Here is a 57223-nt window from a genome sequence, read left to right as displayed (position 1 = left end):
AATCGCCTCGAATCCGAGCCCGTCATCACCGTCACCGCGCGCGAATGGATGTCGTTCCTGGCCGTGATCATGGGCCGCGCTACCGATCCCGCCGCCCTGACCTCGACCCTCCGCCCCGACGGCCACACCGAATTGCGCCACGCCGAGATCACCCTGGTCTACACCCCTGGCGAATGGGCTGCCTTCACCGCGGGAGTCCGCGACGGCGAGTTCGATCGAGTTCCCGCCTACTCCTGACCTTCGAGTTCGCGGCCGTCTCGATTCTGGACTGAGTGGAGCGGGGGAGCGAAGCGGAGGAGCGGAGGGAGGGAAGAATCGAGACTTCAGGGCCGCGAACCTGCCCGGAGCGCAGCGGAAGGGCAAGATGGGCACTGTGACTTCGCAGCTGAACGCACCTTCCGGTATCGACCTGTCCTTCGTAGATCAGGCTGTCCGTGTGCAGGATGACCTGTTCGCGCACGTCAACGGCAAATGGCTGGACACTTACGAGATACCGGCCGATCGCGCGGTCGACGGCGCCTTCCGCACGCTGTACGACCAGGCCGAGAAGGATGTCCAGCAGATCATCCAGGACGCCTCCGCCACCGATGCCGCCCCCGGCACCGAGGAGCGCAAGATCGGCGACCTCTACAACAGCTTCATGGACGAGGCGGCCGTCGCGGCCGCGGGCCTGACCCCGATCGCCGAGGAACTGGCCGCCATCGCCGCCGTCTCGGACCGCTCCGAATTCGCCGCGCTCATCGGCCGGCTGCAGCGCACCGGCGTGGGCGGCGCGGTGGTCTTCTACGTCGACACCGACGACAAGAACTCCGAGCGCTACCTGGTGCACGCCTCCCAGTCCGGTATCGGCCTGCCCGACGAGTCCTACTACCACAAGGACGAGTACGCGGAGATCCGCGAGAAGTACGTCGCGCACACCCGCCGCATGTTCGAACTGGCCGGCCTGGACTACGACGCGCAGCGCGTCTTCGACCTGGAGGCCAAGCTGGCCGCCGGGCACTGGGATGTGGTGCGCCGCCGTGATGCCGAACTCAGCTACAACCTGACCACCTTCGACGCGCTGGCCGCCGCGAACCCCGAGTTCGACTGGGCCGCGTGGACTTCGGCGCTGGCCGCGGGCGTGGATCGCTCCGGCGCGGAGCTGTTCGCGGAACTGGTGGTGCGCCAGCCGGATTACCTGCGCACCTTCGCGCAGCTGTGGGCCTCGGAGTCGCTCGAGGACTGGAAGGCCTGGGCGGCTTGGCGTGTCGTGAAGAGCCGCGCTCCCTACCTGACCACCGACCTGGTGGAGCAGAACTTCGACTTCTACGGCCGCACCCTCACCGGCGCGCAGGAGAACCGGGACCGCTGGAAGCGCGGCGTCTCCCTGGTGCAGGATCTGCTCGGCGAGGCGGTCGGCAAACTGTATGTGGCCCGGCACTTCCCGCCGGAGGCCAAGGCCCGCATGGTCGAACTGGTGGCCAACCTGCAGGAGGCGTACCGCCGCAATATCTCCCAGCTGGAGTGGATGGGCCCGGCCACCCGGCAGGCCGCGCTCGCCAAGCTGGAGAAGTTCACCCCGAAGATCGGTTACCCGGACGAGTGGCGGGACTACTCCGCGATCGTGGTCGACCCGGCCGATCTGGTCGGCAACTACCGCAACGGCTATGCGGCCGAGCACGATCGCGATCTGAACAAGCTGGGCGGCGCGGTGGACCGCGGCGAGTGGTTCATGACCCCGCAGACGGTGAACGCCTACTACAACCCGGGCATGAACGAGATCGTCTTCCCGGCCGCCATCCTGCAGCCCCCGTTCTTCGACATGAACGCCGACGACGCCGCCAATTACGGTGGTATCGGCGCGGTCATCGGTCACGAGATCGGTCACGGCTTCGATGATCAGGGTTCGAAGTACGACGGCGACGGCAACATGATCGACTGGTGGACCGAACAGGACCGCACCGAATTCGGCAAGCGCACCAAGGCTCTCATCGCCCAGTACAACCAGTTCACCCCCAAGGACCTCTCCGAAGACCACAAGGTCAACGGCGAGTTCACCATCGGCGAGAACATCGGCGACCTGGGCGGCCTCACCATCGCCCTCGAGGCCTACAAAATCTCCCTCGAAGGCAAGGACTCCCCCGTCCTCGACGACCTCACCGGCCTCCAGCGCGTCTTCTTCGGCTGGGCCCAGGTCTGGCGCACCAAGGCCCGCGCCGAGGAAGCCATCCGCCGCCTCGCCGTAGACCCTCACTCCCCGCCCGAATTCCGCTGCAACGGCGTAGTCCGCAACCTCGACACCTTCCACGAAGCGTTCAACGTGAAACAAGGCGACGCCCTCTACCTCGACCCCACCGAGCGCGTAAAGATCTGGTAGCTCCGTCAGCGCTGGGACCTCGGGTCCCCGTCCGCGGACGGGGACCCGAGTCGTCAGGCGATGCGGTCTTCGGTTTCCGCGTCGAAGAAGAAGAGTTCTTCTTGTTTGGGGGTGAGGGAGAGGCGGTCGCCGAGGGCTACTCGGAAGCGGCGGTCTACTCGGGCTACTACTCGGCCGGAGCGGCTGGACCATTCGGCGGTGACGCCGTGGGAGTAGAGGAAGGATTCGGAGCCGAGTTCTTCCAGGAGTTCTACTTCGACGGTGAGGGCGTTGTCGGCGGTGGCGGCGACTTCCCAGGATTCGGGGCGGATGCCGATGATCACGTTCTTGCCGGTGACGGTGCGCGGCAGGGGGATTCGCAGGTCGTTGAGGACCGCTGCCCCGTCCTGCACCGGCGCCGTCAGGAGGTTCATGCCGGGTGAGCCGATGAAGCCGGCGACGAAGGTGTTGACCGGGTTGTCGTAGAGGTCGCGGGGGGCCGCGATCTGTTGTAGTTTGCCGTCTTTCATCACGGCTACCCGGTGGCCCATGGTCATGGCTTCGACCTGGTCGTGGGTGACGTAGACGGTGGTGGTGCCGAGGCGTTTCTGCAGGGCCGCGATCTGGGAGCGGGTGCTGACGCGGAGTTTGGCGTCGAGGTTGGACAGGGGCTCGTCCATGCAGAAGACCTGGGGGCGGCGCACGATGGCGCGGCCCATGGCGACGCGCTGGCGCTGGCCGCCGGAGAGTTTCGCGGGTTTGCGGTCGAGCAGGGCTTCGAGTTCCAGCATGGCGGCGGCCTCCTTGACCCGGATCAAGGTGTCCGCCTTGCTCATTCCCGCATTACGCAGCGCGAAGCCCATGTTCTCGGCCACGGTCATGTTCGGGTAGAGCGCGTAGCTCTGGAAGACCATGGCCACATCGCGGGCCCGCGGCGGCAGGCCGGTCACGTCCTGCCCGCCGATGCGGATGTGGCCGCCGGTCACCGCCTCGAGGCCCGCCAGCATGCGCAGACTGGTGGATTTTCCGCAGCCCGAGGGGCCGACCAGCACCAGGAATTCGCCGTCGGCGATCTCGATGTTCAGGTCGTCCACCGCGGGGCCGGGCGTACCCGGATAGGTGAGGGAAACACCCTCGAACTGCACAGTCGCCATGCCGGCGGATCTCCTTGTGTCTCACCACCTGTCAGGCGGTTGCTGATTACTTGGGCAGTTTGGGCGTGATCTGCCGGTCGATGATGGTCTGCAGCTGGTTGCTGATATCGGCGAAAGTGGCTGCCGTATCCCGGTTCTGCAGGCCCATCTGCTCGAGCCCGGTGCCGATGATCTGATCGCCGCCCGGCACGAAGACGCGCGCGTAGTTCTGCGGCTTGGTCAGCGGCAGCTGGTCGATGGCGGTCTTGAAGTTCGGGTTCTTGGCCAGGAAGTCCACCATGCCGGGTTCCTGCGCCGCCGACTTGCGCACCGGCACATATCCGGTGGCCTGCGAGAAGTACGCCGTATTGGCGGTATTGGTGATGAAGTCGATGAACTTCAGCGCGTTCTCCTTGCGGGCGTCGCTGATCCGCGACGGAATCGCCAGGCCCGCACCGCCGGTGGTGCAGCCCGCCAGTCCGTTCGGGTGCGGCAGGAAGCCGGTGCCGTACTGCACCTTGCCCGCGGCGTTGGTGTCGATCGCCTTCAGATCGCCGGTGGAACCGATGGCGGAGGCGATGATGCCGTTGCCGAAGTCCACCGCGTACGTCGGCCGGATGCTGGCGTACTTCTTGGTGTTCATGGAGTCGCGCAGGTAGTTACCGGCGGCGAGGGTGGCGGGCTCGTCGAACTTCAGCTTCCACTCGTCGGAGTAGGCGCCGCCGAAGGTCCAGATCGGTCCCTGGAAGGTCCAGGCCAGGTAGTTCTTGGCGTCGCCCCAGCCGTGCGCCCACTTGCCGCCGCCGATGACGCTCTGGATCTTCGGGCCCCACTCGTCGAATTCGGCCCAGCTGTCGGGGGTGCGGTCGGGCAGTCCGGCCTTGGCCCAGACGTCCTTGTTGTAGTAGAAGATCTGCGTCGAGCGCGCGTACGGCAGCGCCCAGGTCTTGCCGTTGAACTTGTAGTCGCCGACGAAGGTGTCCACGTAGTCGGACACGTTCACGCCGGCGGCCGAGAAGTGGCTGTCCAGCGGTTCGATGGTGCCGTTGAGCGCGTAGTTGAACCACCACACGTCGGACAGGATGACCACGTCCGGTAGCTCGCCGCCGGTGAGCGCCGCGTTGAACTTGGTCGCGACCTCCTCGTAGTTCTTACCGGCGTCGACGAGGTTGACCTTCAGATCCGGGTACTTGGCCTCGAAGCGCTTGATCAGCTCGTTCTCCTGATCCTTCGAGGTGCCGGGGTGGTTCGACCAGAAGGTGATGGTCTTCGAGTCGCCACCCTGGGTACCGCCGCCACCGGTGCCGGCGCAGGCGGTCAGGGCGACCGCGCCCGCGGCCGCGCCGGCGAGGCCTAGGAACCCGCGTCGGGACAGTGCAGGCAGACGTGATTCGGGCACAGGAATCTCCTTCTGGGACTTAACCCTTGACCGCACCGGAGGTGAGGCCCTTGATCATTTGGCGCTGCAGCGCGAGGAAGACGATGAGGATGGGCAGCATGGTCAGCACGACGCCGGCCATGACCGGCCCCCAGTTGGTGACGCTGGGGTTCTCGGTGTTCTGCAACAGGGTCAGGCCGACCGGCAGGGTCGCGACGCGCGCGTCGTCGGCCATGAGGAACGGCCACAGGTATTCGTTCCATTCGCCGACCAGCGTGACTACCGCGAACGCCACCATGGTCGGCCCGGACATGGGCAGCACCACGCGGGTCAGCAGCCGCCACCAGCCGGCGCCGTCCATGCGCGCGGCCTCGATCACCTCACCGGGCAGCGACAGGAAATGGTTGCGCATGAGGAAGGTGCCGAAGGCGACCCCGCAGAGCGGAACGATGATGCCCTGGAAGGTGTTCCGCCAGCCCAGCTGCGCGATGAGCGCGTAGTTGGAGATGATGGTGATCTGGTTGGGCACCATGAGCGCCGCGATGATCACCAGGAACACGATGTTCTTGCCCGGGAAGCGCAGGAACACCAGCCCGTAGGCGCTGAACACGCCGAGCACGAACTTCACGGCGGAGACGATCCCGGTGACGATGATCGAGTTCCGCAGGAACTGCCAGAACGGCAGTGTGGTGGTGGCGTCGTGATAGTTCGAGGCGAGCCAGTTCTTCGGCCAGTAGGTGACGGGCTGGGTGTACACCTCGGAGTGCCCCATGAACGAGCGGGTGAGGATGTAGTACAGCGGGAGGCCGACGATGATCAGCACGCACACCATGGCGGCGTAGCCGAAGATCTTCGCCCACAGGTCCCGATTCGCGTTGAGCCGGTTCACTTCTCGTCTCCTCGGTCCATCATGCGCACCTGCACCACGGTCACGATCAGCAGCGCCAGGAACATGATGGTGGCGACGGCCGCCCCGTATCCGGCGCGCTGGTTGACCCAGGATTCGCGATAGACCTGATAGATCATGGTGGTGGTGCCGGTGCCGATCGGCCCGCCGCGGGTCATCACATTGATGAGGTCGAAGACCTGCAACGAGTTGAGCAGCACGGTGATCGACAGGAAGTAGGTGGTGGGCCGCAGTTGCGGCAGCAGCACCCGGCTGAAGGTGGTCCAGCGGCTCGCGCCGTCGATCTCGGCGGCCTCCATCAGGTCGGCCCGGACTCCTTGCAGCGCCGCCAGATAGATGACGAAGCTGTAGCCCAGGTTCTTCCAGATGTAGGTGACCGTGATCATGAACAGCGCCCAGTGCGGGTTCTGCACGAAGTCGGGCGAGTGAATTCCCAGCTTCTGCAGCAGATCCGGGATCAGCCCGAAGCCGGGGTCGAAGATGAACTGGAAACCGACGCCGATGGCCGCGCCGGAGATGACGTAGGGCGCGAAGATGGCGGACCGGACCACATTGCGCCCGACCAGTTTGCGGTCCAGCAGCAGGGCCAGCACCAGGCCGAGCAGCATGCTGCCGATCACGGCGGCGACCGTGAAGACCACGGTATTGCCCACGATCTGCCAGGAGTCGTCGCGCCGGAACCACTCCGTGTAGTTGTCGAAGCCGACCCAGTTCAGGCTGGTCGCGGAGATGTTCCAGTCCGTGAAGGAGAGCCGCACGTTGTCGATGAGCGGCCGATAGACGAACAGCCCCAACAGGATCAGGTTGGGTGCGACGAGCACGGCGAACAGCGCATAGTCCTGCCATGGTCGGCTGCGCCAGCCACGCCCTCTGGGCTGTGGCAGGACTCGTTCGGGGTGTGATCGCACCAGCGCACTGTCGCGATCTTTGGCAAATAGCCGGTTAATCAGGGATACCGACAATGCGGACATGCGGCGAATAATACGATTGAGTAACTGCTTTCGAGCATGAAACGGATGAACGTCAGATCAACAACAAGGGGCCCCTCGCCCCGCCTCCACCCCCAAAACGAGCGGCCCCGCCCTTACTAGGGCGGGGCCGCTTCGCTTGTGTCAGGCGGGACGGAACGTCAGTTCCAGTCGCTCCAGCCGTCACCCGTGAAGGTGCCGCCGTTGGTGTTCTTCACGATGACGGGGTCGCCCTTCTTGGCGTTCTCGAAGTACCACTTGGCGTTCTCCGTGGAGACGTTCAGGCACCCGTGCGAGGTGTCCGAAACACCCTGCTGCGCAACACTCCACGGCGCCGCGTGCAGGAAGATGCCGTTGTTGGCCATGCGGCTCGCGTACTCGACCTCGAGCCGGTACCCCTCGGCGGCGGTGCTGGGCACGCCGTAGGTGGCGGAGTCCATGATCATCTTGCGGTTCATCTCGCTGATGATGTAGGTCCCGTTCGGGGTCTCGTGCCCCGCCTTGCCCATGGAGGTGGGCATGGTCTTCACGACGTCACCGTTGCGGGTGACGGTGATGGTCTCGGTGGCGTCGTCGGCGGTGGCCACGAGGGCGTCGCCGATGTGGTACGCGACGTCCGTGCCGCCCGCGGAGACGGTCACGTCGGTCCCGGCCGGCCAGAACTGCTCGGGCCGCCAGCGCACCTGCTTGTCGCTCAGCCAGTAGAAGTGGCCGTCCACCTTGTTGGTGGAGGTGATGCGGATGGCCTTCTCGGCGGTGGCGTGATCGCTCACCGGGTCCTTGAAGTTGATGATGACCGGCATGGCCACACCGACCGTGTCCCCGTCACCGGGGGTGATGTTGGGAGCGGCGAAGTTCGCCGGCGGGATGGGCGCCTTGGCGTTCGGATCGGTGGGCAGCGAACCCGGTGCGGGCTGCGGCATGACGGCGGACGGCACGCCCGGGATGTCCGGCCCGCCCGGCCATAGCGGTGCGGCTGCGGCCGGTCCGGCCACCACGGCTCCGGTCGCTGCGATGGCAGCGAGGGCGATCAGTCCCGTTCTCCGGTACCGGGTAACTCGCACAGCTTGGTCCTCTCTGTACCGCCTCTCCGGGACTTCGGCGCACGGCTGAGAGCCGTCGACAGTCGCGAGGGCGGGCGGCGGTTTGCGAGCAACCCGATTTTGGACGTACCCCACGAGTTACCCGGAACTTACGGAATCAGTTGTCACCGGCATCCATTACTACCGTGTGCGGCGCGTCAGTCCAATCACGTTCTGCCAGTTATGCATACCGACTTCCTGGTGTGGAACACGTCACACCAATTGGTACGGTCGTCTCGGTTGGCGCGAATGCGCCGATGACACCGGCGATTCCCCTTCGCCGGTGAGCGCGCGCCCGATTGCGGAGTGGTTACTTCCTCAAACCTGGTTGTGATCGAAATCACTGGAGTCGCAGCGTTGTTGCGCCCCATCGGAATTCGGCGACCACCTGGTCAGGACGCGGCGACCTCGAATGTTATCGCGGCATGCGGACCGGTCGCGATGTTGTGTGGCACCGTCCACGGCACCCGCCCGCGCGCGAAACGCGGAGACAACCGCAGCCGCACCGTATTCAGCACCGTCGCCAGCACGATGCGCATCTCGTACTCCGCCAGCGCCGCCCCGATGCAGCGCCGGTGCCCGCCCCCGAAGGGCGCGAATTCGAATGGGCTGTAGTGCCGTTCGAGGAACCGCTCGGGCCGGAACTCCTGCGGCGCTTCCCACACTGACGCATCGGAGTGCAGCAGCGGCACGATCAGCCCCATGGTGTCCCCGGTCACCAGCGCCGCGCCGCGCAGCGTGAAATCACCGGTGAGCCTGCGCAATACGATCGGCACCGGTGGATGCAGGCGCAGCGTCTCCTGGCAGACCGCGTTCAAATAGGGCAGTTCGGCCAGTTCGCCCGGATCCAGATCCGTTCCGGCCGCAGCCAATTCCGTGCGCAGTCGCGCCAGCGTCGCGGGCTCGCGGTGCAGCCGGTACAAGGCCCAGACCAGGGCGGTGGCCGTCGTCTCGTGCCCGGCCACCAGCAGGGTCCGAACCTGTTCGCGCAGCTCCGAATCGGTCATCGCGGACCCGTCCGCATAGCGGGTGGCCAGCAGTAACGCCAGCACATCCGAGCCATCGCGGCCGGCCTCGTCACCGCCGGCCCGCCGCCGCGCGATATCGGCGTCGATGAGCGCGTCGAGCCGATCCCGCGCCGCACGGAACCGCTCCCATCCGGACAATCCGAGCAGATTGCGCCGCAGCACCGGCGCCAGCATCAGCGCCCCGCCGAACGAGGTGACGAAATCCAGTGTGGCGGTGGTGTATTCGGCCTGCCGCAGCGGATCGTCGATGCCGAACACGGCGGCCAGGATCACCCGCAGTGTCATGGCCCGGGCGGCGGCGCGCGCATCCACCCGGGTGCCGGGCCGCAAGGCCTGCCCGGTGCGGTCGCCGTCGAGCTCGGCCCGGGTGACATCGCGGATCACGGTGCCGTAGTGCGCGATCCGGGTGTGATGGAAGGCCGGGGCGAGCAGCGCCCGTTCCGGCCGATGCCGTTCCGGCCGGGCCAGGATCAGCGAGGCCGCGCCCACCATGGGCTCGATGGGGTTCGGCAGCGGCGGCGCGAGCAGGTCGATCGGCGCGCGGAACAGTTCGCGTGCGCCCGCCGGGGTCCCGGTGCAGACGCAGGTGCCGAGCCCCGGAACACGGATGCGGAAAGGATCGCCGTCGCGTGCCCGCCGCCAGCGGAAGTAGCGCTCCAGATCGAGCCCGCCGGTGCCCATACTGCTTTATACGACATGCACCGACGGCCCGGTTCGATACGCGCCCCGCAGGTCGTGTAACCATGAGGAGCAAGTCCGAATTGTGCGGTTTCCATCAGTTGAGGCGAGGATTGCCCGTGTTGCGTAGGCAGCTCACCGCTCGGATCGCGATCCCCGCGATCTCCGCCGTCCTGTTGCTCGCGGGCGCCGCGGCGCTCACCGGCTGCGGCTCCACCATCCCCGGCACCCCGCAGGCCGTGAACGGGAATCCCGGTAGGCCACCGGCCAAGACGGGCCCGGGCGGCACCACCACTCCCGGCCCGCCGGCCGCGCCCACGACCACCGCCCGCGCCGACAAGGGCGGCAATACCGACTTCCAGGCGAGCATCGGCGACTGCGTGAAGCTCGGCGGCACCACGGACAACGCCACCATCGCGAAGGAACCCTGCGGCAGTCAGGACGCCAATTACAAGGTGATCGGCAAGGCGCCCTCGAACACGCAGTGCCCCAAGGACGTCGACCAGGCCTACTACGAGACCCTCAACGGGATCGAAACGGGCGCACTGTGTCTCGATGTCGACTGGGTGGTCGGCGACTGTTTCGATGTCGGCGGTGACGATCCGCGCCGCATCCCGTGCGGCACCCCCGGTGTCACGGACGGCGTCCACGTGCTGGCGATCCTGCCGAACAGCACCAGCCTCGACGATTGCACCGTCGGCGACAGCGGCTACGTGTACCGGGACCGCCGGACCGTCGTCTGCGTCGCGGCCTTGTAACTCACAGCCGGGAACTTGTGGCCCGCAGAAAAGATAAGGAGGCGGTGATCCCGGATCACCGCCTCCTGCTGTGTCTTTCGCCGGTCAGATCGGGTGGTAGCCCGCGCCGATGCTGCCGCGACTGTTGATGTCGTTCATGATCGACGACATATTGGTGCCGACCTCGGGGCCGAAGCAGGCCACCGCCAGGTAGGCGTTCACCATGCCGACCAGCGTGGTGCCCACGACAACCGGTGCGCCGGAGTCACCTTCGACGACGCACATCTGGCTCCAGGTCTCGACACTGGTGTCGAAGACGTCGCCCCAGGAGATGCCGCAGGTATTGCCGGTGGTGCGGCCTTCCTTGCAGACGATCATCGGGAATCCGGGCGGGCCGCCCAGTCCGGTGATGGTCACATTGCCGATGTGGTTGACCGGAATGATCCGGCTCGGGTCGAACTGGATGATGGCGTAGTCCAGATCGTGGTCGGAGTAGACGAAGGTGCCGATCTGGCCTGCGCCGCGGTCCTTTTCGGCCCATACCTTGGCGCCCGGATCGCCACAGTGTCCGGCGGTGAGGCCGACCAGCCGGCCGGCGCCGTCGTAACCGACTGTGGTGACGGTGCATTCGAACATGTCATCGATGATGATCCCGGAACCACCGCCGATGACGGCCGGAGCGGGATCGGCGTTCGCGGTTCCGGCGCCGAGCAGCGCGGTGCTCAGGACGGCGAAAGCGCCGACCACCCCGGCGAATTTCCTGATCATGACCCTCCAGACGTCGGAAGCGCTCGCGAATCGAACGTGACTGCCCTCATCCTGCCCTCATCCTGTCAGTATTCGGGCCAGGTCGACGGTTGTACTGCCACATGTTGCCGAGCCGTGTCCTGCACCGCGAAGCGTCGGTTAGCTAGTTGGATGTGACTTATCGGTTCAATAGGCATCGGGTATCGATTTCCGATAAATTCAATCCGATTAATTCTTACCTAGAACGTCTTCAGAAGTTCCGAAGTTGCGGCGGAAAGTATCAAACTAGAACAAGTTCTAGATATCTGCCTGGTTCTTTGGGCACGAAACCAACTCTGATGTGGCTGTTCACAGCGGTACGCCGAAAGTGATCCGGCTCTATGACGTGAACCACAATCGGTGATGTGTTTTTTCTAACTCCGTAGTAGGGTGCGTCAAGCAAACAGTCGTCGGAGGCGGGTAACTCCGGCGTCGAGAGGGGTAGCCAGTGCAGTTGAGCAAGAGCCTGGGTGATGGGCAGGCGGGCCCAACCGAATCACGGGCGAATCTCGCCGTGGATTGGGCAAAGGGCTACTGGCGGGATCACCCCCAAGCCTCGCTGGAAACCGGCGGCCGCATGATCACCATGGGTGTGGCCGCGGTGGCCGAACTTTTCATCGCCATCTTCCGCCGGCGTTTCCCCTTCAAAGAGTTCGTGCGGCAGTGCGCCTTCATGGCCAATGTCGCCGCCGCTCCCACCCTGCTGGTCGCCATTCCGATCGGCGTCATCGTCTCGATCCAGGTCGGCTCGGTCGCCGGACAGGTGGGCGCCACCTCGTTCATCGGCGCGGCCAACGGCCTCGGCATCATCCAGCAGGGCGCGCCCCTGGTCACCTCCCTCATGATCGCCGGCGCGGTCGGCTCCGCCATCTGCGCCGACCTCGGCTCCCGCACCATCCGCGAGGAGATTGACGCCATGAAGGTGATGGGCGTCGACCCCATGCGGCGGCTGGTCGCCCCCCGCCTCGGCGCCGCCATGCTGGTCTCCGTACTACTGTGCGGCTTCGTGGTTTTCGTCGGCTTCCTGACCGGCTACATCTTCAATATCTTCGCGCAGAACGGCACGCCGGGCTCCTACATCGGCACCTTCTCCTCGTTCGCGGTAACCCTCGATCTCTTTGTGGCGCTGCTGAAGTCGCTCATCTTCGGACTGCTGGCCGCCATCATCGCCTGCGACGCGGGGCTCAATGCCCGCGGCGGGCCGGGCGGCGTGGCGAACGCGGTGAACACCGCGGTGGTCATGTCGGCCGTCATGCTCTTCGGCACCAATCTGGCCCTCACCCAGATCTACAACTCCCTGTTCCCCCCGCAGGTGGTCTGAGACGTGTCTGCAACTTATGTTCCCCCGCTGCTGCGGCCGTTCCAGCGCATCCGGGGCGCGGCCACCGCGCCCCGGGACTGGCTGGCGCGCATCGGCCATCAGGTCTTCTTCTTCCTGCGCTCGATCGGCTCCATGCCGATGGCGTTCAAGCACTACCCCAAGGAAGTCTGGCGCCTGCTGTCCGACGTCACCTGGGGCAACGGCAATCTCGTCGTCGGTGGCGGCACCATCGGCATCGTGCTGATCCTGTCCGCCTTCGGCGGCATGACGGTCGGCATCCAGGGCTACACCTCGCTCAACCTGCTCGGCCTGGCGCCGCTGACCGGCGCCATCTCCGCCTTCGCCACCACCCGTGAACTCGGGCCCATGCTCGCCACGGTCGCGTTCGCGGCGCAGGCCGGCTGCCGGTTCACCGCGCAACTGGGCGCCATGCGCATCTCCGAGGAGATCGACGCGCTGGAATCGGTTGCCATCCGGCCGCTTCCGTACCTGGTGAGCACCCGCATGATGGCGGCCATGATCGCCATCGTGCCGCTGTACTGCCTGGCGCTGCCGTTCGCGTACATCGCGTGCTCGCTGACGGTGACGCTGGTGGGCGGTACCGCGACAGGCACCTTCCAGCACTACTTCTATGAGTTCCTGATACCGCACGATGTGCTGTACTCACTGCTGAAGGCGATCATCTTCGTCGCGATCACCACGTTCATCCAGTGCTACTACGGGTTTTTCGCCTCGGGCGGCCCGGAGGGCGTGGGTGTCGCGGCCGGTCGCGCGATCAAGCTCTGCATCATCGCGGTCGTCTTCGCGGACCTCTTCATGACCTTGGCCATCTGGGGCGTCAACCCCGGAATCCGCATCTCGGGATAGGGGGCGCGAAAAATGATCATCGATCCGAGCGGGCGCGGCCCGACCATGCGGCAACTGCTGCTCGCGGGCGTCGCGGGCCTCGTGGTGTTCGCCCTCATCCTGGGTTTCCTGATGGCGCGGTACAAGGGCTATTTCGTCCCGAAGGTGAATGTCACCGCCAACCTCACCACCACCGGTGACGGCCTGCCCGCCGACGCGGACGTGAAGTTCCGCGGCGTGCTGGTGGGTGCGGTGAAGGACGTCTCCGTCGCCAACAAGGGTGAGCTGCAAGAGGTTCACATCGAGATGAAGCCCGAGTTCGTGACCGGCATCCCGGCCAATGTCACGGCCCGCGTGGTGCCGTCCAACCTGTTCGCGGTCACCTCGGTCGAACTCGTCTACAACGGCACGGATGCCGCGCACCTGAAGGAGGGTTCGCAGATCTCCGAGGACAAGTCCGAGGGCACCATCGCCCTGCAGGACACGCTCACCACGGTGCGCAATATCCTCGGCAAGATCGATCCGGTGCAGTTCGGCCGGGTGCTCGGCACCCTGTCCTACGCCCTCGACGGCAGCGGCCGGCTGCCCGGCTCCAGCATCGAGCGAATCGACAACTGGCTGCAGCAGACTCGCGCCTCGGTGCCGGATCTGGGTGGTTTCCTCGACGACTTCTCCGCCTCCTTCCACGCGCTCAACCAGTCCGCGCCGGAACTCATGGACGTGCTGCAGGAATCGGTGAAGACCGCGCAGACCATCTCCGATCGCCGGGCCGAGCTGATCTCGCTCATCACCGGCGCCTCCGGCACGGTCGACACGGTCAACGCGCTGTTCGCCCGGAACCCCAACGTGGGCAAGGACGTCACGGTCGGCACCAGCGCCCTGTTCGGCGCGCTGGCCAGCAATCCGGACGCCATCCCGCAGGCCATCTCCAACCTGAACGATTCGGTGCGCAAGCTGAACAGCACGTTCCACTGGGGACCGCAGCGTCAGATGGTGTGGAACATGGGCATCACCTTCACGCCGTACAAGCCGTACACGCGGGACGACTGCCCGCGCTACGGTGACCTGGCCGCGCCCAGCTGTGCCACCGCGCCGCTGGTCTCGGATCCGGGCACGCTGCCGGAGTCGTTGCGCCCCAAGGCACTCGATTCGGCCGCCGGCCTGCCGAAGTCTCCCCCGCCGCCCGGTTTCCCGAGCATTCCGGGCCTCAACACCGATATCACGCAGCCGGGCCAGAACCCGCAGCCGGGCAACCCCTTCGCGGGCACCCCGCTGGAGGGCCTGTTCCCGAACCTGAACATTCCGGGCCTGCCCGGTGCGCCTGCCGCGCCCGCCGCTCCTGCCGCACCGGCGAACCAGCCGGCGCCGCAGCCCGGCGCCGCGCCGCAGGCCGGAGCAATCGCCTATTCCGGCGACGACGCCATCACCGCCCTGCTGGGCCGGCGTCCCACCGCGGCCGAATACATGCTGCTGAGCTCGATTCTGAGGGGTGGAACGTTGTCCGTGTCCGAAAGCGGGGCGGGTAAGTGAGTGTTCGCAAGCCGCTGATCGGCTTCACGCTGTTCGCCATCGTGTCCATCCTGGTGACCGCGGTCATCTGGAACACGCTGGCGCGCATCGTGAGTGGCAGTACCAACACCTACTCGGCGACCTTCACCGATGTACTCGGCCTGCGCGAGGGCGATGACGTCCGGATGGCCGGCGTGCGCGTCGGCAAGGTGGAGAAGATCGCGCTGGACAAGCAGCACCGCGCGCTGGTGACGTTCATCGTGCAGCGTGATCAGACGCTGTACGGCGACACCAAAGCGCTTGTCCGCTACCAGAACCTGATCGGTCAGCGCTATGTCGCGCTGGCCCCGCCGGACGCGGACAAGCCGCACACCGGAGATCACACGCCGCTGAAGAACAACGGCGCGATCCCGGTCGAGCGCACCGAGCCGTCCTTCGATATCTCGGCCCTGCTCAACGGTTTCCAGCCGCTGTTCCAGGTGCTTTCCCCGGAGCAGGTGAACAACCTGTCCAACACCTTCATCGAGGCGTTGCAGGGCGACAATGTCTCGCTCAGCGCCTTCATCACCCAGGCCGCCGCGCTGGCCAACGACTTCCAGCGCCGCGACGGCATCATCTCCGATGTCATCACCAACCTGTCGGGCGTCATGAGCGGCCTGGCCAAGCGCGGTGACGAGCTGGAGACGCTGGTGACGCAGACCCGTGCGCTCATCGGCGGTCTCTACGATCAGGGCCAGTCGTTGCAGGCGTCCACGGTCCAGATCGCCAATGCCACCGACTCGCTGGTGAGCATGCTCGCCCAGATCCAGCCGAAACTGTCCATCGCGCAGAACTCCACGCGTGATGCGCTGACCCTGCTGATCGCGAACGGTTCCAAGCTGGACCAGGCCGCCGTCGACCTGCCGGGCATTCTCGCCGACGTGGGTAAGTTCACCCAGAACGGCGCGTACGCCAACGCCTACATCTGCAGCCTCGACGTCTCCCTGTACGGTGTCCTCTTCCCGCGTGGTCTGTTCAATCAGATCGGCGGCAATTCCCACTCGGCGGTGTGCCGGCCATGACGAAAATCAAGTCTCTCTTCAACAAGAACCGCAATCTGTGGCTCGGCGTCATCGGCGTCGTGGTCATCGTGGGCCTGCTGCTCGGCGCCACCGCCTACAACTCGATCGGCATCGGCAAGCAGACCGTGAAGGCCGAGTTCGTGCAGACCGCCGGCATCAAGACCGGCGACAAGGTGAGTGTCTCCGGTGTGCCCGTGGGCACCGTCTCGGGCGCCGAGCTCGAGGGTGACCACGTGCTGATCAGCATGAACGTCGACGGCGATGTGAAGCTCGGCCCGGATGCCAAGGCGTCCATCAAGATGGCCACGCTGCTGGGCGCGCGCTACATCGACCTCGACCCGGGTGACGGCACCGGCCTGAAGGGCGATCGGATCCCCAAGTCCAACACCGTCGTTCCCTACAACCTGGCCGATGTGGTGCAGGAGGGCACGCCGAAGTTCGAGGAGCTGGACACCAAGAAGCTCGCGGATTCGCTGAACCTGATCAACCAGCAGATGGGCGGCAACGCGGATCTGACCGTGCAGGCGTTGAATTCGGTCGGCGCGCTCGCCAAGACCATCAACGACCGCAAGGACTCGGTCGATCAGCTCCTCAAGGATCTGGACCGGGTCACCAAGATCCTGGGCGACAACCGCAACAGCGTGCTGCTGGTGATCACCCAGGGCGAGGCCATCGCCAACCGGGTGATGGAACGCCAGACCCTGCTGAAGAACCTGCTGGACAACATCTCCACGCTGAGCCGTCAGTTGCAGCAGATCGGCCAGGAGAACAACGACCAGTTCGGCCCGACCCTGGATCAGCTCAACACCGTGGCCGCCGGCCTGCAGAAGAACAAGGACAACCTGGACCGATTCCTGTCGATCCTGCCGCCGTCGGTGCGGCAGTTCAACAATGTCTTCGGCAACGGCAACTACGGCGAGGTGGGCCTGCCGTGGCTGTTCCCGGACAACTGGCTGTGCTTCGCGCAGGTGAACGAGGGGTGCCATCAGTGACAGCGATCGAACGAATCACGAAGCGCGCCATGATCCGTCGCATCGCCCAGGCCGCCCTGATCGGCGTCGCGGCGGCCACCGTGGGCAGTTGCTCGCTGGTGCCGCTGGACGTGAAAGACGCCGCGGGACAGACCCAGCACTTCACCGCCGACTTCCAGAACATCGCCGGCATGTACGTGGGCAACCCGATCACGGTGCTCGGGCTCGAGGTCGGCAAGGTCGACAAGATCGTGCCGCACGGTGAGTACATCGAGGTCCACATGACCGTGGACAAGAGCGTCAAGATCCCGAAGAACGCGATGGCGGCGCTGATTTCGCCGTCCATCGTGACCGACCGCCACATCGAGCTCACCCCGCGCTACACCGGCGGCGACACGCTGCCGAACAATGCGCACCTGACCCTGCAGCAGACCAAGACCCCGGTCGAGCTGGACACGATGATCAAGACCATCGACACCTTCGCTGCCGCGCTGAAACCGCAACCGGGACAGGACGGGGTCGGTCCGCTGGCGGGCCGGGTGCTGTATCCGATGATGAACGGCAACGGCGAGAAGATGCACGATGTGCTGACCGCCCTGTCGGGTGCGCTCAAGACGGGCGTGGACAACAAGGACGCGGTCGCCAGCATCATCATCAAGCTGAACGAGCTGACCTCCATGCTGTCCGACAACGATCAGTCGGTCCGCGACTTCAGCAATAAGATCACCCAGATGATGGGGTTGCTCGCAGACCAGGCCCCGGGCCTGCAGGCCACCCTGGATCAGCTGAATTCCTTCCTGTCCAACACTTCCGGGGCCTTCGCGAAGTACCAGGATCAGCTCAACGGCACCCTCACCGGCCTCACCAATGTCACCACCCAGCTGCGCCAGAACGCGGCCGGCGTGACCGAGATCGTGGACGTGGCGCCGCTGCTCATGCAGAACCTCGACAAGTCGGTGAACCGCAACGGCAACTTCATCCGCCTGCACGCCGTGCTCGGCACCGCGCTCTCCGGCGAGATCATCAGCCAGTTCTGCGAGAAGATCCAGATGAAGTCGGACGGCTGCCGCACCGGCAAGATCGAGGACTTCGGCCCCGATTTCGGTCTGACCGCAGCCATGTTGGGACTGACGAAATGATCAACCGCTTGCGCACTCGTACTCTCGCGGCCGCGGTGCTGGCGAGCGCCGTCACCGTGACCGCCGCGGGTTGCGGTATCACCGTGGAGAACCTGCCGCTGCCCAAGCCCGGCGTGGGCGGTGATACCTACACCGTGCACGCGGTCTTCGACAATGCGCTGAACCTGCCCGATCAGGCGAAGGTCAAGATCGGTGGCTCGGATGTCGGCGTGGTCACCAAGATCACGACCAAGAACTTCAAGGCCAATGTGGATCTGCAGATCCGCAAGGACATCACGCTGCCCGCCAACAGCACCGCCGAACTACGCCAGGCCACTCCGCTCGGCGATGTCTTCGTGGCCGTGTCCAAGCCCGCGTCCGACGCCAGCACCACCCTGCTGAAAAACGGTGACACGCTGACCAATACGTCGGCAGGCGCCACCGTCGAAGAGCTGCTGCTGTCGATCTCCATGCTGTTCAACGGCGGTGGCATCGCCAGCCTGTCCAAGCTCACCTCGGAACTCGATTCCATCGTGGGCGGCCGGGGCGGGCAGTTGGCCGATGTCATCACCCAGATGACCAGCGTGACCACGTCGCTCAACAACAACAGCAAGCGCGTCGACAATGTGCTAGCCGGCTTCGACGCCCTCGCGAACACTCTCGAGGCGCATCACAAGGATCTGGGCGAGGTGGCCAACAGTCTGCCCGGCATGATCGGTGCCATCGCCGAGAACAACCAGGCCATCGGCACGCTGCTCACCAAGATCTCCACCACCAGTGCGGCACTGGGCGATTACGCCAACACCACCTCCGACCAGCTGGCCAGTCTGCTCGACAATGCGAACCAGCTGATGAGCGCGCTGGCCCGCACCAACAACACGCTGGGCCCGGCACTGGACGCGCTGCACGACATCCGGCCCGCCGCGGACGCCTCCTTCAAGGGCAATGCGCTCGCGGTCTCCGCCACCGCCACCATGCTCGACATCGGCCTGCTCACCGACCCGGCCAACAGCAAGTTCCCGGATCTGCGTGACCTCAACGACTTCGGGGGCAGCCTCATCCAGGTGCTGCAGATCATCTACAGCCGCATCAACGGGGGCCAGAAGTGAACTGGGTGAAACGGCACAAAACCCTGGTCTCGAACTCCGCGCTGATTCTCGTCCTGCTGATCGGCGCGACCTACCTGGGCGTGAGTGTCATGCGGGTGAATCCGCTGCGTCAAACCTACCGGGTCACAGTCGATCTGGACGTGTCCGGCGGCCTGCAGGCGGGCAACGACGTGACGCTGCGCGGCTACCGCGTCGGCGAGGTGCAGTCCATCAAGATCGTCAACGATGGTGGCGCCATCGCCGCGGCCGTCGACATCGACACCAAATACAAGATCCCGCAGGACACCATCGTGTCGGTGGGCGCGCTGTCCGGCGCGGGCGAGCAGTATCTGGACTTCCGGCCCAATACCGACCAGGGCCCGTACCTGGGCAACGGCGCGGTCGTGCAGTTCGATCCGGCCAAGGTGAAGACGCCGACCCCGGTGTGGTCGGTGCTGGACAATTCCTCCGCGCTCATCGCGCAGATCGATCCGAACAAGTTCAGCACCATCCTGACCGAACTGGACACCGCCCTCTCCGGCGGCCCGGACCAGCTGCGATCGCTCATCGACGCGATCAGCATCGCGACCAACGGCCTGGACAACCTGCTCCCCCAGACCACCAACCTGATCCGCAATCTGCAGACCATCGCGGGTACCACCTCGATGGCCCAGCCGGATCTGGGTACGCTGACTCGTAATTCGGGTGTGCTGTTCAAACAGTTCAACGATGCGAATGCCGAGCTGCAGAAGATCCTGGAGCAGGCACCGGGGCAGTTGCAGACCCTCGGAGCGGTGCTCGACAAGAACGCCGACCCGATCACCAGCCTCGCCACCAACTTCGCGGCCATCACCAAGGCCGCCCAACTGCGAGTTCCGGCGCTGCAAGCGCTGTTCCCCGCACTGGTGGTGGGCACCTCGGCCATGGGCGTCCCCGCCCACGACAACGAGTTCTACACCATTGTCGACATCTGGCCGCGGCCGTTCTGCGACTACGACACCAAGATGGTGCGGCCCGACGTGGCCACCGATCCCACCTTCCCGCGGTGGGCCGGCAACTGCGTCAATCCCCCGGCGGATCAACAGATCCGAGGCTCCGCCAACGCGCCCCGCCCGGACGTGCCCAATAATGGCGCGAACGCTCCCGCCGGAGCGGACCCGAACGCGCGGACCCTTCCGCCGGTCAAATGAATCCCGCCAACTGAATACGGACTTCTGACTGAACCGAATCGGCGCGTCCGCAGCGCGCCGGGAAAGTGTGGGGATTGAGCCGATGTCGGACGATGCCGCCCAGAACAAGACAACTGAAGACGAAGCCGTCGTAGCGGGGGGCACCACCGACGCTGAGCAGCCGGAGGAAAAAGGCTCGGAGGAAAAAGGCACAGAGGCAGTCGCTTCCGAGCCGGAGACCGCCGACGAGAAGCCGACCGAGGTGCTCGCCACCCCCGTCGCCGACGCCGCACCGGAAACCCCGAAGCTGGACAAGCCGGTGAAAGAGCCCAAGCCGCCGAAGGAACCGAAGCCGGCTTCGGAAGCCAAGTCCGCGTCCGGTTTCTTCACGACGCCCGTCATCGCCGCCTTCGCGGCCGGCGTGGTCGTGGTCGCCGTGGCGGCCGGGGGCGTGGGTTTATGGATGCACGGCAACAACTTGCAGAAGCAGCTCGACTACCGCGACGCTGCCACCGCCGCGACCTGCAACTTCGGCAAGGCCCTCGGCACCTACGATGCCAACACCCTGGACGCTTATGTGAAGAACGTGAACGACCTGTCCACCGGCGACTGGGCGCAGACCTGGTCCGTCATGGGCGGCATCGTCAAGGACAACATGAAGGACACCAAGGTCCAGGCCCGCGTGGACGAGATCCACTGCGCCTGGGAGTCCGGCGATGGCGGCAAGGCCAAGGTGCTGATGATGCTGACGCAGTCGCGCACCAGCGCGCTGGCGCCGAACCCCGATTCCATCACCATCCCCGGTGTCGTCGACATCCAGCAGATCGACGGCAAGTGGAAGGTGTCCAGCTTCGATTCCCCTGCCATGAAGGGTCTCAAGAACTCCGTGGTGCCGGGCAACAATCCCGGCGCCGCGGCGCCCAGCGACCAGCCGGCCCCGTCCGGCGCTCCCGCTCCTTCGGGCGCCCCGGCCCCCAGCCAGGCGCCGAAGCCGGGTAACTAGCCACCGCGATCGCAACCAGCTACCGCGAAACGAATGCCGCCGCCGGTGAATACACCGGCGGCGGCGTTGCGTCGTGGGGGCGTCGGACCCTGGCGGAGCGTTTCGGCTCAGAAGAGTGTGAGCGTGTCCGACACCGCCGCTTTCGCGGCCACGGCCTTGCGGCGCGGTGTCTGGGGTGCGGAATGTGTCGCGGCCGGAACCTTTTCCGCGGCGTGCTCGGCGGGCGGGACCACCGGAATCGGCTCGGTGCTCGGCTCCACCATCGGCTCGGTGATGGGATCGAACGGCTCGGGTTCCTCGGCGCCGGAGTCGGTCGCGACTCCGGTGGCGGCGACCTGCCGGGCGGCCTGCCCGGCCAGCGTGTCGGCCTGTTCGTTGAAGTAGTTGCCGACGTGCCCCCGTACCCAGCGGAAGCGCACGGGCCCGGGCCGGCCGGCGATGGCGCGATCGATATCCCGGATCAGCTCGACGTTCTTCACCGCGCCGCCGGAGGAGGTCTTCCAGCCATTGTTGCGCCACCCGTTGATCCACTCGGAGGCGCATTTGATCGCGTACAGGGAGTCGCTCTCGATGAGCATCGGTTCGGCCCCGGGATGAGCCCGGACGGCCTCCAGTAGCGCGCGTAGCTCGGCGATCTGATTGGTGCCCGAGGGCGCGCCACCGCTGGCGGACCCGCCGCCATGATTGACCCACGCCCAGCCGATGGCGCCACCCGGGTTACGCAGGCACGATCCGTCGGTGCTCACGATGATCATGGGACTACCCTACGCAATCCGGCCGACAAGATCCGTTCCGTGGAATTCCTCTATCTCCCTGCGTAATTGAGATTCGGTTCGTCGCACCATGGATTGTACGGCGGCGGCGAGCATTCGGGAGAGCAAGCGTCCCGTGAGCCCCTGTGGCGCCCAGTACTCGGTTTCCGAGGTGAGAACGGCCCGACCATACCCCAGCGGATCGAACCGCAGGCTGAGGACGGCAAGCGGGGAGCCGGCCGGCGCCGGCTTCCCCGTCCGGCGCCGGCGGAGTGTGTACTCGATGACCGCGTTTCGACGGTAATCGGTGATCTCACACTCGACCGTGGGATGCCAGAGCCCGACCCGGAGGGTGGTCGTGAAGACCGCCCCGGACCCGTGATCGAGGTCCCCGACCGGTTCGAAGTCGGCAACCCCGAAGGCCCAGTCCGGCACGAACTGATGGTTGTCCGTGTAGGTGAACGCGACTTCGACCGGTGCTCCGACGTCACTCGCGTACTTGAAATGGCCCATAGGCTGCTCCCTGTCCCACGGCTGCCCATAAAAGTACTACAGCAATCCTATTTATTATTGCCTATACGAGAATTCGGTCATCGGTCCAATTGATCGGCGATGTGCTCGGCAATCGGCAATGCGGAAGTCGCCGCAGGTGAAGGCGCATTCAGGACGTGAACCGAACGCGCGGTCCGCTCGATCAGAAAATCATGAACGAGCGTCCCGTCCGGCAAAACCGCTTGCGCCCGGATGCCGGCCTCCCGTGGCAACAGATCGGCAGCCGTGAGCTCCGGGCAGTAGCGGCGGCACTCCGCGAGATAACCGCGCTTGAACATCGAATTGCGCATCTCCCGCAGGCCGGTCCGGACATTCGCCAGCGCCACCCGGTGAAAACCCGGATAGCCCAGGATCTCCCGGGCGTCCCGCAGGTTCACGCTGCCCTTGCGGTACCCCTCCCGGGCCAGCCCGAGCACGGCGTTCGGTCCCACCGTGAGTTCCCCGTCGATGGTCGGGCTCAGATGCACGCCCAGGAACGGCAATTCGGGATCCGGGATCGGGTAGATGAGTGTGCTGACCAGATCGCTGCGGTGCGCCGGCAAGCGGTAGTACTCGCCCCGGAACGGCACGATCCGCAATCCGAGGTCCAGCCCGGCCAGCCGCGCCAGCCGATCCGCCTGCAGTCCCGCGCACACCACCAGCCGCGCCGCCGCCCAGCTCCCGGCTGGCCCGGAAACGGTGACGGCGGCCTCGGTTTCGCCGATGGCGGTGATCTCCGCGCCGAGCACGATCTCACCCCCGGCGTCCCGCACCTCCTGCGCCAGCGCGGCGGTGACCCGCAGGTAATCGATGATCCCGGTGCCCGGCACGAACAGCGCCCCGGTCCCGGTGACCCGCGGCTCGCGCCGCCGCAGTTCCGCCGCGTCGAGCAGTTCCACCTCGACGCCGTTGGTGACCGACCGCTCGTGCAGCGCCAGCATGCGCGCGTGCTCCGCGGCATCGGTGGCCACCAGCAGTTTTCCGCACACCCGGAACGGAATGTCGTGTGCGGCAGCGAATTCCTTGGTCAGCGCCGCGCCGCGCACGCACAGCTGCGCCTTCAGGCTGCCGGGTGCGTAGTAGATGCCGGAGTGGATGACCCCGCTGTTGTGCCCGGTCTGATGCACCCCCAGCGTGTCCGCCTTCTCCACCAGCACCAGCCGCGCGCCCGGATGCCGTTGCAGAATCCGGTGCGCGGTCGCCACCCCGACGATGCCGCCGCCGATCACGCAGTAGTCGTACACACCCCGAAGTCTCACACAGTGGTGGTAGCGACGTAGTGGCCCAGCCCCGGATCGGACAGGGTCACGGTGACCACGCCGTGGGTGTTCACATCGGTCTGGAACCGGGTGACCGCGGCCGGATCGCCGGTGATGCCCAGCTGCTCGCCCAGCGGCGTGTGCAGCAGCAGGTCGGTCAGCGTGGCGAAGACATTGGTGTCGACGGTGACGCTGACCGAATCGTGCTGTACCGGAACGACTTGCGCGCCGACGAAGGTATCGCCGAGATGCACCTGCGCACCCACCCGCGGCTGCGCGCCGGTCGCCGAATACGCCGACCCCGCGGGGCCGTGCTCGGTAATGAGCTGCGGTGCGGCGGTTTCGGTGATGCGCGCCGGGAAAACGGCGTTCTGGATGAAACTTTCGGCAATGGGCCCGGCCTGCACCGGCTGCGGTGCGGCGTCACCCGTGCCGAGATCGATCGGCGGCTGGTGGGCGGCGGGTTCCGCGATGAGTTTGCCGGGCCGCAGCGCCATTTCATTGGCGATATACGAGCCGGCGGCGACGGTGAGGCCGATGCTGGCCATCCCCGCGGTGACGATTGCGCTGTACCGGAACACCTGGGCCGTGCGGCGGGTCGAGCCGTCGGCCTGTGTCGCCGAAATCTGCGACATGATGGTGCGTTCCTTTCCCTCTCCCCTGGTCCCCCTGCGCCTTTCGGCGCATCGACCCGCACCATTGAAAGTCGTACGCCCGTCCAGGTTACGGTGGCGCGCGGTAACACCTGACGCCCCTGTGACCAGGATCACGGTTCCGGGAGAGGCTACACGACGAGGTTTCCCCTGTCGAAAGGGTGGGTAAATACCCGAGTAGCGACGAGCGTCAACTCGACTGCCATCGAAAACCTCCGGCCAACGGCGTCCGGTCGGCACCAGGCACGGCGCACCCACGCTGACGCTCGTCGCGCCCTCAGTGGGAATTGGGATTCTTGCCGTGGGAATTGGGATTCTTGGTCGGAGGCCGGGATCGACGGCGGGTCAGGCGAACTGGCCCGCCGTTCGGCCGCCTCCGGGCGGACCGGCGAAAGCCTGTGCGATGCCCAACCATTCGAGCGCCTCCGCGCCCTCCACTCGCAGTGCGAGATCATCGAGGTGCCGCCGCTGCGTGACCAGCAGGCAGAAATCCGCGGCGGGGCCGGAGATTCGCTGCGCCGCATCCTCGGGTCCCCAGGTCCAGACGCTGCCATCGGGTGCGGTCAGCTCGACGCGGAATTCCTCGGCGGGCGGCGTCAGATTGTGGGTCAGGTACGCGAAGTTCCGGGTCCGTACGCCGATGTGCGCGATATGCCGTAGCCGCGCGGTCGGGGTGCGCGTGACGCCCAGCGCGTCGGCCACATCCTGCCCGTGCGCCCAGGTCTCCATGAGCCGGGCGGTCACCATCGAGGCGGTGCTCATCGGCGGGCCGAACCACGGCAGTTTGGTCCCGGCGGGCACACCGCGCAGCGCTTCGACGAGTTCGACGCGGTCGCGCCGCCAATCGGCGAGCAGCTGATCGGCCGGCGTCTTCGCCTCTTCCGCGGCGGCCTCGTCGACGAAGGTGAGGACCCGCGGCAGCGCGGCCTGCACGAGCGCGTCGAAGGCCTCGGCGTCCGTCGCCGCCACGGTCGCGACCCGATCGGTCCAGGTGAGATGCCCGATCTGATGCGCGATGGTCCAGCCCGCGGCGGGGGTGTCCCGCTGCCAGTCGGCCGGTTCCAGCTCCGCGATCAGGCGGTCCAGGTCATCGCATTCGGCAGTGAAATCGGCGAGCAGCGCCTCGAGATCGGCCACCCGGCCAGCATCGCAGTCGCCCCGAGTAAATGCAAGCACGCGTGCTTGTATTTTCGGGCGTTCGGGCGTTCGGGCGTTCGGGCGTTCGGGGTTTCAGGGGTTTACCCCTGAGAGCCTCCGAGAGTTGGTGGGTCCTACCAGCCGAAGAGGATCAGGTGCACTATGCCCACACCCAGGCCGAGCGCGGCGCCGTGCAAATACAGCAGCCACGCATCCTGTTCCACGGACGCGTAGAACATCTCCATGAACTCGCCCGGCGTCAGCTGCTTGAGCTTCCGCGCGGCGAACTCCTCGATCTTCTTCGCCTGCGTCGCCGCGAATTCCTCGTCCGCGACCAGCGTCGGCGCCAGCCCGGCCGCCGCATCCGCCGCCCCGATGGTCAGATTGTCGAACTGCCGCCGGCCGAAGGCCGCCCGGATGACCGTGTGGGTGACGCCGAGCTGCCGATGGATCTCCTGCGCGATGAGCCGTTCCAGCAGCTGCCGGGTCTTGTCCCCGTTCGGGCCCTCGAGCAGCTCGCGGGACAGATTGGGCAGCGTCAGCACCTGGTAGGCGAGGATGGTCGCGAGATCGGCCGCGGCCTCCGGCTGCCGCTTGGCCAGCAGCGCCTGCTTCCACAGGTACTTGTAGCGCGGCTGCGGATCGCCGGGCTCGAACACCACCTTCACCGCGATGACGTTCACGATCACGCCGATGGCCGCGGTCGCGCTGAGAATCATCAGCCAGCCCGGCAGCCAGCCGACCACCGGAATGTCCTTGTGCACGTTCATGTACAGCGCCAGCAGCACACCGAACGGCGCGCCCAGCAACCCGATCTTGACCATGAACTTCAGCTCGGGCGCCGCGATGGTGGTGGTCAGGTCCTTCAGGATCTCCGGATGCTCCCGCAGATAGCGGATGACGAAGTCCTTGATGTCGATGAGCTGGTCGACATTGTCCCCGAGCTGTTCGAACGCGCGCCGGGCCAGCGTCGGCAGTTCCCGTTCGATCCGCTGGTAGAGCACGTTCCGGGCGGCACTGGGCACCGCGCGCCAGATATCCGGGTTCTCGCGGTACATGATCTCGTTGACCATGGACGGCACCTGCTTGCGCCCGACCTCGGCGATGTAGTCGGCGATGCCTTCCAGATCCAGTTCGTGGATGAAGTCGCGGGGACTGCCGATGCGCATGAGCGCCTTGTCCACGCAGATGCTGGCCATCTTCTCGGCGCGCGCGGGAATGAAGCCCTGGAAGCCGAGCTGCCTGCCGTCGCCGGAGAAGGTGGGCAGCACCTGCACGCGGCGCGGGAAATACGGATAGAGGATCTCGAGGCCGGGGATGCGGAAGCCGCGAAAACGCACCGGCCAGAACAACATCAGCACGCCGGTCCAGTTGGTGAGCCAGCCCGCGATGGCGCTGAAGATCGGGAAGCTGATCAGATCCATGACGAGTTTCGTCTGGCCGGTCAACTGCTCCCAGTCGAGGAACAGACCCGATGCCAGCGTCGTCATGGCTGTGTCCCCCTACGGCCGAGCGTGTAATGAGAAATCGGACACCCAACCCTACAGTTCGGGTGGCGTACCGCACCGGCAAGAATACTGGTCAATCGACCGGAGTCAGGTAGGAGTTCAAGCATGACAGTCGACCGCCGCGGCTCCCTCACCGGGACCGCAACGGCCGCGGGCGTCGCCGCCCTGGCGGCCACCGCCACCGCCGCTCCCGCCTGGGCCGATCCCGCCCCCGCGGTCGGCAAGTTCCCCTTCCCCGGCACGACGGACCTGCGGATTCTCGCGCGACCTGGAAGATCGCCTGCACCCACCACCCGTACCTGAACAACGGCCCGCACGGGAACGCCGGCGAATACGAGGGCCTGTCCATCGCGCCCATCAACGGCATCCACGTGAAGGAGTTCTTCGAGGCGCACGTGCTGGGCCGCTGCCAATTCCTGCTCTCCGGCCACGATCACTCGCTGCAGGTGCTGGAACCGAATACGGACAGCAAGGGCACCCGCCAGATCGTCTCCGGCGCGGCGGCGAAGTCCGTGCACGACGAACCGGCAGCCTCCGGCAGGCACACCCCCAATACGGCGCTGTACCAGAACTACACGGACCTGGGCTTCATGATCCTGGACCTGACCCCGGCCACCGCCGACCTCGGCGTCTACACCGTCGACCTCGCGAACGGCGGCGCCACCAACGTCTTCCAGCGCCGCCTCGCGTAAGTCGAATCCAGGGCTGGGGTTTCAGAGGCTTGCCCTGGCGCAGAGAGGTGGAGCCGCGAGTCCCCGAGAGTTGGTTATGGCTTGAGGACGATCCGGATCGGGTTGCCTTCCTTGGCCTCCAGCGCATGGACGGCCTTGGCGGCATCGGCCAAGGGCACGACGGCGCTGACCGAGCGGGAGAACTCGACCCGGTGCAGCCCTTGCAGTTTCACCAGCTTGGCGACATCCTCGGGCGCGGAACCGTAGTGGCCGCGCACCTGCTGCTGGAAGAAGCTGAACGCCGTGCCATTGGTAATGGTGATGGGCTTGTTGGTGAGCCCGACCAGCACCAGCCGCCCGTGCGGCCCGAGGCAGACGACAGCCTGCTCGCGCACCGCCGCCACACCGGCGAAGTCGAAGGCCGCCGCGAGCCCGGTTCCGGTGGCGGCGAAGATCTTCGAGCGCAGCTCCGGATCCGCCGGATCCAGTGCGAGGTCCGCGCCGAATTCGAGGGCCCGCTCCCGCGCGGCCGGCAGCGGATCGACGGCGATGATCGGCGCCGCCCCCACCAGGCGCAGCAACTGCACGCCGTGCGCGCCGAGTCCGCCGACGCCCCAAACGCCGACCGGCTCACCGGCTTTCACCTCACCCGTGGCGGTGATGGCGCCCCACGGCGTCGACACCGCGTCCGGGATGAAGCAGGCCTGCTCGAACGGCAGATCATCGGGAATCGGAACGAGGGTGTCGATGCGGGCAAGCGTGTATTCGGCCCACCCGCCGTCGTAGTCGACGCCACGCGTGAAGGTCGCCCCATCGCGCAGCTCACCCGCCTGCAACACCACCCGGTCACCGACCTCGGCCTTGGTGACGCCCGGTCCGAGCGCGTGCACGGTCCCTGCCACCTCGTGCCCGAGGGTGACGACATCACCCTTCAGGAACAGCGGCGTCAGCGTCCCGTCGATGAGGTGCACGTCCGACAGGCACACGCCCGCCGCCTCCACTTTCACCAGGACGTGGTCCGGTCCCGGCTCGGGCACCGGCACGTCGTCCAGTTCCAGGCGGCGTTCCGGTCCCAGGTGCAGTCGTGCGGCCAGCATCGTTATCGACTCCTCGCGGTCGGCGGTTCGGGTCTCCCCGGCGCCATGGTAGGCGGCCGCCGCGGCGATACGCCCGGATTGCCCGCCTGCCCGGTGATCTGCCCCCACCCTCTTGACCTGAACCTATCTTCAGGTTCCAGGATGGCTTCATGAGCGAAATGACCGACACCGCAGCCCATCCGATCGCCCGTCTGCTGGCCGACCACGGCCCGGTCCCCTTCGACGCCGCCGCCCTCCGCGAACTGGCCGCCTCCCTGGCCCCCGCGACCGTGGTCGGCCTCGGCGAATCCACCCGCTTCTCCCACGAGATCGCCGCGATCCAAGACCAGCTCTTCCGGGAACTGGTCTCCGAACACGGCTTCCGAGTCCTCGCCCTCCAGGACAGCGCCGACGTCGCCGCCCGCCTCGACGCCTATGTCCGCGCCGCCGAACACGCGCCGGCGACTGCGGAGGAAGCGCTGGCCACAGCCTGGCGGCCCAACCGCACCGCACAGACCGCCGCAGTCCTCGACTGGATCCGGGATTTCAACCGCCGCAACGAAACCGACCGCATCCGCGTGATCGCGGTCAAGCCCTTCCAAGCCACCACCGCCGACTACGACGCCGTGCTGGACGCGATGCGCGCCGCGACCCATGACCCGGCTGCGTTCGAGGCCAGCCCCGCCGACCTCGGTACTCGCGTCACCGAGGTCACAGGCCGTGACCTGGTCCCCGGCCCGGCTACCGGCCCCAGCGAACCCGAAAGTCGCGACACGCCTGCCGGTTCCGGCGCTGCTACCGGCCTTCGCGCGCCTGCCGGTTCCGGTGTGCCCACCGGCCTCGGCGACCCGCCCGAAGGAGCGGAGGCGGCTGGGCCCGCTGCGACAGAGGGGCAAGATACCTCGTCTGGCTGGCCGGCCATCGCGGCGTCTTCGGCCGCGGATCGGATGACCCGGATCGCGGCGCTGTTCGAGGTTATTCGCACTGCTCATGTCACGGACGAGCATGTGCAGCGGGCCCGCGGAATGTATTCGGGCGCACCGTTTGCCGAGCTGGCGCGCGGTGCCGCCGCCTTGCTGGACGGCCTGCCGATTTCAGGCGATATCCGCGAGCGGATGGCGCTGATCGTCCGCTATCACGAGACCTCGGTGGCGGGCCGTGGCAGCTTCGCGGGTGAGGCCGAGGTCTGGGCGGGCGCGATCATCGAGGACCATGCACGGCACGGGCAGCGCATCGTGTACTGGGACGGTATCGCCCACGTGTCGGCGGCCCCGTTCACCCTCGGCATGTCCGGGGACCAGGTGGCGCAGCCGACGATCGGCAGTGTGCTCCGGGAGCGCTTCGGCGCCGGGTATGCCTCGGTGGCAATCGGTTTCGATCATGGCGATCTCGGCGTGGTGGTCGTTCCACCGGCGGCGGGCGACTTCCTCGATCACGAGCTGAGCCTGGCCGACGCGCTTGTGCACTGGGTCGATCTGCGGCCCGAGCCGGTTCGTGCGGCGCTCCGAGTGCCTGCGAAGATGCGGGTGATCGCGGGTGTCTACGATCCGGCCCGGGACGAGTCCGCCTACATGACCGTCGATTCCTTGTCGGATTCCTTCGATGCGCTGGTCCACGTTCGTTCCGTGTCGGCGGTGGATTGGCTGGCCTGACCGAGGAATTCGGTGAGTATCGCGGTGACCCGGGCGGATTGCTCGAGCATGGGGACGTGTCCGCAGTCGTCGAGGAATTCCGCCCGGTCGGGATGCAGGCGTGCGTTGAGCGTGCGGCCCGCCGGTGCGGAGAGCACCCGATTGCGGTTGCCCCACACGGTGCAGATCGGTGGCAGCTGTGCGCGGTCGGGCCAATCGTCCAGCGCCGCAAAGGATGGCAGATCTCGGATCATCCGGAGCAGTGCCCGCGCCGGGTAGCCGGCGGAGAGTGCTGTCGTATAAGGGCATTGCCGGAAGGCCCGGCGGCTGGTGAACCAGTAGCGGACGGTGCCGCGGGCCAGCCAGTAGGGGGTGTGCCACCGGTCGAAGGCGCGTATCACGCCCCCGGGCACCGCGAGGTCCAGCCGGGCGGCGCGGCCGAGCCGCCCGTGCAGCACAGTCGATTCCGTGAGCGGGTTCATGACGACAGCCGCCCGGATCAAGTCCGGATACCGCCGCGTCAGGTTGAGGGTGATGGCGCTGCCCAGGCAGTTCCCGACCAGGCTCACGCCGGTGAGCTCGTGGTGCACCAGGAACTGGTGGATCAGTTCGGTGTAGCGCTCGAGCGTGTAGTCGTCCGCGGGTGCGGACGAGACGCCGTAGCCGGGCAGATCGAGAGCGAAGACGCGGTATTCCTCTGCCAGCGCCTGTATCTGGGGCATCCACACCAGGTGTGAGGCGCCCGCGTGGTGCAGCATGACCACGGGCGGGCCGCTCTCACCCCGCTGCACATAGGCGATCCGGATTCCGTCGTACTCGAAGTCTTCCATGACTCTCCCGAGACCACGCGCGGCCAGTATGTCCTCTCATGGTCCGCCGGAAGCGACCGCCCCGGAACGCTTTCGGTAATACCGTCAGTCGCGTCCGACCTCGCTGAGCCCGCGATCGAGGAACCGGATCATCCAGTCGAAGCTTTCCTCGGTGCCGCCGGTCCACTGGAAGCCGTCCGACACCTGCAGTGTCGCGAAGCCGTGGAAGGTGCAGCGCAGCATGCGCAGCGCGTGCACCATGTCGGTCTCGGCGATCCCGTAGCCGCGCAGCACCGCCTCGGAGGATTCCATCATCCGCGTACTCACCTGCAGCAGTGGATCTTCCGGCCCGCCGAAGACCGCTCCGATGGTGGCGGTGTAGCGCCCGGGGTGGTCGACCACGTATTGCCGCCAGGCCTTGGCGAAGGCCAGCAGCGCATCGGTGCCGGATTTGCCGTGCATGGCGTCGCGGGTCCGGGCGTCGAGTTCGGTGATGGCCAGGGTGGCGATGCAGTGCTGCAGATCGGCGAGGCTGTCGATGTGCTTGTACAGCGAGGGAGTTCGCACGCCGAGCCGGGTGGCGAGCGGCCCGAGCGCCAGGTTGCCGTAGCCGACCTCGTCGGCGAGCTGGGCGCCCGCCGCGACGACGTCGGTCTTGCTGAGTCCGACCCTAGGCATGGTGTTCCTTCAGGAACGGGATGATCAGGTCGGCGGTGCGGCCGGCGGCCTCGTCGAAGGTGTAGTGGCCGGAGCCCTCGACCACCGCGACGCTGCCCAGTCCGGCGGGCAGCGCGGCGACGATGCGCTCGCCCTCGCCCTGCGGGTTCGGGAAGTCGGGGTCCGCGCCGCCCATGATGATGAGCGCGGGCCGGGTCACGTTGGGCACCTGGGCTTCCGCGTCGGCGGGGGTGGACGCGCCGGTCTTCATGAATTCGGCGAACCGGCCCGGTTCCTGCAGCTTGGCCTTGACCGTGGCGAGGTACTCTCCCTGGTCCGCCGACTTGATCGGGGTGGCCACATCCAGGTACTTCATCCACTGGCCCAGGCTCTTGAAGATCATGGTCCCCATCAGCGGGATCATGCCGCGGCGGTGCCGGGCGTTGGTGAACAGCGCACCGATGTCGGTCTTCTGGGTCAGCGTGAACGGGTTGATCTCCACGATGGCGCTGATCAGTTCGGGGGCCTGTGCCGCTGCGATGGTGGCCGAGCCGCCGGCCAGCGAGTGACCCACGATGACCGCGGGACCGCCCAGCTGCCGGATGAGCGCGACGAGGTCGTTGGCGACGTCGGTGCGGGTGATGGCTTCCTTACCGATGACCGACGGCCAGCCCATGCTGGATTCGCCGTGTCCGCGCATATCGGCGCTGACCACGCGGTAGCCGGCGGCGGCGAGGAGCGGCGCGAGGTGCCGGTAGCCCTGCCGGGTGATGCCCATTCCGTGCTGCAGTACGACCAGCGGTCCCGCGCCGATCTCGTCGTAAGCGATCCGGCCACCGTCGATGTCGATGTAGTGAGTCATGGTCTTTCACTCCCTGAGTGGAGAAGCTAATTGCGATAGCCATAAAGCTAATAGCTTTAGCCATGAGAGTCAAGAACTTTCTGTTTCCGCAGGTCGGAGCGCTGCCGAGCTATGTTCGCCCCCGGCGAACACGATGGTGGAACATTCGGTATACCCCGGGGGTTGACTGGGTAACGCTCAACCTTGGAAGGGGTCGAAGACGTGACTACACCTCAGAACCTGCCGGTCCTGTTCCTGACCGATCCGGTCGTGCTCCCGGGCATGGTCGTCCCGATCGAGCTGGACGAGTCCGCACAGGCCGCCATCGATGCCGCACGTGCGGGCAAGGTCAACCAGGTTCTGGTCGCGCCTCGCCTGGACGAGGGTTACGCCACCTACGGCGTGGTGGCCACCATCGAACAGGTCGGCCGCATGCGCGGTGGCGCCCCCGCCGCCGTCCTGAAGGCCGAGGAACGCGCCAAGATCGGGCACGGCGTGACCGGCCCGGGCGCGGCACTCTGGGTCGAGGCCGAACCGGTCGAGATCCCCGCCGCCGACGGCCGCACCAAAGAGCTTGCGGCCGAATACAAGAAGCTCGTCATCGCCGTGCTGCAGCGCCGCGAGGCGTGGCAGGTGATCGACGCCGTCAATCAGATGACCGATCCCTCGGCGCTGGCCGACGCCGCCGGCTGGGCCTCTTACCTCAGCAATGAGCAGAAGCGCGAGGTGCTGGACACTCCGGACACCGGCACGCGGCTGACCAAGCTGATCGAGTGGACCAAGCAGCACATCGCCGAGACCGAGATCAGCGAGAAGATCAGTGAGGACGTCCGCGAGGGCGTCGAGAAGACCCAGCGCGAATTCCTGCTGCGCCAGCAGCTCAACGCGATTCGCAAGGAACTGGGCGAGGACGAGCCGGACGGCGCGGACGACTACCGCGCCCGCGTCGAGGCCGCCGACCTGCCGGACGATATCCGCGAGGCCGCGCTGCGCGAGGTCGGGCGGCTGGAGCGGTCCAGCGATCAGAGCCCGGAATCGGGCTGGATCCGCACCTGGCTGGACACCGTGCTGGAGCTGCCGTGGAGCGTGAAAACCACGGACTCCACCGATGTTTCGGCCGCGCGTGCGGTGCTGGACGCCGATCACCACGGGCTGGACGAGGTCAAGGACCGCATGGTCGAGTACCTGGCCGTCCGTTCCCGCCGGGCCGCCCGCGGCCTGGAGGTCGTCGGCGGACGTGGTTCCGGCGCGGTGCTGGTGCTGGTCGGCCCGCCCGGTGTGGGTAAGACCTCGCTGGGTGAGTCGGTGGCACGGGCGCTGGGCCGCAAGTTCGTTCGCGTCGCCCTGGGCGGCGTGCGCGACGAGGCGGAGATCCGCGGTCACCGGCGTACCTACGTCGGCGCGCTGCCGGGCCGCATCGTGCGCGCCATGAAGGAGGCGGGTTCGATGAATCCCGTTGTCCTGCTGGACGAGATCGACAAGGTCGGCTCCGACTTCCGCGGTGATCCCGCGGCGGCGTTGCTGGAGGTGCTGGACCCGGCGCAGAACCACACGTTCCGCGACCACTACCTGGACCTGGATCTGGACCTGTCCGATGTGCTGTTCATCGCGACCGCGAATGTCATGGACACCATCCCGGGCCCGCTGCTGGACCGCATGGAACTGATCACCGTGGACGGCTACACCGAGGCCGACAAGGTGGCCATCGCCCGCGACTTCCTGATCCCGCGGCAGTTGGAGCGCAATGCCCTGACCGCCGAGGAGGTTTCGATCACGGACGAGGCGCTGCGCGAGATCGCCGCCAACTACACCCGGGAAGCCGGTGTGCGGCAGATGGAGCGGCTGATCGCCAAGGCCCTGCGCAAGGCGGCCACCAAGCTGTCGGAGACCGCGGACCTGGCCGAGGCCGAAACCTTGATCTCGAAGGGCGAATTCGTCCCCGAGGGTCTGGGTTACGACAAGGAACTGGGCTACGAGACCGAATCCGGTGTCGTGGCAGCGAGTTCCGGCAAGCTGGTGATCGGACTGGGTGACCTGAAGGAATTCCTGGGCCGTCCCCGCTTCACCCCGGACGGGGTGGAACGGACCGCGGTGCCCGGCGTGGCGACGGGTCTGGCCGTGACCGGCGCCGGCGGCGATGTCCTCTACATCGAGGCCAACGGCGCCGAGGGCGATCGTTCACTGACCCTGACCGGTCAGCTGGGCGACGTCATGAAGGAATCGGCGCAGATCGCCCTGACCTACGTCCGCTCCCACCTGGAGGAGATCGGCATCGAGCCGAAGGTGCTGGATCGCAATATCCATATCCACTTCCCGGCGGGCGCGGTCCCGAAGGACGGTCCGTCGGCAGGCGTCACCATGGTCACCGCCCTGGTGTCGCTGGCCCTGGGCCGGCAGGTGCGCGCGGACGTCGGCATGACCGGTGAGGTCACGCTGAACGGCCGGGTGCTGCCCATCGGCGGCGTGAAGCAGAAGCTGCTCGCCGCCCAGCGGGCCGGCCTGAAGACCGTGTTCATCCCGGCCCGCAACGAGCCGGACCTGGACGAGGTCCCGGCCGAGGTGCTGGCCGCCCTGGATGTCCGTCCCGTCGCCGACGTGGCCGAGATCCTGGCCTACGCCATCGAACCGGTCGCCGAACCGGCCTACGACGGGCGGGCGCTGAGCGCTACTGCCTGAGGGTAGGTAAAGGGGTTCGGGGGCTTAGCCCCCGAACCCCTTTTGCCGTGTAAATCGGCATTTCGCCTACTACCCTCGGTAGGGATCCAACGGGGATCACATGGAGGGGCGAACATCATGCAACCCAACCAGCCGACTCAGCAGCCGCAGCAGCTCGACCAGGTCGCGGGCGAGCGACTCTCGCACGCGGACCGGATCTTCACGTCCGATCTGTCGGTCAACGAATTCGCCCTGCTGCACGGTGCGGGCTTCGAACCGATCGACCTGGTGATGGGCGTCTCCGTCTATCACGTCGGTTTCCAGTTCACCGGTATCCGTCAGCAGCAGGAGCTCCCGGTCCTCACCGAGGCCACCTATCGCGCCCGCTGGAATGCCATGTCCCGCATGCAGGCCGAGGCCGATGCGCTGCACGCGGACGGCGTGGTCGGCGTCCGCCTGGAGTGGCGGCAGCACGGCGATTCGGCGGAGCATCTGGAGTTCATCGCGGTCGGTACCGCGGTCCGTTTCGAGAAGTCCCCGGGCAGTTACCGCCGCCCGACCGGCCAGGCGTTCACCAGTCACCTCTCCGGCCAGGATCTGGTGACCTTGCTGCGCACCGGGTATGCCCCGATCGCCTTCGTCATGGGCAACTGTGTCTTCCATGTGGCGGTACAGGGCTTCCGGCAGATGCTCAGCCAGATGGGCCGCAATATGGAGATGCCGCAGTGGACCCAGGGCAACTATCAGGCCCGGGAGCTGGCCATGTCCCGCATGCAGGCGGAGGCGGAACGTGATGGCGGCCAGGGTGTTACCGGCGTGAACTTCGAGATCGCCAACTATGCCTGGGGTTTCCACACGGTGGAGTTCTATGCCTCCGGCACCGCCATCCGCCGGATCGGCGAGGGCGATCCGATCCATCCGCAGTTCACTCTCGGAATGAACTCGTGACCGATTTCGATACCGAGGCCGCCACCCGCGCCATTACGTCGGCGCTCGCGGGTCCGGGCGGCCTCGGCCTGGTCTTCACGGTGTTCGCCGGTGTCCCGGGCGTGACGCGAACCCCGGCCCGCCGCAGCATGTTCCGTTCGGAGCCGGAGCGTGTGCAGATCGGTTCGTGGCGGTACGAGGTGACCGGCGAGAATCGGATTCGCGCGGGTCATGTGGTGGGCGGCATCGTGCTGGCCGAGGAGTTGTTGCCGGCCGCGGGTATCGCGCCGCACATCGCGCGCTCGCTGGCCGAGATCGTTTCGTCGTACGGCGCGGCCGCCTTGCCGCACCTGACTGCGGCGCTGGAAGTGCTCGAGGGTTGACGGCCGTCAACTCGCAGCAAATGTTGTTGTTTCACATAAAACGAAACCTGCAGGTACCGAATCGATCTCGTAGTCTGCTTACGTGATCACCGTTGTGACCTGGAATGTCCTGCACCGCATCCATGCCGACAATTGGGCGAGCGAGATAGCGGACCGCTGGCCCGGCGAATCCGATCGGATCGCCGCGGTCACCGCCCGGGTCAGGAAGCGTCCGGAGCGGATCATCGCCCTGCAGGAGGTGAGCGGCGACCAGCTGGCAAGCCTCCGGCTATCGCTGCCGGACCGGGTTTTCCATGTCCTCGACTACCCGCGCGTCCCGCGTCCCCGCCGGCTCGCCGATCCGCTCGCGGATCGCAGCGAAAGCCTGGTGCTGATCGCCGATGCCGATGCCCGGCTGCTCACCGCCGAGCCGTTCGCCACGGATCCCGGCAAGGGCCTGCTGGCGGTGGAGGCGGACGGCATCACGGTCGTCGCCACCCACGTGACGGGCGATACGCGCCGGGGCCCGCAGCTGGCCCGGCTGGCCGAGGTCGCCGCCGCGGGCCCGTCGATTCTGCTCGGCGACTTCAATGTCGATCGGGCGGTCCTCGCCGATGCGCTGGGCCCGGAATTCACCGTCCCGGCCCACCCGTACGGTTCGGTGCCGACTCGCCCTCGGACGGCGGGCGCCAAGTCCCAGTTCATCGATCATGTCGTGGCGCACGGGGTGCCCGTGCGCGACCTTCAGGTCGAGGATGTGGCCGGTGAATCCGACCACAATCTCGTGACCGCACTCGTGGGTTAGAACTCCCCGGCCACGCCGAGAACCGTACGCCCGGAATGGTTTCCGTCCAGGATGGAGCGCAGCACCGCCTCGGCCTCGGTGATCGGCGCGTAGTTCTCCAGCAGCGAGAGATGCCGCGGCTTCAGGTCTTTCGCGAGCCGCGCCCACAGTTCCCGCCGCGGCGCGATCGGGAACTGCACGGAGTCGATGCCGAGCAGCGACACCCCGCGCAGGATGAAGGGCAGCACCGTGGTGGGCAGATCCGGTCCGCCGGTCAGGCCGCTGACCGCCACCGCGCCACCGTATTTCACGGTGCTGAGCACATGCGCGAGGGATTTGCCGCCGACGCTGTCGACCGCTCCGGCCCACTGCGCCTTGCCGAGCGGCCGCACCTTCTCCTCGCCGGGCAGCCGCCCGATGACCGAGTTCGCGCCGAGCGCCGACAGCAGTTCACCCGCGCCCAGCTTGCCGGTCGAGGCGACGACCTCGAATCCCAGGCCCGCCAGGATATCCACGGCCACACTGCCCACGCCGCCGGTCGCGCCGGTGACCAGCACCGGACCGTCCGCGGGCGTGAGCCCGTGATCCAGCAGTGCCTGCACGCTCATGGCCGCGGTGAATCCGGCGGTGCCGAGGGCCGCGGCCTCGCGCGGGGTGAGGCCGTCGAGCTTCACCACCCATTTCGCGGGCACCCTTGCGTATTCCGCGTAGCCGCCGTGCTGGGCCACGCCGATGTCGTAGCCGTGCGCCACCACCAGTTCGCCGGGGGTGAATTCGGGATCCGTGGAGGCCGTCACCTCGCCGGCGAGGTCGATGCCGGGGATGATCGGGTAGTTGCGCACCACCCCGCCGCCGGGTGTGATGGCGAGCCCGTCCTTGTAGTTGGCGCTCGAGTAGTGCACCTTGATCGTCACCTCGCCGGGAGCGAGGAAATCTTCGGTGATCCGCTCGTGCACGAGTGTGATACCGCTATCGGTTTCGTGTGCCACCATCGCCTGGAACTCCATGGACCGAGCATAGGGCTCCCGATGCTGGTCAGGGCGGTCTTCCCCTGGAATCGGGGGCATTACCTTTCGGGTAATGGCTTTCGTTCACGCCGCGCGGCAATCTTGTTCTCGCAAGCGAGAATCGAAGGAGCGCAGCAGATATGCCGACCTACCAGAGCCCGTCCGACGGAACCACCCTCGCCTACCAGGATTACGGCACCGGCACCCCCATCGTCTTCGTGGCGGGCTGGTCCCTCTACAGCGATATGTGGGAATACCAGCTGCACTACTTCCTGGAGCAGGGCTACCGCTGCATCCTCCCGGACCGCCGCGGCCACGGCCGCTCCGACATCCCGTCCGGCGGCTACGACATCGATACCCGCGCAGACGATCTGGCGGCGCTCATCGACCTGCTGGATCTGCGCGATGTCACCCTGGTCGCGCATTCGACCGGCGGCGGCGAGGTGGTCCGCTACCTGAACCGGCACGGCTCGGAGCGGATCACCCGCACCGCCCTGCTGGCGCCCGCGATCCCGTTCATGCTGCAGACCGAGGACAACCCGGTCGGCGTGCCGCCGGCGCTCGCCGAGGAGACGCTGCGCCAGCTGCGCACCGACCGGCCCCAGTGGTTCGCCGATCGGGCGCAGGGCTACTTCGCCACGCACCTGCGGCCGGGCACCTCGCAGGCGATGATCGACGAGGAGATGAAGCGCTGCCTGTCCACCCCGCCGCACGTCGCGCTCACGGTGCAGCGTGAAGCCCTGATGACCGACTACCGCGCCGACGTTGCGGCCCTGAGGATTCCGACCCTGATCCTGCACGGCCTGGTCGATCAGTCCATCCCGATCGAACTCAGCAGCCACCAGGCCGTGAAGCTGGCGCCGCACATCGTGCTGAAGGAGTACTGGGATGCCGGGCACGGCCTCTACCTGACCCATCAGGACGAGATGAACAGCGAGATCCACGCCTTCATCAAGGGTTGATGTTCCTCGCGGGACACGCCGTGCACGGGGCCGGTCCGAGCTTCTCGGACCGGCCCCGAAACGTATTGCCGTCAGCCGAATCGTGCTGTGGTCAGGCGAACTTCGGCGCCCGCTTGCCGATGAACGCGGCAATGCCCTCCGCGCCGTCGGCGGATTCGGCGCCCTGGGTGATGAACGCCGCCTCGGTGGCCAGCTGCTCCTCCAGGGTGTGCTGGCCGGAGACCAGCAGCAGCTTCTTCACGTGCGCATTGGATTCCCTGGGCCCCTGCGCGAACTGCTGCGCCAATTCCTCGACGGCGTCGGCGAGTTCGACATCCCGCACCACCTGGTGCAGCAGTCCCCACTCCAATGCCTCTGCCGCACTGAGGGTCCGGTTGGTGAGCATGAGTTCCTGGGTCTTGCGCAGGCCGATGATCCGCGGCAGGTAGTAGGACGCGCCGCCGTCCGGGCTGAGCCCGATCTTGGTGTACGCCATGGTGAACTTGGCCGATTCGGCCGCCACCACCAGGTCGCCCGCCACCGCGAGGCTGAAGCCCGCACCCGCCGCGACCCCGTTCACGCCGACGATGAGCAGCGCGTCCATGCGGGCCAGCGCGGATACCGCGTGGTGCAGGGTGGCGGCGAGCTTCTCGATGAACTGACCCGTATTGCCGCTCTCGGACATGGCCCGCACATCGCCGCCTGCCGAGAAGAAGCGCCCGGCTCCGGTCAGCACCACGACCTTGATGGCCGGATCGTCCGAACAATACGTTGCCGCCCGCGCGAGTTCGTCCGCCAGCGCCTGGTCGATCCCATTGGCGGCATCCGGCCGATTCAGGGTGATGCGCGCGATCGGACCATCGTGCGAGAACAGTATGTTCTGGTAGTTGCTCATGAAAGGGCGCCTTCCGTCCGGTTTCCTGCTCACAGCATGGCGTATTCCACCCGCACCCCGAGCAGCCGGATGGGCCGATCGAGTTCGAAACGGTGCAGGATCTCGAGCGCGGACTGCACGATCTCGTCCACATCGGTGCTCGGCGCCGGTAGTTTGTGCTGTTTTGTACGGGTGAAAAACGTTTTTGTCCGCACGGTCACGCCGACCCGCCCGATACTGCGCCCGCTCGCGATGGTCTCCTCGGCGACCTGAGCCGCCAGCCGAGTGATCGCGGCATCGAATTCCTCGCGGGTGGTGAGGTCCGCGGGGAACGTCTCGGAGCGGCTGTGCCCCACGGGTTCTCGCGGCTCGGCGATATCCGTATCGCCCAGCCCGTGCCCGAGCACCCACAGGTAGGGGCCGGTGTTCGGCCCGAATTCCGCCGCGAGGTCGTGCCGGTCGGCGGCGGCCAGATCGGCGACGGTCTCGATCCCCAGGCCGCTCAGCCGTTTCGCGATGCGGGCGCCGATCCCCCACAGCGCGCTGGTGGGCCGGTGCGCCATGAGCGCGGTCCAGTTCCCGTCGGTGAGCCGGAAGATCCCGGTCCCGGTCTCGTCCGCGTCCTTCCCGGCCGGGGCATTGTCCCCGGTCTTCCCGACGGCCTTGGCGAATCCGGTGGCCAGCTTGGCGCGAGTCTTGTTGTCCCCGATGCCGACCGCGCAGGTCAGGCCCAGTTCGGCAATGGCGGCGCGGATTTCGCGCGCGAGTTCCTCGGGATCGTCGGTATCGGCGGCGAGGAAGGCCTCGTCGAAGCCCAGCACCTCGACCCGTCCCGGGAAGGTGCGCAGCAGCGCCATGCTCTCCTCGGACGCCTCGGCATAGGTGGCCAGATCCTGTGCCAGGAACACGCCGTCCGGGCAGACGCGGGCCGCGGTCCGCAGCGGCATGCCCGCCCGCACCCCGAAGGCCCGCGCCGGATACGACGCGCAGGACACCACCTTGCGCGGTTCGGCGGGATCCCCGTTCCCGCCCACGATGACGGGCTGCCCGCGTAGTTCCGGATGCCGCCGGAACTCGACCGCGGCCTGGAATTGGTCGAGGTCGATGTGCAACAGCCATCGCGCCACCTCTCCGTCATACCGCATGGTCTGCGGAAATGTCGGAATTCGGGGTTGTGCCCGGACCCGGAACAGAACTAAATTCTGGTTATGAAGATCCGAGATCGGTTGCTGCTCGCGGCCGAGCGGCAATTCGCCGAGCAGGGCGCCCTCGACGCCACGCTCACCGAGATCCGGACCGCCGCCGGCGCCAGCGTCGGCGCGCTCTATCACCACTTCCCCGACAAGGCCGAGCTGTACCGGCAGGTGTGGGCGCATGCCCTCGCCGACTACCAGCAGCACTTCTGGGCGGCCGTGGGCGACAGCCTCGACGCCGAGGGCGGCGTGCGCGCGGGCGTCACCGAACACCTGCGCTGGGTGACCGAAAACCACTACCGCGCAAAGGTACTCACCTCCGCCCGCCCGCCGGGCCTGCGCGACAGCGACTCCAATCGCGAATTCATGCGCAATGTGGCGCGCTGGTGGCGCACCCACGCCGGCTACGGCGCCGTGCGCGACCTGGACTTCGACCTGCTCTACGCGCTCTGGCTGGGCCCGGCGCAGGTGTACGCGCGCAACTGGCTGGGCGGCGAAATGCGCGCCGCCCCCATCGATATCGCACCCGAACTCGCCGATGCCGCCTGGCAGGTATTGCGCACGCCCCGCCCCGGAACACAGGAGACCGCACCATGACCGCCGACCTCGACTTCGACCTGGCCCGCGAAGTACTCGCGGCACAACCCTTCAGCCGCCTGGTGGGCGCGGAGCTCACCGCCTTCGGCGACGGCCGCGCCATCCTGGAGATTCCGCTGCGTCCCGAGCACGGCCAGCAGTTCGGTTTCGTGCACGGCGGGGTGCTCGCCTACGCGGCCGACAACGTGCTGACCTACGCGGCCGGCACGGTACTCGGCGCGAACGTGCTGACCGGCGGGTTCACCATCACCTACCTGCGCCCGGCCGCCGGTGTGCGATTGCGCGCGGAGGCCACGGTGGTGGGTGCGACCCGCCGCCAAGCCGTGTGCCACTGCGAGGTTTTCGCCGAAACCGAGAGTGGCGAGTCCATCCTCTGCGCGGTCGCGCAGGGCACCGCGCGCAGTGTGGAGCGCTCGCTGGGCGAGAGTGCGGACAGCTCGCTCAGCGCGAGCGCCGGAACCAATTGAGCGGTGAGCGGTACGCGTAGCGGGCCTTCACCGTTCCGGTCTCCACCCGGCCGACCACCCGGATCACCGGTGCGCCCGGAAAGCGCGGCAGCCGAACCTTGTTGGTGACGGTGCCGGTGCCGTGCTCGACGCCCTCGATATCGACGCGCCAGCCGCGCGGCACCACCAGCACGATGGCGCCGGCGTCCGCGTGCACCCGCACGTCGATCTCGCGGCGGGAACAGTAGGCCTGGGTGAAGTCGATCACCAGCTTGCCGGTGAGGCATTCGGCGACAACCTGTTTCGGTACCGTCCAGTCGGCGTCGGTGCGCTTGGTGCCGCTGGCGCAGCGGATCTCCAGCGGCGGCTCCACGGCCGCGGACCGGCTGCGCCGGGCACCGAACATCCGCTCGATATCGTCGATCCGGATGGGCGCGGGGCGCTGCTCCTTGGTACGGGTCACCGAAACTCCTCCCCCGGCAAGTGAAACGATCATGTAAAGAATGCCTGGGAGCTCGAATTATGCCCGACGACAAGGTGTTCGGAACGGCTCGTCTCTAACGGATCGATCACAGGTCGGCACTGCCGAGATTACGGCGGGGCCCAACTCTCGGGGGCTCGCGGCTCCACCTCCCTGCGCCGGGGCAAGCCCCGCCCCTGAAACCCCAGCTGCCGGGCTCATCGTCGCCCGAGGAAGACGGTGGTCACGCCGAGCATGTAGATGTCATCACGCTTCTGCACATAGGTGTCGGCGGATTCGTCCAGGAGGGCATCCAGGGTGGCGCGGTCCGGCGCGTCGAGGAAATCGCTGCCCCGTTCCCGCAGGAAACTCAGCCAGGACGAAACACTCTCCCGCACTTCGGGAATGGCGGGAGCCGGATGATCGGTGAGCACGCTGAAGGAGGTCACCTCGGTGAGGCCCGCCTTGGACAGTGCGGTGTTCCAGCCGTAGGGCATGGGGACGGTGTCCGCGATGTCGGCCCGCATGCGGACGAAGGCTTCATCGCGCCGGGCGAGCAGGCGATCCTGCAGTCCGGGCTGTCCGATGCCGAGATCCCAAGGGAGGCAACGGGTCGGCAGGCCACCCTCGGCGAGCGCCAGGCGGCCGCCGGTGCGCAGCAGTCGTGCCAACCGGTCGGTGCCAGCTTGCTGATCGGGCAGATGATGCACCGACCGCGAGGCCCACACCAGATCGGCTTCCGGCACCGCCGAAACCAATTCATCGGAACCCGCGTCCGCGTGGACGGTTTCGATCGTGACGGAGGTGTTCCCCGCGAGCGCCGCGAGGGTAGTCTCCTTCGCCACCTCGAGCAGCCCCGGCACCGCATCCACGATCACCACGCGCCCGCCGCCGCGGGTGGCGAGCTCGCGCGCGAAGGCCGCGCTCTGCCCGCCGGCGCCCGCACCGATATCGACCACCGTCGGCTGCGCGGCGTCCAGCAGCCCGATCAGCCGCCGCGCGATGTCCGCCTGTGCGGCGGCGCCCATGGCGTCGTCCCGGCGCAGGGTCGCGATCTGCGTGGTCCAGTCGATCCCGTCCTGGGTGTGGCCGTGGTGGTGGCCGTGGTTGCCCTGCGCGTGCGTGTGCTCGTGAGTGTGTGCGCCCATGGTCCCGACGCTATCGGGCCGGGGGCGCACACACCCAGAACTTTTGCTGTTTCGGCAAACTCCTGCGGTCCCGGCGGATGACCGATCAGGCCGCGGCCTGCTCGCTGGTGTCGGCGAACTGGGTGCGGTACAGCTCGGTGTACCGGCCCTCCTGGGCCAGCAGTTCGGCATGGCTGCCGCGTTCCACGATGCGGCCGTGCTCGAGCACCAGGATCTGATCCGCATTGCGGATGGTGGACAGCCGGTGCGCGATGACCAGCGCGGTCCGGCCCTGCAGGGCCTCGGCCAGCGCCTCCTGCACGGCCGCCTCCGAGGTGGAGTCGAGCGAGGCGGTCGCCTCGTCCAGGATCACCACGCGCGGCTGCTTCAAGAGCAGGCGGGCAATGGTGAGCCGCTGCCGTTCCCCACCGGAGAGCCGGTAGCCGCGCTCGCCGACCACGGTGTCCAGGCCGTCCGGCAGCGAGGCGATGAGGTCGCCCAGCCGGGCCCGGCGCAGCGCGTCCCAGAGTTCGTCCTCGGTGGCTTCGGGCCGGGCGAGCAGCAGATTCCCGCGAATGCTGTCGTGGAACAGGTGCCCGTCCTGGGTGACGAGGCCGATGGTGTCCTGGATGGAACGGCCCTTCAATTGCCGCACATCCTTACCGCCGAGCAGCACCGCGCCGGAGTCCACGTCGTAGAGCCGCGAAACCAGCTGCGCGATGGTCGATTTGCCTGCTCCGGAGGAGCCGACCAGCGCCACCAGCTGCCCGGGCTCGGCGCGCAGCGAAACCTGGTGCAGCACTTCCTCACCGCCGCGGGTGTCCAGGGTGGCCACATCCTCCAGCGAGGCCAGCGAGACCTTGTCCGCGGACGGGTAGCCGAAGCTGACCGCGTCCAGTTCCACGGTGATCGGGCCCTCGGGCACCTCGATGGCGTCCGGGGCGTCCTGGATGAGCGGCGTCAGGTCCAGCACCTCGAAGACCCGCTCGAAGCTCACCAGCGCCGACATCACGTCCACCCGGGCGCTGGCCAGCGCGGTGAGCGGCGAGTACAGCCGGGTCAGCAGCAGCGAAAGCGCCACCACCGCACCGGGTTCCAGCTGTCCCTTCAGCGCCAGGTAGCCGCCCAGCCCGTACACCAGCGCCAGCGCCAGCGCCGACACCAGCGTGAGCGCGGTGACGAACACGGTCTGCAGCATGGCGCTGCGCACTCCGATATCGCGCACGCGCCCGGCCCGCAGCGAGAACTCGGTGGACTCCTGCCGCGGACGGCCGAACAGCTTCACCAGGGTGGCGCCGGGCGCGGAGAACCGCTCGGTCATCTGGGTGCTCATGGCCGCGTTGAGGCCCGCGGCCTCGCGCTGGATGCCGGCGATGCGGGTGCCCATGCGCCGCGCGGGCAGCATGAACACCGGCAGCAGCACCAGCGTCAGCAGCGTGATCTGCCAGGACAGTTGCAGCATCACCACCAGGGTGAGGACCAGCGTCACCACATTGGTGACCACGCCGGACAGGGTGGTGCTGAAGGCCCGCTGCGCCCCGATGACGTCATTGTTCAACCGGCTCACCAGTGCGCCGGTCCGGGTGCGCGTGAAGAAGGCGATGGGCATCTTCTGCACATGGTCGAAGACCGCGGTGCGCAGGTCGAAGATGAGCCCCTCGCCGATGCGGGACGACAGCCACCGGATGACCAGGCCCAGCGCCGCGTCCAGCAGCGCGACCCCCGCGATGATCACCGCCAGCACCACCACCGTGCGCGGCGCCGCGTGGCCCACGATGTCGTCCACCACCCGCCCGGCCAGCACCGGCGTGGCCACCGCCAGCAGCGCCGCCCCGACGCTGAACACCAGGAAGGTCACCAGCCGCCGATGATGCGGGCGCGCGAAGGCCAGAATCCGCCGCGCCGTGGCCAGCCGCAGCGGCCGTTGTTCGGTGGGCGCGTTCATCTGCCGGTACAGCTGATTCCACGCCACGGATTCCATACTCATCCCGCTGCTCCTCACCCTGGGAGTCCCATCGAACCCCTCGCCACCGACACTAAGACCTCAACAAAGGTTGAGAGCAAGTCCGTCCGCGCAGGTCCGTAGTTCGCGCAACGCGAACACGCCGCGCGCCGGATCCCTAGGCTGGCGGTGTGACGGGAGCACTGCAGCGGGCGCTGGACGGCCGGATCGCGGGCGAGGTCGACGCCTCGGACCGGCGGCGCGCCGAGTATTCCTCGGATGCCTCCAACTACCGGGTCCTGCCGGCCGCCGTGGTTTTTCCGCGCACGGACGGCGATGTGGCCGAGACGCTCGCCTTCGCGCGGGCCGAGGGGCTGGCGATCACCGCGCGCGGTGGCGGCACCTCGGTGGCGGGCAACGCCGTCGGCCCCGGCCTGGTGCTCGACTTCAGCAGGCATATGAACGCCATTCACGAGGTCGATCCCGAATTACGCACCGCGCGTGTGCAACCCGGTGTGGTGCTGTCGACGCTGCAGCGGGCGGGTGCGCCGCACGGCCTGCGGTTCGGCCCCGATCCTTCGACGCAGAACCGGTGCACGCTGGGCGGGATGATCGGCAACAATGCCTGCGGGCCGCGCGCGGTGGCCTGGGGGCGCACCTCGGATACGGTGCGGGAGTCGCGAATTCTGGACGGCACCGGTGCGGAACGCACCCTCGCCACGGACCCCGCGGCGGTGCCGGGCCTGGCCGAGTTCACCCGCGCGAATCTCGCGGTGATCCGCACCGAGCTGGGCCGTTTCGAACGGCAGGCGTCGGGTTACAGCCTGGAGCACCTGCTCCCGGAGCGTGGTTCGGCCGTGGCGAAGGCGTTCGTGGGTACCGAGGGCACCTGCGGCCTACTGCTCGAGGCCACGGTCGATCTGGTGCCGGTCCCGGCAGCGACGGTGCTGGTCGTGCTCGGCTATCCCGATATGCCCACGGCCGCGGACGATATCGCTTCGATCATGGCCGTGCGGCCCATTGCCGTCGAGGGGATGGATGCCCGCTTGGTCGATGTCGTGCGCAGGCATCGCGGCGGTGTGCCCGAGCTGCCGGCGGGCGGCGGCTGGCTGCTCATCGAGATCGAGGGCGAGACGGCCGGGCAGGCAGTGGAAACCGCTGAGCTGCTGCGAAATACGGCGCATGCCGTGGATTCTCGACTGGTGACGGACCGTGCGGAGGCGCAGTCCCTGTGGGGTATTCGCGCCGACGGTGCGGGCCTGGCCGGTCGTACTCCGGACGGCCGCCCGGCCTGGCCGGGCTGGGAGGACGCCGCGGTGCCGCCCGATCAACTGGGCGCGTACCTGCGCGAGTTCGAGCAGTTGACCCGCGAGCACGGCGTAGACGGCCTGCTCTACGGCCACTTCGGCGACGGCTGCATCCATGTGCGCCTGGATCTCCCGATAGCGGATGCGCCGCAACGCTTCCGGGCCTTCCTGGAGGATGCGGCGCAGCAGGTGGTGAAGTTCGGTGGTTCGCTCTCCGGCGAGCACGGTGACGGCCGGGCCCGTTCGGCACTGTTGCGCTACATGTACTCCGAAGCCGCGCTCGCAGCCTTCGCGGGCTTCAAGGCTCTCTTCGATCCGGACGATGTGTTGAATCCGGGCGTCCTGGTGCATCCTCGCCCGGTCGACGCGGACCTGCGCCTGGCGGGACTGCGCCCGCTCCCGGCCGTGGGCGGCTTCGCTTTCCCCGAGGACGGCGATCTCGCCTCGGCCGTGCACCGGTGCGTCGGTGTCGGCAAGTGCCGCGCCGACAACCACGCCTCCGGCGGTTTCATGTGCCCGTCCTACCAGGCCACCGCCGATGAGAAGGACAGCACCCGCGGCCGGGCCCGCGTCCTGCAAGAGGTGGTGCGCGGCGCCTTGGACTGGCGTTCCGACGCGGTCGCCGAGTCCCTGGATCTCTGCCTGTCCTGCAAGGCATGTCATTCCGACTGCCCTGCCGGGGTGGACATGGCGACCTACAAATCCGAAACTCTGTACCGCCGCTACCGAGGTCGCCTGCGCCCGGTGGATCATTACGCCCTCGGCCGCCTACCGCAATGGCTTGCGGCCGCGACTCGCGCGCCCCGCCTGCTGAATGCTCTCTCAGCCACTGCGCCGCTGCGTCGCGCAGGCTTACGGACCGCCGGTATCGACCCGCGTCGCCCGATTCCGACACTGGCGGACAAGAGTTTCCGCCGCACTTGGCGCGAGCGACGCGAATCTTTGCTCGCGCCGAAGGGCGGGCTCGGGTTCAAGGGCGCTTCCGAGTCCGCGGTGCCGCATGTGCCCGGCGTGACTTCCGCCAGTGCGCCAGTGTCGGCATCGGCGGCGGCCGAGCCTCCGATCCTGCTGTGGATCGACAGCTTCACCGATGCGTTCGATCCGGAGATCGCCTGGGCCGCGGTGCGTCTGCTGGAGGGGCTGGGTCTGACGGTCCGCATTCCGGAGCGCCGGGTCTGCTGTGGTCTGACCTGGATCAGTACCGGTCAGTTGGACGGTGCCCGGAAACGGCTGCGCGCCACCGTCGATGCGCTGGACGAACATGTTCGCGCCGGTGGTGTGGTGGTGGGTCTGGAACCGTCCTGCACGGCCGCCCTGCGCGAGGATCTACCGCGCCTGCTGCCGGCGGATCCGCGTGCCGCGGCGGTGGCGGGTGCGGTGCGCACCCTGTCCGAGTTCCTGGAATCGCGGCCCGGCTGGGTGCCGCCGGATCGCACCGGGCACACCGTCCTGGTGCAGCCGCACTGCCATCAGCATGCCGCGCTGGGCTTCGCGGCGGACCGCCGAATTATCGAGCGCACGGGTGCTTCGGTGATCGAAATCACTGGATGCTGTGGACTTGCTGGGAATTTCGGAATGCAACGCGGTCACTATGAGATTTCCGTCGCGGTGGCCGGGAACGCGCTGCTCCCGGCCGTCCGCGACGCCGCCCCCGAGACGATCCTGCTGGCCGATGGTTTCTCCTGCCGGACCCAGGCCGATCAGTTGAGCGGCCGGAGATTCCGGCACCTGGTGCAGTTTCTCGTGGAGCCGTGAGGGTCAGCTGCCGAACGGCAGGGTGCCCGGCGGAATCTGATAGCCGCTGCTCCCCGCGGAGATGTTGCCCCACACGCCGAGCAGGAAATTGATCAGATTGGTGATCACGAGAAACCTCCTATGGCGAATGCCATCTATTTGCCGAGCATTTGGACCAACGGTGGGAACATCGGCACTTTCGGAGTTCGCGTTAACAGTAGGATGACGCGGTGACCGCAGCACCGATCGTGACCGCCCGCGTGCGCACGGTGCGCTCCGAGCGCCCGATCGACCTGGCCGCCACCATTTCTCCGCTGCGCCGCGGCTTCGGTGATCCGTGTCACCACGAGACTCCCGACGGCGCGCACTGGCACGCCTCCCGGCTGCCCGCCGGCCCGGTGACCTACCGGCTGACGCAGGCCGACCGGAACAGCGTGGCCGCGCAGGCGTGGGGCCCGGGTGCGGAGGAGTTCCTGGAACGCCTGCCGGACATGCTGTGCCTCGACGAGGACCTGGACGATTTCGCGCCCGACCATCCCAAGGTCGCCGAGGCACACCGCCTCAACCCGGGTCTACGTATGCTGCGCACCGGCCTGGTCTGGGAGGCGCTGGTCCCCGCTGTCCTGGAGCAGAAGGTGCACACCCGCACCGCGCACGCCTCATGGCGGAAACTGGTGTGGCGCTACGGAACCCCCGCACCCGGCCCCGCCCCGGCGGGCCTGCGCCTCATGCCCGATGCCGAGACCTGGCGGCACATCCCGTCCTGGGTCTATCACCGCGCCAATGTGGAACCGCAGCGCTCGAAAACGATTGTGCTGGCGGCCCGTATCGCCCCGAAGCTGGAAGAAGCGGCCGGATTGGGTCACGCCGACGCCGCCCACCGGCTGCGCACGGTCCCCGGCATCGGCGTATGGACCGCCGCGGAGATCGCGCAACGCGCCTTCGGCGATGCGGATGCCCTGTCGGTGGGCGATTTCCACCTCGCCTCCATCGTGGGCTGGACCCTGCTGGGCCGCCCCATCGACGATGACGCCATGGTCGACTACCTGGAACCGCTGCGCCCGCACCGCTATCGCGCGGTGCGCCTGCTCGGCCTGGCCGGTTTCGCCCGGAAACCGAAGTTCGGTCCGCGCACCCCGTACACGGATCACAGCCGGATCTGAGCCCGGGGTAGCGGGCTACTGTTGCGCGGCAGCGGCATTCGCCGCATCCTGCGCCTGCTGCAAAGCCTGCGGCACCGGGATACGCCCGAGGTACATCTCCTGGAAGATCGGATCCGCCGCATTCAGCGCGGCCTGGAATCCGGGCCCGCCGCCCGCCGCGATCCGCCGGCCCCGCAGCACATCGAAGAACGGCGACACATCGACACCGCGCGCGGCCCAATAGTCCCGGTACACATGCTGTTCGGAGACGACGGCCGGAATCGTCGACCCGGATTCCCCCAGGTACCGATTCCCCGCCGCACTACCCAGCCATGCCAGCACCCGCCGCACCGCCGCGGGATGCGGTGACGCCGAGTTCCCGGCCACACCGATGGAATTGTTCGCACTCACCCGCCCGGCGGGCCCCTGCGGGATCAACGCCAGCCCCCAATGGAATCCCGCATGCTGCCGCACGGTCGCGAGATTGAAACTGCCGGACTGGAACAACGCCATCTTGCCTTGCAGGAAGGCATTTTTGGCGAAGTCGCCGTTCGTATTGCCGCCGCTGGAGTTCGTGTCGGCCGCCGACGGCGAGAGCTTGTCGGCCACCAGCCGCACGGTGTACCCGAAGGCATCGTGCCCCTGCTCACTGGCGAACACGAACCGCTCGTCCTGCTCGAATTCTCCCCCGGCCGATCCCAGATACGGCAGCGTGATGGATTGGAAGTCATCGGCGGCGTTGTAGGGCCAGGTGGCGACGGCAGCCAGCTTCCGCAATAGGGGTCGGAAGGTATCGGCGGCCTCGACCGGACTCCAGTGCGCCGCATTCACCGCGGCCGGATCCACGCCCGCCGCGTTCAGCAGATCGCGGTTGTAATACACCGCCGTCCCGCCATCCACGAATTGCGGCACCGCCCACAGCTTTCCACCGCGCGTGAACTGCGCGACCGCGAACGGATCCCACGCCTGCGCGGCCGGCGTCCCCAGCGCCGCCCCGATATCCACCAGATGCCCGCTGTCGGCATAGTCCTCGTAGAGGCTGGTCCAGAACAGATCGTCGGCGACTCCGCCCGCCACATCGAGCCGCAGCTTCTGTGCGTAGGAGGCCCACGGCACCACCGTGATCCGCACCTCGATATCCGGATTGGCGCGCTGGAATTCGTCCAGCGAGGCGCGGTATGCCGCCACGAAACTCTGATCCCAGATCCGCAGCCGCACCACGGTCCGCCCGGACCCGCCGCTGTCGTGCCCCAGCCACAGCGCGGCGCCCACCAGCAGTACGGCGGCCAATGCGATCCCGAGCGCCACCCGGGTGGATTCCCTGATCCTCATGAGCCCAGCCTCATTTCAGCCCGGTGACCGCGATGGAGCGCAGCACCTGCCGCTGGAACACCACGAACAACACCACCAGCGGCGCGATGGCGAGCGTGGTGGCGGCCATGACCAGCGTCCACTGCGCGTTGTACTGCGTCTGCAGATCGGCCGTGGCCACGGTGAGCACCTGCCATTTCGGCCCGGAGGCGGCGACCAGCGGCCACATGAAGTTGTTCCACTGCGTCACCACGGTGATGACGGTGAGCGTGGCCAGAATCGGCCGGCTCAACGGCACCACCACGTGCACCAGGATGTCGAGCGTGTTCGCCCCGTCCATACGCGCGGCATCGATCATCTCGCCGGGTATGGCCCGGAAGTACTGGCGCAGCAGGAAGATCGCGTAGGGCGACCCGAACATGAAGGGCAGCACCAGCGCCCAGAAGGTGTTCAGCCAGCCGATTTTCGCGAACATCAGGTACAGCGGGATGAGCGTGACGGCGCTGGGCACCATCATGGTGCCGAGATACACCCAGAACAGCAGGTCGCGTCCGGGGAAGCTGGTGCGCGCGAACGCGTAGGCGGCGAGGATCGATCCGATGAGCTGCCCGCCGGTGATGAACACGGTCATCAGCGCGGTGACCAGCACGGCCCGCCCGAGCCCCTGATCCAGCACGGTCCGGAAGTTGTCCAGGGTGACGGGATGCGGTGGTGTCAGCGCGGATTCGTTCGCGAACTGCCGCGGCGTCTTGAACGCGGTGAACGCGCTCAGCACCAGCGGCGCGACGACCACCAGCGCACCGGCGACGAGCAGCGTGTACGCCGCCCCGGACCGCAGCCGCGTACCGCGGGTCTCAGTATTCATAGCTCGTCCGATTCCGGAAGTACCGATGCTGCGCGAGGGTGATGGCGAACATGATCGCGAACATCACCACCGCCATGACCGCCGCCCGCCCGGGATGCGCGGCCTGGAACGCCTCCGAATAGAGCCGCATGCCAACCACATCCGTGGCATGCCCCGGTCCGCCCTTGGTGAGCGCGTACACGGCGTCGAAGGTCTGGAACACCGTGAGCACGCCGGTGACCAGTACGAAGAAGGTGGTCGGCCGCAGCAGCGGCAGGATCAGCCAGCGCGTCCGCCGCCATCCGGTGGCCCCGTCCAGCGCGCCCGCGTCGAGGATCTCGCGGGGGATGGCCCGGATCCCCGCGACGAAGAACAGCGCCACGTATCCCACGTTCATCCACACGATCACCGCGGCGACGCAGGGCAGGGCCAGTGTGGGTGAACTGAGCCATTCCACCGGCCGCCCGAGCAGCGCCGAGATCGCACCGCCGCTGGGCGCGAAGATCCACTGCCACACCACGCCGACCGCGACCGGCGCGCACATCCACGGCAGCGCGTACATCACCCGCAGCACCGCGCCCCCGTGTCCGCGCCGGGCCAGCAGCGCCGCGATGGCGAACCCGAGCACCGTCTGCACGGGCACCACGAGGGCGGTGAGGGTCAGCGTCACCAGCAGCGAATGCCCGAATTGCCGGTCGCTCAGCACGGATCGCCAGTTGGCGAGTCCGGTGAATTCGATGGGCCCCAGCAGGTTCCAGCTGTGCACGCTGAGCCACAGCACCACCGCGATGGGAGCCAGCAGGAAACAGCCGATGCCGAGGAGGCTGGGCAGCAGCAGGAGGTAGCTGGTGGCACTCGTGGTGCCGCGGGCGGTGGCCTGCCCGCGAACCGTCCGGTTCATGTGCAGCGACGCTACCGGGGCGCTCCCGCGCACCCCGCCACCCCACGCCCGTTTCGCCGGATATCTCCTGTGCGCGCGGGGGTTTCGTTTCACCCGGTGGCCCGCGCTGCCGCATGATAGTTTGTGCCGCGCTTGTTCCGGGCGGACCGGCGAGGCGGGCCCGGACGGGCCCGGATCTCTTTTGGGCGAAGCATTAGGGGACGGCGTCGATGCGAATTCAGCCACGGCAGCAGATCCTCGGAGTGTGGCGGTCGCTGCTGACCGCCTGCTACCGCGGTGAGGAGTGGAGTTGGGGCGGCCGTAACGGCTCCAATTCCATCAGTGATGCCGAACAGCTGTTGTGCCTGCTGTATCCGGCCACCGAGATCGACGGTTTCGGATTGGATCGGCCGGACGATATCGCCGAGGACATCCAGTCCGTGCTGTCCCCGCTGGGCAGTCCCGCGCGCATCGGCGCGACCCTGGTCGGGGTGCTGGAGCAGTACATCGACCGCTACACCGAGGTGGGCAAGTCGGATTCGGGCGTCGAACAAGACATTCCGGTCTTCGCGGCGGGCAGTTACCTGTCCTCCGCGAACTCGCAGGAGCCCACCGCCGAGCAGCGTCGGCTCGATGTCGTCGACTCGTACTCCATGTCCCTGACCCTCTGCCTGGCCGCGCTCAAGTTCCTGCGCGGCTTTCACGGTTTCACGGCCGGGCAGTCCCGCCCAGAGGCGAGGGAACTGAGCGCGCGCATCGAAAGACTGGACGGGCGCATCAATACCCGCCTGACCGCCGCCATGGTCGGGCTGGTGCGCAGTTTCGTGGTCAATACGGTCAAACCCGCATCGCAGGAGGGCAAGGCGATGCTGTCCATGCTGAACCAGACCGGCACCGCGCCGGAGGCGGTGGTGGATTCGGTCGGCCGGCGGCTGGAACGCGTGCGCATCCGCCTGCGCAACGACCTCACTCTGAGCCAGACCCCGGGCGTGGACCTCTACGACGATCGCCTGCTGTTCGAATGCGGCTGGAGCTGGAGCCTGGTCGACCAGGCCGCGCCCATCGGCTTCGTCGACCTGCCCATCGCGAGTCGCCCGGGTTACGCCGTCGCCCGTCCCTACCTGCATTTCACGGTGGTGGCGCTGGACGGCATCAATGACCTGACCTCGGTCCGCACCCGCGAACTGGACCTGCTGGACACCCGGCAGCGCCGCCTGGCCGAGGCGCTGCAATTGCGCTGGGATCTGGCGCAGCGCTATTGGTCCGCGGTCGCGCGCTTCGGTTCCGGCCGCTGGCCGCTGGAGGACATTCCGTGGCGCACCTCCGACGGCGAGGAGTCGGACTACTTCAGCCTCGTCGTCTCCGCGGTGCTCATGCAGGATCTGCTCAATCGCGAGGCCAGCGATGACGACCTGAACCGCGCCGCACCGATTTTCGACGAGCTGGCCCGCCGCGGCCGCATCATCAGCCGCCTCACCGAGGACGATCCGGCGCGCGAGATGCACAGTCCCGGCGTCACCCTCAGCCTGCTCGGCAGCGGCGACGCGGCGTCCGGGCCGAAGCTGGTGTGGACCGTATCCGATTACGCCACGGTGCTTTTGAAGCGCACCCTGCAGGCGGCGCGCCTGTCCCGCACCATGGAGACCCGCGACGATCTGGAGCTGCTGGCCCAGTCCATCATGGATCATCTGGACCGGCGGGCCTTCCGGGAGGGCCCGGTCACCGGCCTGTGGGACGACCCCAGCCGGATTCTGGGCGGTCCCGAAATCCACGAGCCCTCCTGGTATTTCACCGAGCGGGTGGTGGAATGCCTGGTGGCGGCGGCCCGCATGTACCGGGAACCGCCGCTGCGGTCGCCGGATCTGGTGGACCGCGCCATGGAGCTGCTCACCGAGGCCGAGCACCTGCTCAATCGGGAGCTGCTGGAACTGGGCGAGCAGGACCTCTCGTCCAATCGGACGGCCCTGGCCCTGGCGGAGCAGCGGTTGCAGCGCGCCCGTAGGCTCATCGATGAACGTCCCGGCACCGCTTTGAGTCTCGCCTCGCAGGCCCTGCTGGAACTGGACGAACTCGCCTACGCCCGGTTCGACGCCACCAGGAGTGTGTGATCGTGCTCGTGTTCTCCGCCTCGGACAAGGGCGGCACCGGTCGCTCGGTGACCAGCTGCAATATGGCGTACTGGCTGAGCATGACGGGCCTGAAGGTGGCGTATCTGGACTTCGATTTCGGATCGCCCACGGCGGGCGGCACTTTCGAGATCAGCCGGATCGACACCGGTATCGGCGACGGCATCGGCCTGCACTCGTATCTGCTGGGCGACAGCGGATTTCCGGCGCGGGTGAGTGTGCGCTCGGAGACGGACCGGGTGGAGCTGAGCCAGTCCCGGCATCCGTCCGGCCGATTGGTGCTGTTCCCCGGCGATCACAGCGGCTCCGAGTTCACCACGCTGGACGATCCCATGGTGCGCCGCTGCACGGCCCTGTTCGCCACCTGCGAGCAGGAATTCGACGTCACCTTCGTGGATCTGAGCGCGGGCCGCTCGATCGCGCTGGCCCTGGCCTTGAGCGCGACCCGTTCCGCGCAGCTGGCCGAGACCGTCTCGCGCTGGCTGATCTTCCACCGCTGGACCCGGCAGCACATCGTGGCCGGGCACAGCCTGGTGTACGACGAGCACGGTGTGCTCGGCACCGGCGTGGAGTGGGGTCACGACCGCGAACAGCTGCGCAACTCGATACGCTATGTACGCACCGCGGTACCGGAATTGAACGATGCGATGGGCCTGCGTCCGGCCCAGGCGGCCTGGTTGCAGCGTCAGCACGACACGCTGAACCGGGCGGCCATTCGCAATGAGATGGGTTCCACGGTGGTGCTGGGCAGGACTCCGGTGGAACCGGTGCTGCAATGCCGGGAACAGGTGATCCTGGATATCGACGTATCCGCACGGATCGCCAATCCGGAAACCGTCGACGCTTTCCGTCATCTCGCCACCCGGCTCATGAACCGGGCAGTCTGGGAAAGGCTGGAATGACCGCGACCGATTACAGCGAGGCCGGCGAGCGCAACCGGGTGGTGGGACAACCGCTCTCCCATCTGTCGATCGAGGTCGGCCACTTCTACATGGACGATCTCGTCAATGGCGTGGACCGGATCAAGGCGCAGTTGCGCAAGGTCGCGCCGCTGGTGAAATCGCATACCGAGGCCGCCCGTGCGGAATACGGGCCGGGCGCGCGGGTGAGCACCTGTTTCCTGGTGGACGACTACTTCCGGCACGAGACCGATCCGCGCGAGATCCTCACCAAACTGCTCGGCGCCGCCGAGGAGTGCGGGGTGCGCATCGATTACCTGGCCCGCGAGGCGGGGTGCGCCGAGGTGCCGTCGCTGCTGGACGGTGAACCGGTCGGCGCGCCGGTGCGGCTCGCGGAGATGATGGCCGCCCGCATCGTGGCCGAACCGGATCCCGGCGCCACCGGCCGCCGCCCGCCGACCGCGGAATCCGGCTGGCTCTGCAATGGCCGCCGTTCCTCGGAATACGATCCGGGACAGGCCATGCGGATCGCGCGGTACCGGCCGCCGGAGGAGTTCGGCGCGCGCAATCACTCCATTTTCCTGGACGTGCAGTTGTGGAGCCGCGCGCTGGAGGAGGTCGCGGGCGAGCAGGTGGAGACCGTCAAATGGTCCTGCCCGTTCCTGGCGTCGATCTGGCAGTTGTTGCGGCTGGGCATGATTCGCAATGACGGCGCGGTGGTGGCCAAGCCGGAGCCGTGGAGCGGGGAGTGGCCCGCGGACTGGTGGAAGATGCCGGCCGTGGTGCGGTTGAACGAGCGCGCCGCCCCGTTCGCGGCCTATCGCGCCGTCTCGGTGCTGCCGTACAGCTATCTCGGTATCGAGCATGCGGTGCGGGTCATCCTCGATCATCTGCAGCCGGATGACGAAGTGCTGGCCAAGCTGCGGGAACGCGGTGCGGCCGAGCGGATTCCGGTCGCCGTGCCGGATGAGGTGACGCGGCGGCTGGACCATGTCTTCCTCGGGGATGTCTGAGGTGACCGA

Annotated in this window: 54 protein-coding genes (2 of these 54 running past the window's edge); 28 read left to right on the top strand and 26 right to left on the bottom strand. The window is 67.4% G+C overall.

Annotation, left to right across the window (positions count from 1 at the left end; genetic code table 11):
* Positions 1-237, top strand: the 3' portion of a protein-coding gene (locus ACH438_RS21735; protein WP_397007879.1) for a DUF397 domain-containing protein. The gene continues 144 nt to the left of window position 1, outside the view; only the last 237 of its 381 coding nucleotides appear in the window; its start codon lies beyond the left edge, outside the window; its stop codon occupies positions 235-237.
* 127 nt (positions 238-364) lie between these two features.
* A complete protein-coding gene (locus ACH438_RS21730; RefSeq protein WP_397007877.1) occupies positions 365-2356 on the top strand; it encodes a M13 family metallopeptidase in 1992 nt (663 codons plus the stop codon).
* A 53-nt stretch (positions 2357-2409) separates the two neighbouring features.
* Here the strand turns inward: ACH438_RS21730 and ACH438_RS21725 are convergent, their stop codons facing one another.
* The 6 genes from ACH438_RS21725 to ACH438_RS21700 all read right to left on the bottom strand — a co-directional run bounded on the left by ACH438_RS21725 (position 2410) and on the right by ACH438_RS21700 (position 9512).
* Entirely contained in the window at positions 2410-3489 is a 1080-nt protein-coding gene (locus tag ACH438_RS21725; protein ID WP_397007875.1) for an ABC transporter ATP-binding protein, read from the bottom strand.
* 46 nt (positions 3490-3535) lie between these two features.
* Positions 3536-4852: an ABC transporter substrate-binding protein gene (locus tag ACH438_RS21720; protein WP_397008240.1), complete on the bottom strand. Its 1317-nt coding sequence runs from the start codon at positions 4850-4852 to the stop codon at positions 3536-3538.
* Between the two features lie 34 nt (positions 4853-4886).
* Positions 4887-5678 carry a carbohydrate ABC transporter permease gene (locus ACH438_RS21715; protein ID WP_397008238.1) on the bottom strand — a complete coding sequence of 264 codons (792 nt, stop codon included), beginning with the start codon at positions 5676-5678 and terminating at the stop codon, positions 4887-4889.
* 53 nt (positions 5679-5731) lie between these two features.
* The gene (locus ACH438_RS21710; RefSeq protein WP_397007873.1) at positions 5732-6661 is read right to left on the bottom strand and encodes a carbohydrate ABC transporter permease; all 930 of its coding nucleotides are present in this window, start codon (positions 6659-6661) and stop codon (positions 5732-5734) included.
* Between the two features lie 221 nt (positions 6662-6882).
* Entirely contained in the window at positions 6883-7785 is a 903-nt protein-coding gene (locus ACH438_RS21705) for an Ig-like domain-containing protein (protein WP_397007872.1), read from the bottom strand.
* Between the two features lie 410 nt (positions 7786-8195).
* A complete protein-coding gene (locus ACH438_RS21700) occupies positions 8196-9512 on the bottom strand; it encodes a cytochrome P450 (protein WP_397007870.1) in 1317 nt (438 codons plus the stop codon).
* 116 nt (positions 9513-9628) lie between these two features.
* Between ACH438_RS21700 and ACH438_RS21695 the strand changes: the two genes are divergently transcribed.
* Entirely contained in the window at positions 9629-10267 is a 639-nt protein-coding gene (locus tag ACH438_RS21695; protein WP_397007868.1) for a hypothetical protein, read from the top strand.
* An 84-nt stretch (positions 10268-10351) separates the two neighbouring features.
* Here ACH438_RS21695 and ACH438_RS21690 read toward each other — a convergent pair whose 3' ends face one another.
* Positions 10352-11014, bottom strand: a complete 663-nt coding sequence (locus tag ACH438_RS21690) for a serine protease (RefSeq protein WP_397007866.1) — start codon at positions 11012-11014, stop codon at positions 10352-10354.
* 472 nt (positions 11015-11486) lie between these two features.
* Between ACH438_RS21690 and ACH438_RS21685 the strand changes: the two genes are divergently transcribed.
* From ACH438_RS21685 to ACH438_RS21645, 9 genes are all read left to right on the top strand, one after another.
* The gene (locus ACH438_RS21685; RefSeq protein ID WP_397008236.1) at positions 11487-12353 is read left to right on the top strand and encodes an MlaE family ABC transporter permease; all 867 of its coding nucleotides are present in this window, start codon (positions 11487-11489) and stop codon (positions 12351-12353) included.
* A 3-nt stretch (positions 12354-12356) separates the two neighbouring features.
* Positions 12357-13220 carry an MlaE family ABC transporter permease gene (locus ACH438_RS21680; protein WP_397007864.1) on the top strand — a complete coding sequence of 288 codons (864 nt, stop codon included), beginning with the start codon at positions 12357-12359 and terminating at the stop codon, positions 13218-13220.
* Between the two features lie 12 nt (positions 13221-13232).
* Positions 13233-14729, top strand: coding sequence for an MlaD family protein (locus ACH438_RS21675; protein WP_397007863.1), 1497 nt, complete (start codon positions 13233-13235; stop codon positions 14727-14729).
* Positions 14726-15769, top strand: coding sequence for an MCE family protein (locus tag ACH438_RS21670; protein ID WP_397007861.1), 1044 nt, complete (start codon positions 14726-14728; stop codon positions 15767-15769). Before ACH438_RS21675 ends, ACH438_RS21670 begins: the two co-directional genes overlap by 4 nt.
* On the top strand, positions 15766-16761 hold the full coding sequence (locus tag ACH438_RS21665) for an MCE family protein (protein ID WP_397007859.1): 996 nt from the start codon (positions 15766-15768) through the stop codon (positions 16759-16761). Before ACH438_RS21670 ends, ACH438_RS21665 begins: the two co-directional genes overlap by 4 nt.
* Positions 16758-17879 carry an MCE family protein gene (locus ACH438_RS21660; RefSeq protein WP_397007857.1) on the top strand — a complete coding sequence of 374 codons (1122 nt, stop codon included), beginning with the start codon at positions 16758-16760 and terminating at the stop codon, positions 17877-17879. Before ACH438_RS21665 ends, ACH438_RS21660 begins: the two co-directional genes overlap by 4 nt.
* 8 nt (positions 17880-17887) lie before the next feature.
* Positions 17888-18967 (top strand): MCE family protein, encoded by a 1080-nt coding sequence (locus ACH438_RS21655; RefSeq protein WP_397007855.1) that lies wholly within the window; start codon positions 17888-17890, stop codon positions 18965-18967.
* Between the two features lie 5 nt (positions 18968-18972).
* On the top strand, positions 18973-20136 hold the full coding sequence (locus ACH438_RS21650) for an MlaD family protein (protein WP_397007854.1): 1164 nt from the start codon (positions 18973-18975) through the stop codon (positions 20134-20136).
* 82 nt (positions 20137-20218) lie between these two features.
* The gene (locus ACH438_RS21645) at positions 20219-21118 is read left to right on the top strand and encodes a hypothetical protein (protein WP_397007852.1); all 900 of its coding nucleotides are present in this window, start codon (positions 20219-20221) and stop codon (positions 21116-21118) included.
* Between the two features lie 107 nt (positions 21119-21225).
* Here the strand turns inward: ACH438_RS21645 and ACH438_RS21640 are convergent, their stop codons facing one another.
* The 6 genes from ACH438_RS21640 to ACH438_RS21615 form a co-directional block, all read right to left on the bottom strand.
* Complete coding sequence (locus ACH438_RS21640; RefSeq protein WP_397007851.1) at positions 21226-21873, bottom strand: ribonuclease H; 648 nt, start codon at positions 21871-21873, stop codon at positions 21226-21228.
* Between the two features lie 9 nt (positions 21874-21882).
* Positions 21883-22383 (bottom strand): SRPBCC family protein, encoded by a 501-nt coding sequence (locus ACH438_RS21635; RefSeq protein WP_397007850.1) that lies wholly within the window; start codon positions 22381-22383, stop codon positions 21883-21885.
* Positions 22384-22460: 77 nt separating this feature from the next.
* Positions 22461-23660: an L-2-hydroxyglutarate oxidase gene (gene lhgO / locus ACH438_RS21630; protein WP_397007849.1), complete on the bottom strand. Its 1200-nt coding sequence runs from the start codon at positions 23658-23660 to the stop codon at positions 22461-22463.
* Positions 23657-24295 carry a hypothetical protein gene (locus ACH438_RS21625; RefSeq protein WP_397007847.1) on the bottom strand — a complete coding sequence of 213 codons (639 nt, stop codon included), beginning with the start codon at positions 24293-24295 and terminating at the stop codon, positions 23657-23659. The genes lhgO and ACH438_RS21625 overlap by 4 nt, the downstream gene beginning before the upstream one ends.
* Positions 24296-24658: 363 nt before the next feature.
* Positions 24659-25450, bottom strand: a complete 792-nt coding sequence (locus ACH438_RS21620) for a TIGR03084 family metal-binding protein (RefSeq protein ID WP_397007845.1) — start codon at positions 25448-25450, stop codon at positions 24659-24661.
* Positions 25451-25584: 134 nt separating this feature from the next.
* Positions 25585-26940 carry a hypothetical protein gene (locus ACH438_RS21615; RefSeq protein WP_397007843.1) on the bottom strand — a complete coding sequence of 452 codons (1356 nt, stop codon included), beginning with the start codon at positions 26938-26940 and terminating at the stop codon, positions 25585-25587.
* A gap of 123 nt (positions 26941-27063) precedes the next feature.
* Here ACH438_RS21615 and ACH438_RS21610 point away from each other — a divergent pair, with 123 nt between their 5' ends.
* Together ACH438_RS21610 and ACH438_RS21605 are read left to right on the top strand one after the other, a co-directional pair.
* Positions 27064-27261: a hypothetical protein gene (locus tag ACH438_RS21610; RefSeq protein WP_397007841.1), complete on the top strand. Its 198-nt coding sequence runs from the start codon at positions 27064-27066 to the stop codon at positions 27259-27261.
* Between the two features lie 68 nt (positions 27262-27329).
* Complete coding sequence (locus ACH438_RS21605) at positions 27330-27650, top strand: hypothetical protein (protein ID WP_397007839.1); 321 nt, start codon at positions 27330-27332, stop codon at positions 27648-27650.
* Positions 27651-27724: 74 nt separating this feature from the next.
* Here the strand turns inward: ACH438_RS21605 and ACH438_RS21600 are convergent, their stop codons facing one another.
* Complete coding sequence (locus ACH438_RS21600) at positions 27725-28726, bottom strand: zinc-binding dehydrogenase (protein ID WP_397008234.1); 1002 nt, start codon at positions 28724-28726, stop codon at positions 27725-27727.
* Positions 28727-28875: 149 nt separating this feature from the next.
* On the opposite strand from ACH438_RS21600, the gene ACH438_RS21595 reads away from it, so the two are divergent.
* Positions 28876-30357, top strand: coding sequence for an erythromycin esterase family protein (locus tag ACH438_RS21595; RefSeq protein ID WP_397007837.1), 1482 nt, complete (start codon positions 28876-28878; stop codon positions 30355-30357).
* On the opposite strand, the gene ACH438_RS21590 is transcribed toward ACH438_RS21595, so the two are convergent.
* The 3 genes from ACH438_RS21590 to ACH438_RS21580 form a co-directional block, all read right to left on the bottom strand.
* The gene (locus tag ACH438_RS21590; protein ID WP_397007835.1) at positions 30273-31166 is read right to left on the bottom strand and encodes an alpha/beta fold hydrolase; all 894 of its coding nucleotides are present in this window, start codon (positions 31164-31166) and stop codon (positions 30273-30275) included. The genes ACH438_RS21595 and ACH438_RS21590 overlap by 85 nt on opposite strands.
* 84 nt (positions 31167-31250) lie before the next feature.
* Positions 31251-31823: a TetR/AcrR family transcriptional regulator gene (locus tag ACH438_RS21585; protein WP_397007833.1), complete on the bottom strand. Its 573-nt coding sequence runs from the start codon at positions 31821-31823 to the stop codon at positions 31251-31253.
* On the bottom strand, positions 31816-32664 hold the full coding sequence (locus ACH438_RS21580; protein WP_397007831.1) for an alpha/beta fold hydrolase: 849 nt from the start codon (positions 32662-32664) through the stop codon (positions 31816-31818). The genes ACH438_RS21585 and ACH438_RS21580 overlap by 8 nt, the downstream gene beginning before the upstream one ends.
* Before the next feature lie 201 nt (positions 32665-32865).
* Between ACH438_RS21580 and lon the strand changes: the two genes are divergently transcribed.
* The 4 genes from lon to ACH438_RS21560 all read left to right on the top strand — a co-directional run bounded on the left by lon (position 32866) and on the right by ACH438_RS21560 (position 37392).
* A complete protein-coding gene (lon, locus tag ACH438_RS21575; protein WP_397007829.1) occupies positions 32866-35319 on the top strand; it encodes an endopeptidase La in 2454 nt (817 codons plus the stop codon).
* A gap of 117 nt (positions 35320-35436) precedes the next feature.
* Positions 35437-36246, top strand: coding sequence for a heavy metal-binding domain-containing protein (locus ACH438_RS21570; RefSeq protein WP_397007827.1), 810 nt, complete (start codon positions 35437-35439; stop codon positions 36244-36246).
* A complete protein-coding gene (locus ACH438_RS21565) occupies positions 36243-36608 on the top strand; it encodes a DUF5073 family protein (RefSeq protein WP_397007825.1) in 366 nt (121 codons plus the stop codon). Before ACH438_RS21570 ends, ACH438_RS21565 begins: the two co-directional genes overlap by 4 nt.
* Positions 36609-36690: 82 nt before the next feature.
* Positions 36691-37392, top strand: a complete 702-nt coding sequence (locus ACH438_RS21560) for an endonuclease/exonuclease/phosphatase family protein (protein WP_397007823.1) — start codon at positions 36691-36693, stop codon at positions 37390-37392.
* Here the strand turns inward: ACH438_RS21560 and ACH438_RS21555 are convergent.
* Positions 37389-38378, bottom strand: a complete 990-nt coding sequence (locus tag ACH438_RS21555; protein ID WP_397007821.1) for an oxidoreductase — start codon at positions 38376-38378, stop codon at positions 37389-37391. The two genes, ACH438_RS21560 and ACH438_RS21555, sit on opposite strands and share 4 nt — an antisense overlap.
* A 140-nt stretch (positions 38379-38518) precedes the next feature.
* Between ACH438_RS21555 and ACH438_RS21550 the strand changes: the two genes are divergently transcribed.
* Positions 38519-39340, top strand: coding sequence for an alpha/beta fold hydrolase (locus ACH438_RS21550; protein ID WP_397007819.1), 822 nt, complete (start codon positions 38519-38521; stop codon positions 39338-39340).
* Positions 39341-39431: 91 nt separating this feature from the next.
* Here the strand turns inward: ACH438_RS21550 and ACH438_RS21545 are convergent, their stop codons facing one another.
* Together ACH438_RS21545 and ACH438_RS21540 are read right to left on the bottom strand one after the other, a co-directional pair.
* Entirely contained in the window at positions 39432-40214 is a 783-nt protein-coding gene (locus tag ACH438_RS21545; protein ID WP_397007817.1) for an enoyl-CoA hydratase/isomerase family protein, read from the bottom strand.
* A gap of 29 nt (positions 40215-40243) precedes the next feature.
* Positions 40244-41320, bottom strand: a complete 1077-nt coding sequence (locus ACH438_RS21540) for a DNA polymerase IV (RefSeq protein WP_397008232.1) — start codon at positions 41318-41320, stop codon at positions 40244-40246.
* An 81-nt stretch (positions 41321-41401) separates the two neighbouring features.
* Between ACH438_RS21540 and ACH438_RS21535 the strand changes: the two genes are divergently transcribed.
* Together ACH438_RS21535 and ACH438_RS21530 are read left to right on the top strand one after the other, a co-directional pair.
* Positions 41402-41983 carry a TetR/AcrR family transcriptional regulator gene (locus tag ACH438_RS21535; RefSeq protein WP_397007815.1) on the top strand — a complete coding sequence of 194 codons (582 nt, stop codon included), beginning with the start codon at positions 41402-41404 and terminating at the stop codon, positions 41981-41983.
* On the top strand, positions 41980-42450 hold the full coding sequence (locus ACH438_RS21530; RefSeq protein ID WP_397007813.1) for a PaaI family thioesterase: 471 nt from the start codon (positions 41980-41982) through the stop codon (positions 42448-42450). Before ACH438_RS21535 ends, ACH438_RS21530 begins: the two co-directional genes overlap by 4 nt.
* Here ACH438_RS21530 and ACH438_RS21525 read toward each other — a convergent pair.
* The 3 genes from ACH438_RS21525 to ACH438_RS21515 all read right to left on the bottom strand — a co-directional run bounded on the left by ACH438_RS21525 (position 42425) and on the right by ACH438_RS21515 (position 46003).
* Complete coding sequence (locus ACH438_RS21525; RefSeq protein ID WP_397007811.1) at positions 42425-42892, bottom strand: hypothetical protein; 468 nt, start codon at positions 42890-42892, stop codon at positions 42425-42427. The genes ACH438_RS21530 and ACH438_RS21525 overlap by 26 nt on opposite strands.
* 215 nt (positions 42893-43107) lie before the next feature.
* The gene (locus ACH438_RS21520; protein ID WP_397007809.1) at positions 43108-44037 is read right to left on the bottom strand and encodes a class I SAM-dependent methyltransferase; all 930 of its coding nucleotides are present in this window, start codon (positions 44035-44037) and stop codon (positions 43108-43110) included.
* Between the two features lie 85 nt (positions 44038-44122).
* On the bottom strand, positions 44123-46003 hold the full coding sequence (locus tag ACH438_RS21515) for an ABC transporter ATP-binding protein (RefSeq protein WP_397007807.1): 1881 nt from the start codon (positions 46001-46003) through the stop codon (positions 44123-44125).
* A gap of 146 nt (positions 46004-46149) precedes the next feature.
* Here ACH438_RS21515 and ACH438_RS21510 point away from each other — a divergent pair, with 146 nt between their 5' ends.
* Positions 46150-49020, top strand: coding sequence for an FAD-binding and (Fe-S)-binding domain-containing protein (locus tag ACH438_RS21510; protein WP_397007805.1), 2871 nt, complete (start codon positions 46150-46152; stop codon positions 49018-49020).
* Positions 49021-49229: 209 nt separating this feature from the next.
* Positions 49230-50162: a DNA-3-methyladenine glycosylase family protein gene (locus tag ACH438_RS21505; RefSeq protein WP_397007803.1), complete on the top strand. Its 933-nt coding sequence runs from the start codon at positions 49230-49232 to the stop codon at positions 50160-50162.
* A gap of 15 nt (positions 50163-50177) precedes the next feature.
* On the opposite strand, the gene ACH438_RS21500 is transcribed toward ACH438_RS21505, so the two are convergent.
* Genes ACH438_RS21500 through ACH438_RS21490 form a run of 3 tightly spaced genes read right to left on the bottom strand, consistent with a single transcriptional unit; the run spans position 50178 to position 53197 of the window.
* Positions 50178-51467: an extracellular solute-binding protein gene (locus ACH438_RS21500; protein ID WP_397008230.1), complete on the bottom strand. Its 1290-nt coding sequence runs from the start codon at positions 51465-51467 to the stop codon at positions 50178-50180.
* A gap of 16 nt (positions 51468-51483) precedes the next feature.
* The gene (locus tag ACH438_RS21495) at positions 51484-52317 is read right to left on the bottom strand and encodes a carbohydrate ABC transporter permease (protein ID WP_397007801.1); all 834 of its coding nucleotides are present in this window, start codon (positions 52315-52317) and stop codon (positions 51484-51486) included.
* Positions 52307-53197: a carbohydrate ABC transporter permease gene (locus ACH438_RS21490; RefSeq protein ID WP_397007799.1), complete on the bottom strand. Its 891-nt coding sequence runs from the start codon at positions 53195-53197 to the stop codon at positions 52307-52309. The genes ACH438_RS21495 and ACH438_RS21490 overlap by 11 nt, the downstream gene beginning before the upstream one ends.
* 209 nt (positions 53198-53406) lie before the next feature.
* On the opposite strand from ACH438_RS21490, the gene ACH438_RS21485 reads away from it, so the two are divergent.
* The 4 genes in view from ACH438_RS21485 to ACH438_RS21470 are tightly spaced (each overlapping or abutting the next) and all read left to right on the top strand, a layout consistent with a single transcriptional unit that may run on beyond the window.
* Positions 53407-55284, top strand: coding sequence for an SCO2524 family protein (locus tag ACH438_RS21485; protein ID WP_397007797.1), 1878 nt, complete (start codon positions 53407-53409; stop codon positions 55282-55284).
* Positions 55281-56204, top strand: a complete 924-nt coding sequence (locus tag ACH438_RS21480) for an SCO2523 family variant P-loop protein (protein ID WP_397007795.1) — start codon at positions 55281-55283, stop codon at positions 56202-56204. Before ACH438_RS21485 ends, ACH438_RS21480 begins: the two co-directional genes overlap by 4 nt.
* Positions 56201-57214 carry an SCO2522 family protein gene (locus ACH438_RS21475; RefSeq protein ID WP_397007793.1) on the top strand — a complete coding sequence of 338 codons (1014 nt, stop codon included), beginning with the start codon at positions 56201-56203 and terminating at the stop codon, positions 57212-57214. The genes ACH438_RS21480 and ACH438_RS21475 overlap by 4 nt, the downstream gene beginning before the upstream one ends.
* Positions 57207-57223 carry the beginning of an SCO2521 family protein gene (locus tag ACH438_RS21470; protein ID WP_397007791.1) on the top strand. The gene runs 976 nt beyond the window's last position, so 17 of the gene's 993 nt are visible here — the first part of the coding sequence; the start codon lies at positions 57207-57209; its stop codon lies beyond the right edge, outside the window. The genes ACH438_RS21475 and ACH438_RS21470 overlap by 8 nt, the downstream gene beginning before the upstream one ends.

It is taken from the genome of Nocardia sp. NPDC020380, from assembly GCF_044386975.1.
Lineage (GTDB): Bacteria > Actinomycetota > Actinomycetes > Mycobacteriales > Mycobacteriaceae > Nocardia.
Note: the sequence above shows the minus strand (reverse complement) of the source record. Positions and strands in the feature narration are given on the sequence as shown.

Excerpts from the sequence above, each read along its gene's own strand:
- ACH438_RS21730 (WP_397007877.1), top strand. The coding sequence starts at position 365 with ATGGGCACTGTGACTTCGCAGCTGAACGCACCTTCCGGTATCGACCTG.
- ACH438_RS21725 (WP_397007875.1), bottom strand. The coding sequence starts at position 3,489 with ATGGCGACTGTGCAGTTCGAGGGTGTTTCCCTCACCTATCCGGGTACG.
- ACH438_RS21715 (WP_397008238.1), bottom strand. The coding sequence starts at position 5,678 with ATGGTGTGCGTGCTGATCATCGTCGGCCTCCCGCTGTACTACATCCTC.
- ACH438_RS21700 (WP_397007870.1), bottom strand. The coding sequence starts at position 9,512 with ATGGGCACCGGCGGGCTCGATCTGGAGCGCTACTTCCGCTGGCGGCGG.
- ACH438_RS21690 (WP_397007866.1), bottom strand. The coding sequence starts at position 11,014 with ATGATCAGGAAATTCGCCGGGGTGGTCGGCGCTTTCGCCGTCCTGAGC.
- ACH438_RS21675 (WP_397007863.1), top strand. The coding sequence starts at position 13,233 with ATGATCATCGATCCGAGCGGGCGCGGCCCGACCATGCGGCAACTGCTG.
- ACH438_RS21665 (WP_397007859.1), top strand. The coding sequence starts at position 15,766 with ATGACGAAAATCAAGTCTCTCTTCAACAAGAACCGCAATCTGTGGCTC.
- ACH438_RS21645 (WP_397007852.1), top strand. The coding sequence starts at position 20,219 with ATGTCGGACGATGCCGCCCAGAACAAGACAACTGAAGACGAAGCCGTC.
- ACH438_RS21640 (WP_397007851.1), bottom strand. The coding sequence starts at position 21,873 with ATGATCATCGTGAGCACCGACGGATCGTGCCTGCGTAACCCGGGTGGC.
- ACH438_RS21635 (WP_397007850.1), bottom strand. The coding sequence starts at position 22,383 with ATGGGCCATTTCAAGTACGCGAGTGACGTCGGAGCACCGGTCGAAGTC.
- ACH438_RS21625 (WP_397007847.1), bottom strand. The coding sequence starts at position 24,295 with ATGTCGCAGATTTCGGCGACACAGGCCGACGGCTCGACCCGCCGCACG.
- ACH438_RS21615 (WP_397007843.1), bottom strand. The coding sequence starts at position 26,940 with ATGACGACGCTGGCATCGGGTCTGTTCCTCGACTGGGAGCAGTTGACC.
- ACH438_RS21610 (WP_397007841.1), top strand. The coding sequence starts at position 27,064 with ATGACAGTCGACCGCCGCGGCTCCCTCACCGGGACCGCAACGGCCGCG.
- ACH438_RS21600 (WP_397008234.1), bottom strand. The coding sequence starts at position 28,726 with ATGCTGGCCGCACGACTGCACCTGGGACCGGAACGCCGCCTGGAACTG.
- ACH438_RS21595 (WP_397007837.1), top strand. The coding sequence starts at position 28,876 with ATGAGCGAAATGACCGACACCGCAGCCCATCCGATCGCCCGTCTGCTG.
- ACH438_RS21590 (WP_397007835.1), bottom strand. The coding sequence starts at position 31,166 with ATGGAAGACTTCGAGTACGACGGAATCCGGATCGCCTATGTGCAGCGG.
- ACH438_RS21585 (WP_397007833.1), bottom strand. The coding sequence starts at position 31,823 with ATGCCTAGGGTCGGACTCAGCAAGACCGACGTCGTCGCGGCGGGCGCC.
- ACH438_RS21580 (WP_397007831.1), bottom strand. The coding sequence starts at position 32,664 with ATGACTCACTACATCGACATCGACGGTGGCCGGATCGCTTACGACGAG.
- ACH438_RS21570 (WP_397007827.1), top strand. The coding sequence starts at position 35,437 with ATGCAACCCAACCAGCCGACTCAGCAGCCGCAGCAGCTCGACCAGGTC.
- ACH438_RS21555 (WP_397007821.1), bottom strand. The coding sequence starts at position 38,378 with ATGGAGTTCCAGGCGATGGTGGCACACGAAACCGATAGCGGTATCACA.
- ACH438_RS21550 (WP_397007819.1), top strand. The coding sequence starts at position 38,519 with ATGCCGACCTACCAGAGCCCGTCCGACGGAACCACCCTCGCCTACCAG.
- ACH438_RS21545 (WP_397007817.1), bottom strand. The coding sequence starts at position 40,214 with ATGAGCAACTACCAGAACATACTGTTCTCGCACGATGGTCCGATCGCG.
- ACH438_RS21535 (WP_397007815.1), top strand. The coding sequence starts at position 41,402 with ATGAAGATCCGAGATCGGTTGCTGCTCGCGGCCGAGCGGCAATTCGCC.
- ACH438_RS21530 (WP_397007813.1), top strand. The coding sequence starts at position 41,980 with ATGACCGCCGACCTCGACTTCGACCTGGCCCGCGAAGTACTCGCGGCA.
- ACH438_RS21520 (WP_397007809.1), bottom strand. The coding sequence starts at position 44,037 with ATGGGCGCACACACTCACGAGCACACGCACGCGCAGGGCAACCACGGC.
- ACH438_RS21515 (WP_397007807.1), bottom strand. The coding sequence starts at position 46,003 with ATGAGTATGGAATCCGTGGCGTGGAATCAGCTGTACCGGCAGATGAAC.
- ACH438_RS21495 (WP_397007801.1), bottom strand. The coding sequence starts at position 52,317 with ATGAATACTGAGACCCGCGGTACGCGGCTGCGGTCCGGGGCGGCGTAC.
- ACH438_RS21490 (WP_397007799.1), bottom strand. The coding sequence starts at position 53,197 with ATGAACCGGACGGTTCGCGGGCAGGCCACCGCCCGCGGCACCACGAGT.
- ACH438_RS21485 (WP_397007797.1), top strand. The coding sequence starts at position 53,407 with ATGCGAATTCAGCCACGGCAGCAGATCCTCGGAGTGTGGCGGTCGCTG.
- ACH438_RS21475 (WP_397007793.1), top strand. The coding sequence starts at position 56,201 with ATGACCGCGACCGATTACAGCGAGGCCGGCGAGCGCAACCGGGTGGTG.